Raw genomic sequence first — 46084 nt, forward strand, 5'->3', positions numbered from 1 at the left:
GCACCGTCCTGATTGACCGCCGAACCCCGCACCACCGCCAGCACCTCATGACCCAGACGCCGCGCCTCCGACAACCGCTCCAGAAGCAGAACGCCCGCGCCCTCTCCCCAGCCGGTGCCGTCGGCGGCGTCCGCGAAGGCCTTGCACCGGCCGTCGGGCGCCAGACCCTGCTGCTTGTCGAAGTCGGCGAACGTTCCGGGGGTGGCCATGATGTTGACGCCACCGGCCAGGGCCATCGTGCACTCGCCGTTGCGCAGGGCGTGGGCGGCCAGATGCAGGGCGACCAGCGAGGACGAGCACGCGGTGTCGACGGTGACGGCCGGTCCTTCGAGACCGAACGTGTACGAGATACGGCCGGAGGCGACGCTGCCGGAGGTGCCGCTCGCGACGTAGCCCTCGCCGCCCGCAGGAACCTTGGCCAGCAAGGTGACGTAGTCCTGCGTGTTGACGCCGACGAACACTCCGGCGGGGGTGCCCTTGAGGCTGCGCGGGTTGATGCCCGCGTTCTCGAAGGTCTCCCAGGAGGTCTCCAGCAGGAGCCGCTGCTGCGGGTCCATGGCGATGGCCTCGCGCGGTGAGATCCCGAAGAAGGCCGGATCGAAGTCCCCGGCGTCCTGGACGAATCCGCCCTGGAGGACGGGGGCCGCGGCCCGCTCGTCGTCGGAGACGGGCGGGGCCATCAGGTCCCACTGGCGGTCGAGCGGTACGCCGCCGATGGCGTCGCGGCCCTCGGCGAGGAGCTGCCACAGGTCTTGCGGCGAACGGACCCCGCCCGGGAACCGGCAGCTCATCCCGATGATGGCGATCGGGTCGTCCGCACCGGCGGTCGCGGCGACGGAAGCACCGACCGTGGCCGCACCCGCGTCGAGCCCCAGCAGTTCGGAGCGCAGGTGGTCGACCAGCACCTCGGGTGTCGGGTAGTCGAAGACCAGGGTGGACGGGAGGCGTAGGCCGGTGGCGGTGTTGAGGCGGTTGCGGATTTCTACGGCGGTGAGGGAGTCGAAGCCGAGTTCGCGGAAGGCCTTGTCGGTTTGGATGGTGTCGGCGGAGGCGTGTCCGAGTACGGCGGCGACGTGGGTGCGGACGAGGTCGAGCAGGGTGCGTTCGGCCTGTTCGGCGGGCAGGGCGGCGAGTTGCTGGGCGAACGAGGACGCCTCGACGGCCTTCGCCGCACCCCGGGCCTTCCTGGCCGGGGCCTTGACCAGGCCCTGCAGCAGCGGAAGCACGCCCGTGCCCTCGGTATCCGCCTGCTTGCGGATGGCGGCCAGGTCCAGACGGGTACCGACCAGCAGGGCGTTTCCGGTGGCGGTGGCCGCGTCCAGCAGGGCGAGGCCGAGAGCGCTCGGCAGCGGCTGCATGCCGGCTCGGGTCATGCGGGCGATCTCGGCGTCGCCGAGGTGCGCCGTCATGCCGCTGCGCTCCTCCCACATGCCCCAGGCCACGGCGGTGGCGGGCAGGCCCTGGGCCTGCCGGTGCTGGGCCAGCACATCGAGGAACACGTTCGCCGCCGCGTAGTTGCCCTGCCCCGGACCACCGAAGATGCCTGCGGTGGACGAGAACATGACGAACTCGGCGAGTTCGTGGTGGTGGCGGGTGAGCTCGTGGAGGTTCCACGCGGCGTCGGCCTTGGGACGCAGGACCGTGTCGATGCGGTCGGCGTCCAGTTCCGGGATCACCCCGTCGTCCACGACTCCGGCGGTGTGGACGATGCCGGTGAGGGGGTGCTCGGCGGGGACGGTGGTCAGGGCGGCGGCCAGTGCGTCGCGGTCGGCGGCGTCGCAGGCCACCAGGGAGACCCGGGCCCCGGCCCCTTCCAGCTCCGCGACCAGCTCGGCCGCGCCCGGGGCGTCGGCGCCCCGGCGGCTGAGGAGCAGCAGGCTGCGTACGCCGCGTGCGGTGACCAGGTGCCGGGCGACCAGGCCGCCCAACGTGCCCGTGGCTCCCGTGACCAGGTAGGTGCCCTGGGGATCGGGGATGCGGGGCATCGTCACGACGACCTTGCCCACGTGCCGGGCCTGGCTCATGAACCGCAGCGCCTCGGGCGCCTGCCTGATGTCCCATGCCCGTACCGGCGGCAGGCTCAGCACACCCTCCCGGAACAGCTCCAGCAGCTCCAGCAGCATCTTCTGAAGCCGGTCCAGACCCGCATCCAGCAACTCGAAGGACCGGTAGTCGACCCCGGGATGCGTCTCGGCGACCTGCTCGGGGTGGCGTACGTCGGTCTTGCCCATCTCCAGGAACCGGCCGCCGCGCGGCAGCAGACCGAGCGAGGCGTCGATGAACTCCCCGGCCAGGGAGTTCAGCACGACGTCCATGCCCCGCCCGCCCGTCTCCGCGGCAAAGGCTTCGGCGAAGTCGAGGGTCCGGGAGGAAGCGATCCGCTCGGCGGGAATGCCCATCGCGGCCAGGACCGGCCACTTCGCCTCACTCGCCGTGCCGTACACCTCGGCCCCCAGATGCCGGGCCAGCTGCACCGCCGCCGTCCCCACACCCCCGGACGCCGCATGCACCAGCACCGAATCACCCGGACGCACATCGGCCAACTCGACCAGCCCGTAGTAGGCGGTCAGGAACACCGCCGGCACGGCTGCGGCCTGTGCGTAGGGCCAGTCGTCGGGGATCGGGGCGAGCATCCGGCGTTCGGTGACCGCACTCGGGCCGAACGAGCCGGAGAACAGACCCATCACCCGGTCACCCGGACGCAGATCCGTCACCCCCGGACCGACCTCCGCGACCACACCCGCACCCTCGGCACCCATCGGCACCTCAGGACCCGGATACATCCCCAGCGCGTTCAGCACATCACGGAAATTGACCCCCGCCGCCCGCACATCCACCCGCACCTGACCCTCGACCAGCCCCAGCCCCAGCCCCGGCCCCGGCTCCGGCTCCGGCCGCTCCACGGGCAACAGCGCCAGATTCTCCAGCGTGCCCTTGCCCGTGCTCTGCAACGACCACTCCGCCACACCCGACGGAACCACCAACCCACCACCAGCACCACCAGCACCACCAGCCACAGCCCGCACCAACCGAGGCACGAACCACCGACCCTCACGCACCACAACCTGCGGCTCACCCAACCCCGCCGCCACACCAACAACATCGACATCGGCATCGGCATCGACATCCACATCGACGTCCACCAGAACAATCCGACCCGGGTTCTCGGACTGCGCCGACCGGACCAGACCCCACACGGGCCCCCGATCGACGTCACCGTCCGTGGCACCCACGGCCACCGCGCCCCGGGTCACCACGACCAGACGCGCATCCGTGTCACGCTCCGCGGCCAGCCACTCCTGCAGCCGGTTCAGTGCGTGGGTGAGGTGTTCGCGTACGTCCGTGTCCGCGCCGTCCAGGACGAGAACGGCCGGCTCATCAGCGTCGTCCGCCGCCTGGGCCGGAGCGGTCGTCTGGACCCATTCGAGGCGGAAGAGGGAATCGGCGCCCTCCGCGGCCGCGGCACCGTCCAACTGCTGTGCGGACACCGGCCGGAGCACCAGCGAGCCGACCCGGCCCACCGGCGCACCCGTGCCGTCGGCGAGGTCCAGCGAGACCTTGCCGCCGTCGCCCACGGTCATCCGTACGCGCAGGACCGGCGATCCGACGGCGAACAGCTCGACGTCCGTCCAGGCGAACGGCAGCCCCGGTCCCTCCATGCCGGAGAGACCGCCGCTGAGGCCGATCGCGTGCAGGGCGGAATCCAGCAGCGCCGGATGCAGGCCGAACCGGGCCGCCTGCTCCCCCGCCTCTCCCGCCAGCTCGACCTCGGCGAACAGCTCTCCGTCGCGGCGCCACACGGCCCGCAGGCCCTGGAACACCGGGCCATAGCCGTAGCCGAGCTCGCCGAGGAATTCGTACATGCCGTCCACGGAGACGGCCTCCGCGTCGCGCGGCGGCCATTCGACGAGTCCGGCAGCGGACTCCCCGGCCCGCTCGGAGCCTTCGGCGACGACACCGGAGGCGTGCAGGATCCAGTTGTCGTCGCCGTCGGCGGCGGAGCTTGAGTGAACGGTGACCGTGCGGCGACCGTCGGCCTCGGCCGCGCCGACGACGATCTGCAGGATGCGGGCACCGCGCTCGACCAGCACCAACGGGGCCTGGAGGGTCAGTTCCTCCAGCACTCCGCAGCCGACCCGGTCACCCGCGTGCAGCGCGAGTTCGACGAAAGCGGTGCCGGGCAGCAGCACCGAACCCAGGACGGCGTGGTCGGCGAGCCACGGGTGCGAGTCCAGCGACAGCCGGCTGGTGAAGAGGGAGACATCCTCGCCCGCGAGCGCGACCGAACCCACGAGCAGCGGGTGCTCGGACGTGCTCAGACCGACACTGGTGAGGTCACCGGTGCGGTTGAAGTTCTTGGGCCAGTAGTGCTCGTTCTGGAAGGCGTAGGTGGGCAGGTCGACGCGCTGGGCGCCGGTGTGCGCGTAGTACGCGGCCCAGTCGACGGAGGCGCCGTGCGCATGCAGCTCCGCCACGGCGGTGGTGAGCGCCTCGGTCTCGGTACGGTCCTTACGCAGGGTGGGAAGGAAGGAGGCATCTGCGGTGACGCAGTCCTGACCCATGGCGGAGAGGACGCCGCCGGGGCCGAGTTCCAGGTACGTGGTGACGCCCTGGGTTTCGAGGTGGCGGATGCCGTCGAGGAAGCGGACGGCCTGGCGGACATGGTCCACCCAGTAGCCGGCGCTCAGCAGTTCCTCACCGGCGAGTTCGCCGGTCAGGTTGGAGACGATGGGGAGCTTCGGGGCGTGGAAGGTCAGGTTCTCCGCGATGGTCCTGAACTCGGCGAGCATGGGTTCCATGCGCGGCGAGTGGAACGCGTGACTGACCCGGAGCCGCTTCGTCTTCCCGAAACCGGACGCGATCGCCAGCACCGCGTCCTCGCCGCCGGAGATGACGACGGAGTCCGGGCCGTTCAACGCGGCGATCGACACACCATCGGTGAGGAGCGGCAGGACTTCCGCCTCCGTTGCCTGGACGGCGACCATGGCTCCACCGGCCGGGAGTGCCTGCATGAGGCGGCCCCGGGCGGCGACGAGGGCGGCCGCGTCCTCCAGGGACCAGACACCGGCCACATGCGCGGCGGCCAGCTCACCGATCGAGTGCCCGAGCAGGTAGTCCGGGGTCACCCCCCAGTGCTCCAGCAGCCGGAAGAGGGAGACCTCAACAGCGAACAGGCCGGCCTGGGTGTACACGGTCTGGTCGATCAGCTCCGAGCCGTCGAAGACGATGTCCTTGACCGGCTCGTCCAAGTGCTTGTCGAGTTCGGCACAGACCGCGTCGAACGCGTCCGCGAACACCGGGTACGCCTCATACAGCTCACGGCCCATCCCGGCCCGCTGCGAACCCTGACCCGAGAACAAGAACGCCGAACGACCGGCGGCGCCCACCACACCCCGCACCGTGCCGTCGGCGATCGCCTCCAGCTGGCTCAGGACGTGCTCGGTGTCGCCGGCCACGATCGCCGCCCGGCGGTCGAAAGCGGTGCGGGTCAGGGCGAGGGAGTAGCCGATGTCGAGCGGCGACAGGGCGGCGTTCTCCCGTACCAGCGCCAGCAGCCGTTCGGCCTGGCCGGCGAGGGAGCTCTCCGACTTGGCCGACAGGATCCAAGGAACTGTCGGCAGAAGGGACTTCGCCGTCTCGACCGGCTCGGGTCCGGACTGCGGCTCCTCCAGGATGACGTGGGTGTTGGTGCCGCTCACACCGAACGACGAGACGGCGGCACGGCGCAGTCGCTCGGCCGAGGCCGGCCAGTCCCGGGCCTCGGTCAGCAGCTCGACCGCGCCCGCCTGCCAGTCCACCTTCGTGGACGGCTGGTCCACGTGGAGGGTCTTCGGGAGCACGCCGTGGCGCATGGCCATGACCATCTTGATGACGCCCGCGACACCCGCCGCGGCCTGCGTGTGGCCGAGGTTCGACTTCACCGAGCCGAGCCACAGCGGCTGGTCCTCGGCGCGCTCCTGGCCGTACGTATTGATCAGTGCCTGGGCCTCGATCGGGTCGCCGAGCCGGGTGCCGGTGCCGTGGGCCTCGACGACGTCGATGTCGGCGGCGTTCAGGCCGGAGCCGGCGAGGGCCTGGCGGATGACGCGCTGCTGGGAGGGGCCGTTGGGGGCGGTCAGGCCGTTGGACGCGCCGTCCTGGTTGATCGCCGAGCCACGGACGATCGCGAGGACTTCGTGGCCGTTGCGGCGGGCGTCCGAGAGCCGCTCGACGAGCAGGACGCCGACGCCCTCGCCCCAGCCGGTGCCGTCGGCAGCGTCCGCGAAGGACTTGCAGCGGCCGTCGGAGGCGAGGCCCTGCTGGCGGCTGAACTCGGTGAACGACATCGGCGTCGACATGACGGTCACACCGCCCGCGAGCGCCAGGTCGCATTCGCCCTTGCGCAGCGCCTGGGCCGCCAGGTGCAGGGCCACCAGTGAGGAGGAGCAGCCGGTGTCGATGGTCGCCGCCGGGCCCTCCAGGCCCAGGGTGTAGGAGATGCGGCCGGACAGCACACTGGCCGCGTTGCTGGTGAGGGTGGTGTCGGCGGCCTCGGCGGAGGCCATCAGGAGCGGTGCGTAGTCCTGGCCGTTGGTGCCGGCGTAGACACCGGTCAGGCTGCCGCGCAGCGTTTCGGGGTCGATGCCGGCCCGCTCGAATGCCTCCCAGGAGGCTTCGAGGAGCAGCCGCTGCTGCGGGTCCATCGCGAGGGCCTCGCGCGGCGAGATCCCGAAGAAGCCCGGGTCGAAGTGGCCCGCGTCGACGACGAAGCCGCCCTCGTTGATGTACGAGGTGCCGGGGCGGCCGTCGGGGTCGTACACGACGTCCATGTCCCAACCACGGTTCGCGGGGAAGGGGCTCATGGTGTCGGTGCCGGAGGCCACGATCCGCCACAGGTCCTCGGGGGAGCCGACACCGCCGGGGAACCGGCAGCTCATGCCGACGATGGCGATCTGCTCGTCGTCCTCGGACCAGGCCGCGCGCACCACGGTCGGGGCGGTGCTGTCGATGCCGAGGAGCTTGGTGCGCAGCAGCTCGGCGACCCGGGTGGCGTTCGGGTGGTCGAAGACAAGGGTGGTGGGCAGCTTGAGACCGGTGGCCTCGGTGAGCCGGTTGCGCAGTTCGACGGCGGTCAGCGAGTCGAAGCCGAGCTCCTTGAAGGCCCGGCCGGGCTGGACCGCGTCCGTGCTCCGGTGGCCGAGTACGGACGCGGCCTCGCCGCGTACGAGGTCGAGGAGCTGCTGCTCCTGTTCGGCGGCGGTGAGTCCACGGAGCCGGGTGCGCAACGCGGAGCCGTCCTGGCCGGTGCCGTCCGCTGCCTCGTCCTTCGCGGCGAGGGCGCGTGCCGCCTCGGGGATGTCGCCGATGAGCGGGCGCGGCCGGGACAGGGCGTAGACGGGAGCGAAGCGCTCCCAGTCCATGTCGGCGATGCTCACGCAGGTTTCGTCGTGCTCGACGGACTGGCGCAGGGCCGCGATGGCAAGCCCGGTGGGCATCGCGGCGAGACCGCGGCGGGCGAGCTGCTCACCGGCGTCGCCGCCGGACATGCCGCCGCCGTCCCAGGCGCCCCAGGCGATGGAGGTGGCGGTCAGGCCGCGGGCGCGGCGGCGGAGGGCGAGGCCGTCGAGGTAGGCGTTGGAGGCGGCGTAGGCGGCGTGGCCGCCGCTGCCCCAGACGCCGGAGTTGGAGGAGAAGAGAACGAAGGCGTCGAGCGATCCGTCGTCGGAGACATCGTCGAAGATTTCGTCGAGGTGGGCGGCGCCGAGGGTCTTGGCGGCCAGGACCTCGTGGAGCTGGGCGGCGTCGAGGGTGAGGAGTTCGCCGGTGCGGTCGACGCCTGCGGCGTGCAGGACGGCGGTGATCGTCTCGCCCGCCGCACGGAGCCCGTCGATCAGGGTCCGCAGGCTGTCGTGGTCGGCGACATCGCAGGCCGCGATGGTGACCCTTATGCCGGTGGCGGTGAGTTCGTCGCGCAGTTCGGTTGCGCCGGGGGCGTCGAGGCCGCGCCGACTGGTCAGTACGAGGTGCTCGGCTCCGGTCTCGGCCAGTTCGCGGGCGACGTGCGAGGCGATGGCGCCGGTGCCGCCCGTGATCAGTACGGTGCCGTGCGGGGTCCAGTCGCGGGTGCCGGGGCGGCTGCCGAGGGGGGCGCGGGTCAGCCGGCAGGCGTGCGCGCCCGAGTCGCGGAGGGCGAGTTGGTCCTCGTCACCGCCCGCGATCAGGGCGGCGAGGCGGGAGGCTCCGCGGTTGTCCAGGTCGGCGGGCAGGTCGACGAGTCCGCCCCAGCCCTCGGGGAGTTCGAGGCCGGCGACCCGGCCCAGGCCCCAGACGGCGCTCTGGGCGGGGTCGACCCCGCGGTCGGAGGCACCGACGGAGACCGCGCCCCGGGTGAGGGTCCACAGCGGTGCGGTCGCCCCGGCGTCGGCCAGGGCGCGGATGAGTGCGACCGTGCCTGCCAGACCGGTGGTCACGCCCGGATGGCCCGGGTGCGGCGCGGTGTCCAGTGCCAGGAGAGAGAGGAAGCCTGCGGCGTCCGAGAGGTCCTCGGTGTCGGCGAGTGCGGCGAGTGCGGCGAGGGTGGTGGGGACGGCCTCGGCGCCGTGCCGGGTCAGGGCGGCGGTGAGGGTCTGGGTCAGGGTGGTCGCGGCGTCGTTCGCGTTGCCCGTCGCGTTCTCCGCGCTCTCCGGTACGACGAGCAGCCAGCGCCCCGACAGGGTGGCGTCGAGAGGTGTGGCGACGGGCTTCCAGGTGACGCGGTAGCGCCACGAGTCGATGGTGGAGCTCTCACGGCGCTGACGGCGCCAGCTGACGAGCGCGGGAAGAGCCGCGCGCAGCGGCTCGGCGTCTGCGGGTTCCAGAGCTCCGACGAGGGCTTCGAGGTTGCCCCGTTCGACGGCCTCCCAGAAGGCGGCGTCGTCCGGGGCAGCCGTCTCGGCGAGCACGACGGCCGGGGACTCGGGCCAGTAGCGGGTGCGCTGGAAGGCGTAGGTGGGGAGGGGGACACGAGTGGCGCCGGTGCCGGCGAAGACGGCCGTCCAGTCGACGATCGTGCCGTGGACGTGGGCCTCGGTGAGCGAGGCCAGGAAGCGGTCGAGCCCGCCCTCGTCACGGCGGAGCGTGCCGAGGGTCACGGCGCCGGCTTCGGCATCCTCGATGGTGCCCTGGAGGCCGAGGGAGAGGACGGGGTGGGGGCTGACCTCGATGAAGACCGTGTGCCCGTCGCCGAGAGCCGTGCGGGTCGCCTGCTCGAACTCGACGGTCTCGCGGAGGTTGTTGTACCAGTACCCAGCACCCATCTCCGTACCGTCGAGCAGCCCGCCCGTGAGGGAGGAGTAGAGGGGCGTGCCGCCGGTCTGCGGGGCGATGCCGGCCAGGAGTCGGGCCAGTTCGGCCTCGATCTCCTCGACGTGGGCGGAGTGGGAGGCGTAGTCCACGTCCACCTTGCGGGCGCGGATCTCGCCCGCCTGGCAGTCGGTGACCAGCTCGTCCAGAGCCTCCGGGTCACCCGAAACCACCACGGACGAAGGCCCGTTGACGGCGGCGATGGAAATCCGCCCGTCCCACGCCGTGATCTTCTCCCGCACCCAGGCAGCGGGCTGGGCCACCGACACCATGCCACCACGGCCCGCGAGCGCGATGATCGCCCGACTGCGCAGCGCCACGACCTTCGCCGCGTCGCTCAGAGTCAGGATTCCGGCGACGGCCGCAGCGGCGATCTCACCCTGGGAGTGGCCGATCACGGCCGCAGGCTCGACACCGTACGAACGCCACACCTCCGCCAGCGACACCATCACGGCCCACAGCACCGGCTGGACCACGTCGACGCGGTCCAAGCCGGGCGCACCGCCGGCACCACGCACGACATCGATCAGCGACCAGTCGACGTGCGGCTCCAGCGCGGCGGCGCACTCCGTCATCCGCGCCGCGAACACCGGCGAGGAGTCGAGAAGCCCCACCGCCATGCCCACCCACTGCGCACCCTGCCCCGGGAACACGAACACCGGACGCACCTCCGCGTCCGCCGCGACCCCCCGCACCACACCAGGAGCCGGACCACCCGCAGCAACCGCCTCCAGCGCGGCAACGAACTCCGCACGCCCACCGGCCACCACACCGGCCCGGCACTCGAAACGAGACCGGGTCAACGCCAACGAATACCCCAGGTCCACCACCGAAAGCCCGGCATCATCACGAACCCGCGCCAGCAGACGCCCCGCCTGATCCGCCAGAGCCTGCCCCGACTTCGCCGACAGCACCCACGGAACCGCCGACAACCCCACCCCCACCGCCACCGAAACCGGCCCCGGACCCGCATCCCCCGAAGCATCCGAAACCTCCGAGGCATCCGAGGTCTCAGGGAAGGGCTCCTGCTCCAGGATCACGTGGGCGTTGGTGCCGCTGATCCCGAAGGAGGAGACACCGGCGATGCGCGGGGCGCCGGTCTCGGGCCACTCCCGGTGCTCGGTGACGAGCTCGACGGCGCCGGCGGTCCAGTCGACGTGCGTGGAAGGCTCGTCTATGTGAAGGCTCTTGGGCAGCACACCATGCCGCATGGCCAGGACCATCTTCATCACGCCCGCGACACCGGCGGCGGCCTGCGTGTGGCCGATGTTCGACTTCACCGAACCGAGCAGCAGCGGCCGCCCGGTCGGCCGGTCCTGGCCGTAGGTGGCCAGCAGGGCCTGGGCCTCGATCGGGTCGCCCAGCGAGGTTCCGGTGCCGTGCGCCTCGACGACGTCGACCTGGTCGGCCGAGATCTTCGCGTTGGCGAGGGCCTGGCGGATGACGCGCTGCTGGGCGGGGCCGTTGGGGGCGGTGAGGCCGTTGGAGGCACCGTCCTGGTTGATGGCGGAGCCACGGATGACGGCGAGAACGTCGTGGCCGTTGCGACGGGCGTCCGAGAGCCGCTCCAGCAGCAGCATGCCGACACCCTCGGCCATGCCCATGCCGTCGGCGGCATCCGCGAACGCCTTGCAGCGGCCGTCGCGCGCGAGGCCCTGCTGCCGGCTGAACTCCATGAGTCCGGCCGGGCTCGGCATGATCGAAGCGCCGCCCGCCAGGGCCATGGCGCACTCGCCGTTGCGCAGCGCCTGGGCGGCCAGGTGCAGGGCGACGAGGGAGGAGGAGCACGCGGTGTCGAGCGTGACGGCCGGGCCTTCGAGGCCGAGGGTGTACGAGATGCGTCCCGACAGCACGGACGTGACGGTGCCGGTGAGGATGTAGCCCTCGGAGCCCGCGGCCCCGCTCAGGTCGCCGCCGTAACCCTGGCCCGCCGCTCCGACGAACACGCCGGTGGCACTGCCGCCGACGGCCGTCGGGTCGATACCGGCCCGCTCCAGCGCCTCCCAGGAGGTCTCCAGCAGCAGCCGCTGCTGCGGGTCCATCGCGAGGGCCTCACGCGGCGAGATGCCGAAGAAGGCCGGATCGAACTCGCCCGCGTCGTGCAGGAAGCCGCCTTCGAGGGCGTAGATCTTGCCCGTGGCGGAGGGGTCGGGGTCGTACAGGTCCTCGATGTTCCAGCCACGATCGGCCGGCAGGCCGGAGATGGCGTCGCCGCCCGAGGACACGAGGTCCCACAGGTCCTCGGGCGTGTCGACGCCCCCCGGGTAGCGGCAGCTCATGGAGACGATCGCGATCGGCTCCGCTTCCTGGGACTCGACGTTGCGCAGGTGCTGGCGGGTCTGCTGCAGCTCCGCAACCACACGGGTCAGGTATTCCCGCAGCTTCTCTTCATCCGCCATCGAAACGTCGCTCCCGTCGGGTTCTAGCTAAAAAATGAGTGCGTGCTGCCGGGGTAGGAGGGTGAGGTCCGGAGCAGTCCGGTGTGTGGTCCGGCGCGGCCCGGTGTGGCCTGGTGTGGCCCGGTGTGGTCAGGAGAGCCCGAGGTCCCTGTCGATCAGATCGAACAGCTCGTCGTTAGTGGCAGATTCGAGTCCCGCCACAGCGCCGTCCCGGTCGGCCGCCGATTCGTCCGTACGCCGGTCCTGGCTGAGCTTCGAGAGCAGGGCTTCGAGCCGCATGACGACCCTGACCCGGCCGATGTCGTCACTGTCGCGGGCGGCGAGTGCCTGCTCCAGACGGTCGAGTTCGTCCACCGCCGGAAGGACCTGTTCTGCGGCGGCCGGCAGGATCTCGGCCTTGAGGAGAGCCGCAAGCGCGACCGGCGTCGGGTGGTCGAAGACCATGGTCGCCGGAAGCTTGAGACCGGTGGCCGCCCCGAGCCGGTTGCGCAGTTCGACAGCGGTCAGCGAGTCGAACCCGAGGTCCTGGAAGGCCCGGCGGGCCTCGATGTCCTGGGCCGATGCATGGCCCAGTACCCCGGCTGTGTGCTCCCGTACCAGGTCCAGAACCAGCTGGTCCTGCTCGGCCTCGGGCAGCTCGGCGAGCTTCGCCCGCAGGGCGGGGACCGAGCCCGATGCCTCGGACGCCACCGCCGCCTGCTGCTCGTTGGCCCTCTTGACCTGCGGGATCTCCCCGATGAGGGGGCGGTCGCCGCTCATCGTGAAGACCGGTGCGAACCGCTCCCAGTCCATGTCCGCGAGGACCACCGCGGCGTCCTCGTGGTCGAGTGCCTCCTGCAGGGCGACCATGGCGAGTTCGGGCCGCAGCGCCAGCACACCATGCCGGGTCAGCGCGCCCTCTCCCTTGTTCTCGTCGGCGCCCGCGGCCATCCCGCCGTCGGCCCAGGGGCCCCAGGCCACGGCCGTGGCGGGTATCCCGCGGGCCCGGCTCTGCTGGGCGAGTGCGTCCAGGTAGGCGTTGGCGGCGGCGTAGACGCCGTGGTCGCCCACGCCCCAGACACCGGCGACCGAGGTGAAGTAGACCACCGCGTCGAGCCCGGCCGGGTCGAGGAGTTCGTCGAAGTGACGGGCTCCGGAGACCTTGCCGTTCGCGACGTAGGCGGCCGCTTCCGGACCGCATTCGGTCAGCGGCGCCAGGAGGCCGACACCGGCGGCGTGCAGGACCGTACGTACGTGGAACCCGTCCGCCGCCAGCCCGTCCAGCAACGCCTTGACGGAATCCCGGTCGGCCACATCGCAGGCCGCGACGGTGACCTTGGCACCGGCGGCCTCCAGCTCCTCCTTCAACTCCCGTGCACCAGTGGCCTGTTCGCCGCTCCGACTGGTCAGGACGATGTGCTCGGCATCGTTCGCCGCGAGCCAGCGGGCGACATGCCCGCCGATGGCTCCGGTGCCGCCGGTGACGATCACGGTGTCGGTGGGGCGCCACTGACGGCGCGCCTTCACGCCCGCGGTGGAGGCGGGGACGAGGCGCCGGGTGAAGACCCCGGAGGCTCGTACGGCCACCTGGTCCTCGACCCCGCCGCGCGGCGGACCGGCGGCGGCCGTACGCTGCGCCAACACGGAAGCCATCCGGTCGAGGGCCCCCGCGTCGGGCGTCTCGGGCAGGTCGACGAGCCCGCCCCAGAACGTGGCGTGTTCGAGGGCCACGACCCGGCCGAGGCCCCACATCTGAGCCTGGACGGGTCGTGCGGGCCCATCGGTCTCACCGACCGCGACGGCGGACCGGGTGACGGACCACAGCGGCGCGACCGACTCCGCCTCGGCCATGGCCCTGACCAGAGCATGGGCCTCCGTGAGACCTGTCGGGAGCACTTCGTACGCACTGTGCGGGCGCTCGTCCATGGCGAGCAGGGACAGCACACCCCCGAGGGCTTGCCCGGCCGCCGCCGCAGTACGAAGACGGGCGGCGAGGTCCGGCTCGTCGGCGGGCCGAAGGAGCTCGACCACCGCTCCGTGATCGGTGAGCGCGTCCGCACACGCCCGCACCAGCTCCTCATCGGCGCCCGCAGCGGGGACGACAAGCAGCCAGGTGCCGGTGAGGGTGGGCACGGTCAGCTCGGTGAGCGGCCGCCACACGATCTTGTAGCGCCAGGAGTCGGCAGCCGAACGCTCACGGCTCTCCTGGTGCCAGGTGGAAAGCAGGGGCAGTACGTCGCCGAGCGCGGAGACCCGCGCGTCGTCGCCGCCGAGGTCGAGCGTCTCGGTGAGCGCTGCCAGGTCCGCCTGGTCGACGGCCTGCCAGAAGGCGGCATCGACGGCACTGGCACCGGCACCGGCACCGGCACCGGCATTGGTGCTGCCGCCGGCGCTCTGCTGGCCTTCCGGGCTACCGAAGGACACCTCGGGCCAGTAGTGCTTGTGCTGGAAGGCGTAGGTGGGCAGGTCGGTGCGCTGGGCGCCGGTGTTGGCGTAGTACGCCGACCAGTCGATGCGGGTGCCTCGGACGTGGAGTTCGGCGAGGGCGGTGGTGAGCGCGTCGGGTTCGGCGCGGTCCTTGCGCAGGGCCGGTACGAAACCTGCCTGATCGTCGGTGACGCAGGACTGGCCCATCGCGGAGAGGACGCCGCCGGGCCCGAGTTCCAGGTACGTGGTGACGCCCTGGGACTCCAACTTCCTTACGCCATCGAGGAAGCGGACCGCCTGGCGGACATGGTCCACCCAGTAATCGGCGCTCAGCAGCTCCTCACCGGCCAGTTCCCCAGTGAGATTGGAGACGATGGGGATCCGCGGTGCGTGGAAGGTCAGGTTCTCCGCGATGGTCCTGAACTCGGCGAGCATGGGTTCCATGCGTGGCGAGTGGAAGGCGTGACTGACGCGGAGGCGCTTCGTCTTCCCGAAGCCGGATGCGATGGCGAGTACGGCGTCCTCGTCACCGGAGATGACGACGGATTCCGGGCCGTTCAACGCGGCGATCGACACACCGTCGACCAGCAGCGGCAGGATCTCTGCCTCGGTGGTCTGGACGGCGACCATGGCCCCGCCTGTGGGCAGTGCCTGCATGAGGCGGCCCCGGGCGGCGACGAGGGCGGCCGCGTCCTCCAGGGACCAGACACCGGCCACATGCGCGGCGGCCAGCTCACCGATCGAGTGCCCGAGCAGGTAGTCCGGGGTGACGCCCCAGTGTTCCAGCAGCCTGAACAGCGCGACCTCAACAGCGAACAGCCCGGCCTGGGTGTACACGGTCTGGTCGATCAGCTCCGAGCCGTCGAAGACGATATCCCTGACCGGCTGGTCGAGATGCCGGTCCAGCTCCGCGCACACCGCGTCGAAGGCATCTGCGAACACCGGGTACGCCTCATACAGCTCACGGCCCATCCCCGACCGCTGCGAACCCTGACCCGAGAACAAGAAGGCGGTCTCGCCACCCAGGGCAGTGCCCTTGACCAGCCCGTTCACCGTGGTTCCGCGGGCAAGGCCGCTCAGGGCGGCGATGAGTGCGGCACGGTCGCGGCCCTGGACGACGGCCCGGTGTGCGAGCGCCGCGCGGGTGGTTGCCAGGGAGTAACCCGTGTCGAGCAGGTCGGGTTCGGTGGCGCCGGCCGCGTAGGCACGCAGTTGCTCGGCCTGGGCGCGCAGCGCTTCCTCCGTCATGCCGGACACGGGCCAGGAAACCAGCGATCCATCGGCCGTGTCTGTGCGGTTGGTTGTCGGGGTGGGGTGGTCGGTCGGTGGTTCTTCGATGATGACGTGGGCGTTGGTGCCGCTGATGCCGAAGGAGGAGATGGCGGCGCGGCGGGGGTGTTGGTGGTGGTTCCAGGTGCGGGGTCGGGTGAGGAGTTCGACGGCTCCGGTGGTCCAGTCGACGTGGGTGGAGGGCTGGTCGATGTGGAGGGTGCGGGGCATGATGCCGTGGCGCATCGACATGATCATCTTGATGATGCCGGCGACTCCGGCGGCGGCCTGGGTGTGGCCGATGTTCGACTTGACGGAGCCGAGCCACAGGGGTTGGTTGTCGGGTCGGTTCTGGCCGTAGGTGGCGAGGAGGGCCTGGGCTTCGATGGGGTCGCCGAGGGTGGTGCCGGTGCCGTGGGCCTCGACGACGTCGACGTCGCTGCCGGTCAGGCCGGCGTTGGTCAGGGCCTGGCGGATGACGCGTTGCTGGGCGGGGCCGTTGGGGGCGGTGAGGCCGTTGGAGGCGCCGTCCTGGTTGATCGCGGAGCCCCGGACGACGGCCAGGACCGGGTGTCCCTTAGCGCGGGCGTCGGAGAGCCGCTCGACGAGGAGCATGCCCACGCCCTCGCCCCAGCCCGTGCCGTCCGCTGCTTCCGCGAACGCCTTGACCCGTCCGTCCGTGGCGAGTCCGCCCTGCCGGGAGAACTCGATGAACGCGCCCGGTGTCGACATGACCGTCACACCGCCCGCGAGCGCCATCTCGCACTCACCCGAGCGCAGCGCCTGCACCGCCAGGTGCAGGGCGACCAGCGAGGCCGAACAGGCCGTGTCCACCGTCACGGCCGGCCCTTCCAGACCGAACGTGTACGAGATACGCCCCGACACCACACTCGCCGCATTGCTGGTCATCGAGAGGCTGTCAGCATCGGTGACACCGAGCAGGAGGGTGGCGTAGTCCTGGCCGTTCGTGCCGGTGAACACACCGGTACGGCTGCCACGAACCGACGCCGGATCGATCCCGGACCGCTCGAACGCCTCCCACGACGTCTCCAGCAGCAACCGCTGCTGCGGGTCCATGCCGAGGGCCTCGCGCGGCGAGATCCCGAAGAGGGCGGGGTCGAAGTAGCCGGCCTCGTAGAGGAATCCGCCCTGGTCCGTGTACGAGGTGTTGGGTGTGCCACGCTCCGGGTCGTAGAGCCGCTCCACGTCCCAGCCCCGGTCGACGGGGAAGCCACCGAGGGCGTCGCGGCCCTCGGCCAGCAGATCCCACAGCTGCTCGGGGCTGTTCACACCGCCGGGGAAGCGGCAGCTCATCCCGACGACGGCGATCAGGTCGTCGTCGGCGGCGGCGTCGGATCCGGCCCCTGCTCCGGCCGTGGCCGAGCCGTTGCGCGCCGTGCCGTTGGCGGCCGTGGCGTCGTCGTCGCCGAGGAGGCTGGTCCGCAGGTGGTGCGCGAGAGCCTCGGGCGACGGGTGGTCGAACGCGAGGGTCGCCGGCAGCGCCAGCCCGGTCACGGCCTTCAGGCGGTTGCGAAGTTCGACCACGGTGAGGGAGTCGAAGCCGAGGTCCTGGAACACCCGGCCCGGCTGCACGGCTTCGGCGGTCGCGTGACCGAGGACGGCGGCGGCCTCGCCGCGTACCAGCTTGAGCAGGGTCTGGTGCTGTTCGGCCGTGGACAGGGCCCGCAGTCGGCCGAGGAACGCGGAGCTGGTCTCGTCCTCGCCGTCCCTGGCCCGCTCGACAGCGGCCAGCAGGCTGCGGACCTCCGGAATCTCGGAGATCAGCGGCTGCGGGCGGGCAGCGGTGAAGCGGGGAGTGAACCGGTCCCAGTCGATGTCGGCCATCGCCACGCAGGGCTCGTCGCCGGCCGCCGCGCGCTGCAGGGCGAGCACGGCCAGGTCCGGGTCCATGAGGGGCAGGCCGCGCTTGCGCATCAGCTCGCCGGCCTCGCCGTCGGCCATGCCGCCACCGCCCCAGGCGCCCCAGGCGATGGAGGTGGCTGCCAGACCGCGCGAGCGGCGCTGCTGGGCGAGCGCGTCGAGGTGGGCGTTGGCGGCGGCGTAGGCGCCCTGGCCCGCGCTGCCCCAGACACCGGCGCTGGAGGAGAAGAGGACGAACGCGTCCAGCGCGGTGTCCTCGGTGAAGTACGCGTCGAGAAGGGTTGCTCCGCCTGTCTTCGCTCCCAGAACGGCATCGATCTCAAGGTCGGTGAGGTCGGTGACGGCGCGGGTGGGGCCGATGCCCGCGGTGTGCAGAACGGCGGTGACCTTGTCGCCCGCCTCGTGCAGCCCGTCGAGAAGCCGGTACAGGGTCGTACGGTCGGCGACGTCGCAGGCCGCGATGGTCACCCGTACGTCCATGGCGGTGAGTTCGTCGCGGAGTTCGGCCGCGCCGGGGGCGTCGGTGCCCCGGCGGCTGGTGAGGACGAGGTGCTCGGCGCCGTTGCCGGCCAGCCAGCGGGCGATCCGTCCGCCGAGAGCCCCGGTGCCGCCGGTGACGAGAACGGTCCCCTGCGGGGTCCAGGCCGGTGCCGGTTCGCGGAACGGTGCCCGCACCAGTCGGCGTACGAAGACCCCGGAGCCGCGGACGGCCAGCTGGTCCTCGTCGCCGGTGGCCGCCAGCACCGCGCAGAGGCGGGCGGCGGCGCGGTCGTCGAGTTCCTCCGGGAGGTCGACGAGACCGCCCCAGCGCTGCGGCAGTTCGAGGCCGACGACCCGTCCGAGGCCCCAGACGGCGGCCTGCTCGGGGCTGGTGATCCGGTCGGCAGCCCCGACGGAGACGGCTCCCCGGGTCAGGCACCACAGCGGCGCCCGCACGTCCGCGTCGTCCAGCGCCTGGACGAGAACGGCCGTACCGTGCAGGCCCACGAGCGAGACCACACCGTCCGCGGGTGCACCGGCGAGGGTCGCGGCGAGCGAGGACCGGTCGGTCAGGACGACACGCGTGACATCGGCACCGTGCGCCACGAGTGCAGCGGCAACGCCTTCCGCGTACGGGGCCTCGGCAGCCTCTTCCGGAACGACCAGGAACCAATGGCCCGACAGTTCGGAGTCGGTGGTCGGGACGGGCTTCCAGGTGATCCTGTACTGCCAGTCGTCCAGCGTGGCGTGGCTGCGCCGCTCGCGCCGCCACTCCGAGAGCAGCGGAAGCACGTTCGCCAGCGAGGCCTGGGTCGTGTCGTCGCCGTCGGCGATGTCGAGGGTGTCGAGCAGGTGAGCAACGTCCGCCCGCTCGACGGCCTCCCAGAAGCTCGCGTCGACCGGGTCGGCGGCAGCCTTGGCCTCGGCCGGGGCGGCAGGCGGCTCGGGCCAGTAGTGCTGGTACTGGAAGGCGTAGGTGGGCAGGTCGGTGCGCCGGGCGCCGGTTTTAGCGTAGTAGGCCGTCCAGTCGACGGCCTTGCCTCGGACGTGGAGTTCGGCCACGGCTGCGACGAGCGCTTCGGTCTCGGCGCGGTTCTTCCGCAGCGCCGGCACGAAACCTGCCTGGTCGTCGGTGACGCAGGACTGGCCCATGGCGGAGAGGACGCCGCCGGGCCCAAGTTCCAGGTACGTGGTGACGCCCTGGGTTTCGAGGTGGCGGATGCCGTCGAGGAAGCGGACGGCCTGGCGGACGTGGTCCACCCAGTAGTCGGCGCTCAGCAGTTCCTCACCGGCGAGTTCGCCGGTGAGGTTGGAGACGATGGGGAGCTTCGGTGCGTGGAAGGTCAGGCTCTCGGCGATGGTCTTGAACTCGGCGAGCATGGGTTCCATGCGCGGCGAGTGGAACGCGTGGCTGACCCGGAGCCGCTTCGTTTTCCCGAAGCCGGATGCGATGGCGAGTACGGCGTCCTCGTCGCCCGAGATGACGACGGAGTCCGGGCCGTTCAACGCGGCGATCGACACACCGTCGACCAGCAGCGGCAGGATCTCTGCCTCGGTCGCCTGGACGGCCACCATCGCCCCGCCGGTCGGGAGCGCCTGCATGAGGCGGCCACGCGCCGCGACCAGCGCCGCCGCGTCCTCCAGCGACCACACACCCGCCACATGCGCGGCGGCCAGCTCACCGATCGAGTGCCCGAGCAGGTAGTCCGGGGTGACCCCCCAGTGCTCCAGCAGCCGGAACAGCGCCACCTCAACAGCAAACAACCCCGCCTGGGTGTACACGGTCTGGTCGATCAGCTCCGAGCCGTCGAAGACAACACCCCTGACCGGCTCGTCCAAGTGCCGGTCCAGCTCCGCGCACACCGCGTCGAACGCGTCCGCGAACACCGGGTACGCCTCATACAGCTCACGGCCCATCCCGGCCCGCTGCGAACCCTGCCCCGAGAACAAGAAGGCGGAACGACCGCCCTGGACCGAGCCGCGGACCACACCCGGCACCGACCGGCCCTCGGCCACCGCCCTCAGCAGCGCCTCACGGTCCTCGCCGACCACCACCGCACGGTGCTCGAACGCCGTACGTGTCACGGCCAGCGAGTAACCCACATCCAGCACCGGAGCAGCGCCGCCCACCAGGCCGAGCAACCGCTCCGCCTGACCCGCCAACGCCTCCTCCGACCTTGCCGACAGCACCCACGGCACCACCGGCAACACAGACTCATCAACCGGCATCTCCACCGATGCCGGCTCTTCCTGCGCCTGCTCCAGAATCACGTGCGCGTTCGTCCCGCTGATCCCGAACGACGACACACCCGCCCGACGCGGACGCTCGCCCACCTCCGGCCACTCCCGCGCCTCCGCCAGCAACTCCACCGCACCCGCCGACCAGTCGACGTGGGTGGACGGCTCGTCCACGTGCAGGGTCTGGGGCATGACGCCGTGGCGCATGGCCATGACCATCTTGATGATGCCGGCGACACCTGCGGCGGCCTGGGTGTGGCCGAGGTTGGACTTGATCGAGCCGAGCCAGAGCGGCCGGTCCTCCGTGCGTTCCTGGCCGTAGGTGGCGATGAGGGCCTGGGCCTCGATCGGGTCGCCCAGGGAGGTGCCGGTGCCGTGGGCCTCGACGATGTCGACCTGGTCGGCCGAGACGCGCGCGTTGGCCAGGGCCTGGCGGATGACGCGCTGCTGCGACGGACCGTTCGGAGCGGTCAGACCGTTCGACGCACCGTCCTGGTTGACGGCGGAACCGGCGACGACCGCGAGCACCTGGTGGCCCTTGCGTCGGGCCTCGGAGAGCCGCTCGACCAGCAGAACCCCGACACCCTCGCCCCAGCCCGTACCGTCCGCATCGTCCGAGAACGACTTGCACCGGCCGTTGAAAGCGAGGCCGCCCTGCCTGCTGAACTCGGCGAACGTCGTCGGCGTCGACATGACCGTCACACCGCCCGCGAGCGCCATCTCGCACTCACCCGAGCGCAGCGCCTGGATCGCCCAGTGCAGCGCGACGAGGGACGACGAACAGGCCGTGTCCACCGTCACCGCCGGGCCCTCCAGGCCCAGCGCGTACGCGACACGCCCCGAGACCACGCTGCCCGCATTGCCGGTGCCGAGGTATCCCTCGGTGTCGTCGGCACCAGACAGACGGGTGACGTAGTCGTGGTACATCAGGCCGGCGAAGACGCCGGTACGGCTGCCGCGTACGGTCGCCGGGTCGATCCCGGCCCGCTCCAGCGCCTCCCAGGAGGCTTCGAGCAGCAGCCGCTGCTGCGGGTCCATCGCGAGGGCCTCGCGCGGGCTGATCCCGAAGAAGTCGGCGTCGAAGCCGGGGGCTCCGTAGAGGAACCCGCCCTCCAGCGTCAGCGACCTGCCGTCCTCGTCGTGCCGGGGGCCATCGCCGTAAAGGCTGTCCAGGTCCCAGCCGCGGTCGGTGGGGAAGGCGGAGATGCCGTCGGTGCCGGTGGCGACGAGGTTCCAGAGGTCTTCGGGGGAGGTGATGTTGCCGGGGTAGCGGCAGGCCATGCCGACGATGGCGATGGGTTCGTCGTCGCCGACGGTGGTCGTGGCGGTGGTGGTCGTGTTCGTGGTGGTGGTTTCGCCGGAGAGTTCGTCGGTGAGGTGGTCGGCGAGTTGTCCGGCGGAGGGGTAGTCGAAGACGAGGGTGGCCGGGAGGCGCAGGCCGGTGGCGGTGTTGAGGCGGTTGCGGAGTTCGACGGCGGTGAGGGAGTCGAAGCCCAGCTCGGTGAAGGGGCGTTCGGCCGGGACCGCGTCGCCGGAGGCGTGGCCGAGGACGGCCGCGACCTCGCCTCGTACGGTGTCCAGGATCAGCTGGGTGCGTTCGTCGGTGCCGAGGGTCAGCAGGCGTTGCACGAGCGCGGAGGACTGAGCGTTCCCGGCCCGCGCCGCACGACGATGCGTCGTACGGATCAGACCACGCAGCAGATGCGGAACGACGGGCGCCTTGCGCAGCACACCGAGGTCCAGCCGCACCGGGGCAAGGACCGCCTCGTCAGCTCCGAGGGCCTGGTCGAAGAGCGCCAGTCCCTCTTCGACCGACAGCGGCGGGATGCCGCCGCGCCGCATGCGCGCGATGTCGGCCGCGTCGAGGCGACCTGCCATACCGCCCTCGGCCCAGGGGCCCCAGGCGAGGGAGGTGGCGGGCAGGCCCTGGGCATGGCGCATGGAGGCGAGGGCGTCGAGGAAGGCGTTCGCGGCGGCGTAGTTGGCCTGACCCGCGGAGCCCAGGACACCGGCGGCCGAGGAGAACAGCACGAAGAACGACAGATCGAGACCGGCCGTGAGCTCATGGAGATACCAGGCCGCATCCGCCTTGGGACGCAAAACACCGGTGACCCGCTCCGGGGTCAACGACTCCAGCACACCGTCGTCCACGACACCCGCGGCATGCACCACACCCGCCAGACCGCCCTCCCGGACGACGCCGGAAACCACACCCTCCAACGCATCCCGGTCCGTGACATCACACACCACCCACCGGACCGAAGCCCCCAGCCCCTCCAACTCCTCAACCAGCCCGGTCCCCGCACGCCGCGACACCAGCACCAGATCCCGCACACCCCGCACCGCCACCAGATGACGCGCCACCAACCCACCCAGCGCACCACCCGCACCCGTGACCAGAACCGCACCCCCACCCCCAGAAACCCCCACAACACCAGCAACCCCAGCAGCATCCGGGCCCGCAGCATCCGGGCCCGCAGCATCCGGGCCCGCAGCGTCCGGACCGGCAGCGTCCGGGCCGGCGGCAGGCACCACAACCCGCCCCAACCGGGGCACCAGCACCTCACCCCCACGAACCGCCACCTGCGGCTCACCCAGACCAACCAGACCAGCAACCCCCTCAAACCCCGCGGGATCACCCTCCACATCAACAAGAACAATCCGCTCCGGATGCTCCGACTGCGCCGAACGCACCAACCCCCACACCGCAGCCGCACCAAGATCCGAAACCTCACCCACCGCACCACACGTCACCACCACCAGACGGGCGGACGACTCGTCGGTCAGCCAGCGCTGAAGCCGGGCGAGCACCTCGGCAACACGGCCGTGGACATCCGCAACCACACCGCCATCGCCGTCGCCATCGCCATCGCCGCCGGCAGCAGGGCCAGGAACAGCCAGAACATCGAACTCCCCGACCGGATCGGCGGTCGGGGCTGTCGGAGCCGGCACCCAGTCCAGCCGGAACAGCGAGTCGGAGCCCTCGCGCGGCGAAGCTCCTTCGATCTGTTCGGCCGTCACCGGCCGCAGGACGAGCGCGTCGACGCGCCCGACGGGGGCGCCTGTACCGTCGGCAAGGTCCAGCGCCACCGAACCGCTCCGGCCTTCCGAGATCCGGACGCGCAGTACGGGCGAGCCGATCGCGGACAGGCTCACACCGGTCCAGGCGAACGGCAGCCCCGGGCCCTCAATACCGGCCAGGCCGCCGCTCGCCCCGATGGCGTGGAGGGCGGAGTCGAGCAGCGCCGGATGCAGACCGAACCGGCCCGCCTCGCCCCAGAGGTCCTGGTCGAGTGCGACCTCGGCGAACACCTCGTCCTCGCGCCGCCACACCGCTCGCAGGCCCTGGAAGACAGGCCCGTAGCCGAAGCCCGCACCGGCCATGTCCTCGTACAGTCCGCCGGTCTCGACGACCACCGCATCGCGCGGCGGCCACTCGGCGAGCCTGACCGCGGGGTACGCGACGGCCTCGGCGGCGACGACGCCAGAGGCGTGCAGCGTCCAGGTCTCGTCCTCGACGCTGTCGGCCGGGCTGGAGTGGATGGCGACCGGACGGCGGCCGTCCTCGGCCCCGGCACCCACGACGACCTGGAGGATCACGGCACCGCGCTCGGGCAGAACCAGTGGAGCCTGGATGGTGAGTTCATCGAGCACCGCACAGCCGACGCGCTCACCGGCATGCAACGCAAGCTCGACGAACGCGGTGCCGGGCAGCAGGACGGAGCCGAAGACGGCGTGGTCGGCGAGCCACGGGTGCGAATCCAGCGACAACCGGCTGGTGAAGAGGGAGACGTCCTCGCCCGCGAGCGCGACCGAGCCCACGAGCAGTGGATGCTCGGAAGAGCTCAGTCCGACGCTGGTCAGATCACCGGCCGGGACGGAGTTCTTGGGCCAGTAGTGCTGGTGCTGGAAGGCGTAGGTGGGCAGGTCGACGCACTGGGCGCCGGTGTTCGCGTAGTACGCCGACCAGTCGACAGCGGTGCCGTGCGCATGCAGCTCCGCCACGGCCGTGGTGAGCGCCTCGGTCTCGGTGCGTTTCTTGCGCAGCGCGGGGAGGAAGACTGCGTCGTCGTCGGTGACGCAGGACTGGCCCATCGCGGAGAGGACACCGCCGGGCCCGAGTTCCAGGTACGTGGTGACGCCCTGAGCCTCCAACTGCCGTACACCATCCAGGAATCGGACGGCCTGGCGGACGTGGTCCATCCAGTAATCGGCGCTCAGCAGCTCCTCACCGGCCAGCTCCCCAGTGAGGTTGGAGACGATCGGGAGCTTCGGGGCCTGGAAGGTCAGGCCCTCCGCGACCGCCTTGAACTCGGCGAGCATGGGTTCCATGCGCGGCGAGTGGAAGGCGTGGCTGACGCGGAGCCGCTTCGTCTTCGCGAAGCCGGACGCGATGGCGAGTACGGCGTCCTCGTCGCCGGAGATGACGACGGAGTCCGGGCCGTTGATCGCGGCGATCGAGACACCGTCGGTAAGGAGCGGCAGGATCTCTGCCTCGGTGGCCTGGACGGCGACCATGGCCCCGCCCGTGGGCAGTGCCTGCATGAGGCGGCCACGCGCCGCGACCAGCGCCGCCGCGTCCTCCAACGACCACACACCCGCCACATGCGCGGCGGCCAGCTCACCGATCGAGTGCCCGAGCAGGTAGTCCGGGGTGACGCCCCAGTGCTCCAGCAGCCTGAACAGCGCGACCTCAACAGCGAACAGGCCGGCCTGGGTGTAGACGGTCTGGTCGATCAACTCCGAGCCGTCGAAGACGACACCCCTGACCGGCTCGTCCAAGTGCCGGTCCAGCTCCGCGCACACCGCGTCGAACGCGTCCGCGAACACCGGGTACGCCTCATACAGCTCACGCCCCATCCCCGCCCGCTGCGAACCCTGACCCGAGAACAGGAACGCCGAACGACCGGCGGCCCCCACGACACCCCGCACCGTGCCGTCGGCGATCGCCGCCAGGCCGCGGACGAAGTCCTCGTGCGTGCCGCCGACCACCACCGCGCGGTGCTCGAAGCGTGCCCGTGTCAGGGCGAGGGAGTAGCCGATGTCCAGCGGCGACGCCTGACCCACACGGGCCAGCAGCCGTTCCGCCTGAGCGGCCAGCGCCTCCCCCGACTTGGCCGAAAGCACCCAAGGCACCACCGGCAACACGGACCCGGCAGCCGAAGGCTCGACCGCCGTCTCCTCCTGCGCCTGCTCCAGGATCACATGCGCGTTCGTACCGCTCACGCCGAAGGACGAGACGGCGGCACGGCGCGGCCGCTCCCCCGTCTCGGGCCACTCCCGGGCGTCGGTCAGCAGCTCCACCGCGCCCGCCTCCCAGTCGACCTGGGAGGTCGGCCGGTCGGCGTGGAGGGTTCGAGGCATGACGCCGTGGCGCATGGCCATGACCATCTTGATGATGCCCGCGACACCGGCAGCGGCCTGGGTGTGGCCGATGTTCGACTTCAGGGAGCCCAGCCACAGCGGTCGGCCTTCCGCCCGCTCCTGGCCGTACGTGTTGATCAGCGCCTGGGCCTCGATCGGGTCGCCGAGGGTGGTGCCGGTGCCGTGGGCCTCGACGACGTCGATGTCGGCGGCGGAGACGCGCGCGTTGGCCAGGGCCTGGCGGATGACGCGCTGCTGCGACGGACCGTTCGGGGCGGTCAGGCCGCTGCTGGCGCCGTCCTGGTTGACGGCCGAGCCGCGGATCACCGCAAGGATCCGGTGGCCGTTGCGGCGGGCGTCCGAGAGCTTCTCGACGAGGAGCATGCCGACGCCCTCGGACCAGCCGGTGCCGTCCGCGTCGTCCGAGAAGGACTTGCAGCGGCCGTCGAAGGAGAGGCCGTCCTGACGGCTGAAGTCGACGAAGGTGCCCGGCGTCGACATGACGGTCACACCGCCCGCCAGCGCCATGGAGCACTCGCCCGAGCGCAGCGCCTGGATCGCCATGTGCAGGGCGACCAGCGACGACGAGCAGGCCGTGTCCACCGTCACCGCCGGACCCTCCAGGCCCAGGGTGTAGGCGATGCGGCCGGTTACGACGCTGCCGGAGGTGCCCGTGCCCAGGTAGCCTTCGACGCCCTCGGGGAGGGACTGCATGAGCGTCAGGTAGTCGTGGTACATCAGTCCGGCGAAGACGCCGGTACGGCTGCCCTTGACCGTGGCGGGGTCGATGCCCGCGCGCTCGAACACCTCCCAGGAGGCTTCGAGCAGCAGCCGCTGCTGGGGGTCCATCGCCAGGGCCTCGCGAGGTGAGATCCCGAAGAAGCCGGGGTCGAACTCGGTGGCGCCGTCCAGGAAGCCGCCGGCCCATGCGTTGGACGTGCCCGCCTCGTCGACGCCGAACAGCCGCTCGACGTCCCATTCCCGGTCGGTCGGGAACTCCGAGATGCCGTCGCCGCCGTTCTCGACGAGCCGCCACAGGTCCTCGGGGGAGCCGATGCCTCCCGGGTAGCGGCAGCTCATTCCGACGATGGCGATGGGCTCGCGGTCGCGGTCCTCGAATTCACGCAGTCGGGTACGGGCCTCCCGCAGATCCGCCGTGGCGCGCTTGAGGTACTCGAGGAACTTTTCCTCGTTCGACATGACGTGGCACTCCTTGAGAGCGAGGCGGGGGCGGCGCAGGGGGCGCGGAAGTCCCCGCGCCGGTCGACGCGGGGACGAACACGAGGGGTCAGGACAGTCCCAGCTCGCCGTCGAGAAGGTCGAAGAGCTCGTCCGCGGTAGCGGATTCGAGGTCGGTCGTGTCGTCCTGGCCGTCACCGGCCGTGGGCCGGCTGTCGGTCCAGGCCGAGAGCAGACCGCGCAGGCGTTCCGTGACCTGGGAACGGTCGTCGTCGTCCGCGGGGACGACGGCCAGCGAGGCTTCGATCCGGTCCAGTTCGCTGAGCAGCGCGAGCGCGGACACCTTGGTCTCCGAGGCGAGTTCTTCGGAGAGGTGGCGGGCCAGCGCCTCCGGCGACGGGTGGTCGAAGATCAGGGTGGCCGCCAGTTTGAGGCCGGTGACCTGGTTGATCCGGTTGCGGAGCTCGACGGCCGTGAGGGAGTCGAAGCCGATCTCCAGGAAGCCCCTGCCGACCTCGACCACGGCGGACGAGGAGTGGCCGAGCACGGTGGCGATCGCCTCGCGGACCACGTCGAGCACGGCGCGGTAGCGCTCGTCGTCGGTGTGCCGGGACAACTGCTCCTTGAGGGACGCCGCCGTTTCGGCACCCGGCCGGCCGGCCGCGGCCTGCGGACGGGTGGCCGTACGGAAGTACGGGCGCAGCAGTGGCGGCAGCATGTCGGCGCGTACCTGCGACTCGTTCGGTGTCAGCCGGGTGAGGAGCAGGTGCGGCTCGGTGGCGCGGGCGGCGGCGTCGAAGAGGCCGAGGCCCTGTTCCGCGGAGAGCGGGGCCATGCCCGCCCGGCTCATGCGGGCGATGTCGCCCGCGCCGAGTTCGCCGAGCATGCCGCCCTCGCCCCAGGGGCCCCAGGCGAGCGAGGTGGCGGGCAGGCCCTGGGAGCGGCGTACGGAGGCCAGGGCGTCCAGGAAGGCGTTGGCCGCCGCGTAGTTGGCCTGGCCGGGTCCGCCGAAGGTTCCGGCGGCGGAGGAGTACAGGGCGAAGAAGGACAGGTCGAGGTGGGCGGTGAGTTCGTGCAGGTACCAGCCCGCGTCGGCCTTGGGCCTCAGCACGTCCGTGATCCGTTCGGGGGTGAGGGATTCGAGGACGCCGTCGTCCACGACACCGGCCGCGTGCACGACGCCGGCCAGGCCGCCGTCCTGTGCGGTGATCTCGTCGATGACCGCTGCGAGCGCGGCGCGGTCGCCCGCGTCGCAGGTCACCCAGCGGGCGGTGGCGCCGAGGCTCTCGATTTCCGCGATGAGTCGGGGGCCGTCGGGGCCGCCGCCGGGACGGCGGGCGGCGAGTACGAGGTTCCGTACGCCCCATGTCTCGACGAGGTGGCGGGCCACCAGGCCGCCGAGGCCGCCGCTCGCGCCGGTGACGAGCACCGCGCCGTCAACGGCGGGGAGGGGCTGTACGTCCGGGTCCGGGGCCGTGATCCTCGCCAGGCGCGGTACGTACACCTCGCCGGCGCGGACCGCGGCCTGCTGCTCGCCGGAAGCGGCGAGAGCGGCGAGAGCGGCAAGGTGGTCGTGGCCGTCGGCGGAGTCGTCGATGTCGACCAGGCCGATCCGGTGCGGGTGTTCGGACTGGGCGGAGCGCACCAGGCCCCATACCGCGGCCGCGGCCAGGTCCGAGACCTCCGAGCCGCCTGCGGCCACCGCGCCGCGGGTCACGACGACCAGACGCGCCCGGTCGTCGTGGTCGGCGCCCAGCCAGTCCTGCAGCCGGTTCAGGACGTCGGACACTCGTTCGTGCACACCGGACACCACGTCGGTGCCGGTCATGGAGCCGAGCGCGGGCACTTCGAGGACCGTCACTGTGTCGGAGCCAGCGTCCGCATCGGCATCTGCATCGGCATCGGCAGAGGTAGGGGCGGAGGTAGGGGTGGAGGTGGCGACAGCGGCGGGCGTCCATTCCAGGCGGAACAGTGAGTCGGAGCCGCCCTGGGAAGGTGGCGCCAGCTGTCCGGCACTCAGCGGGCGCATGACGAGGGAGTCGATCCGCGCGACCGGCGAGCCGGCCGCATCGGCCAGATCGAGCGATACGGCTCCGCTGTCGGCGGTGGTGATCCGTACCCGCAGCACCGGCGAGCCGACCGCGTACACGGTCACGCCGGTCCAGGCGAAGGGCAGTTGGCCGCCCTCGGCGAGGGAGCCGCCGCTGACCCCGATGGCGTGCAGGGCGGAGTCGAGCAGCGCCGGGTGCAGACCGAAGCGGCCCGCCTCGTCCCACACGTCCTCGGGCAGTGCCACCTCGGCGAAGACCTCGTCCTTGCCGCGCCACACCGCTCGCAGCCCCTGGAAGACGGGCCCGTATCCGTAGCCGATCCCGTTCATGAAGTCGTACACGCCGTCGACCGGTACCGGCTCCGCGTCCTGCGGCGGCCATGCCGTCAGGGCCAGGCCGGCCTGGCCGGCGGTGTCGGTCACGAGTACGCCGCTCACGTGCCGCGTCCAGCGGGCCGCGGCTTCATGAGCCGGACGGGAGTGGATCTCCAGCGGGCGTCGGCCGTCCTCGGCGGGACCGGCCCACAGCTGGAGGACGACGGCGTCCGCGGTGCCCAGGACGAGCGGGGCGGCAATGGTCAGCTCCTCGACGCGGTCGCAGCCCGCCTCGGCCGCGGCGTGGGCGGCGAGATCGACGAACGCGGCACCGGGCAGCAACACCGTGCCCATGACCGCGTGGTCGGCGAGCCAGGGGTGGGTGTCGAGCCCGATCCGGCCGCTGAGCAGCAGCCCGTCCGATCCGGCGATGCTGACGGAAGCGTCGAGGAAGGGGTGCTCCGTGGTTCCCATGCCCATCTGGCTGAGGTCGCCGAGTGCAGGTCCCGAGGAGCGAAGCCAGTAGTGCTCGTGCTGGAAGGCGTACGTGGGCAGGTCGACGCGCTGGGCGCCGGTGTTCGCGTAGTACGCGGCCCAGTCGACGGAGGAACCGTGCGCATGCAGCTCCGCCACGGCCGTGGTCAGCGCCTCGGTCTCGGTACGGTCCTTGCGCAGGGCCGGTACGAAACCTGCCTGGTCGTCGGTGACGCAGGACTGGCCCATCGCGGAGAGGACGCCGCCGGGCCCGAGCTCCAGGTACGTGGTCACACCCTGAGCCTCCAACTGCCGTACACCATCCAGGAATCGGACGGGATGGCGGACATGGTCCACCCAGTAATCGGCGCTCAGCAGCTCCTCACCGGCCAGCTCCCCAGTGAGGTTGGAGACGATCGGGAGCTTCGGGGCGTGGAAGGTCAGACCCTCCGCGACCGCCCTGAACTCGGCAAGCATGGGCTCCATGCGCGGCGAGTGGAACGCGTGACTGACCCGCAGCCGCTTCGTCTTCGCGAAGCCGGACGCGATCGCGAGTACGGCGTCCTCGTCACCGGAGATGACAACGGAGTCCGGGCCGTTCAACGCGGCGATCGACACACCGTCGACCAGCAACGGCAGGACATCCGCCTCGGTGGCCTGGACGGCGACCATGGCCCCGCCGGTGGGGAGTGCCTGCATGAGGCGGCCCCGCGCCGCGACGAGCGCCGCCGCGTCCTCCAACGACCACACACCCGCCACATGCGCGGCGGCCAGCTCACCGATCGAGTGCCCGAGCAGGTAGTCCGGGGTGACCCCCCAGTGCTCCAGCAGCCTGAACAGCGCCACCTCAACAGCGAACAACCCCGCCTGCGTGTAGACGGTCTGGTCGATCAACTCCGACCCACCGAACACCACATCCCCGACCGGCTCGTCCAAGTGCCGGTCCAGCTCCGCGCACACCGCGTCGAACGCGTCCGCGAACACCGGGTACGCCTCATACAGCTCACGCCCCATCCCCGCCCGCTGCGAACCCTGACCCGAGAACAAGAACGCCGAACGGCCACCGCGCACAGCACCACGCACCACACCCGGGGCAGGTGTGCCTGCGGCGATCGCCTTCAGTCCGGTGAGGAACTCCTCCCGGTCGCCTGCGACGACGACCGCGCGGTGCTCCAGATGTGCGCGGCCCGTGGCCAGCGACCAGGCGGTGTCCAGCGGCGCCGGATCGGCGGACGTCTGCCCGCTCACGTGCTCCGCGAGCAGTTCCGCCTGTGCTCGCAGGGCGTTCTCCCCACGGCCGGACAGGACCCACGGCACGGTGGCCGGCGCCGGTCGGCCGGGGATCGTCCCGCCTGCGGTGTCGCGCGCGACGGCCGGCGGTTCCTCAAGGATGGTGTGGGCGTTGGTGCCGCTGACCCCGAAGGAGGACACTCCCGCGCGGCGCGGCCGCTCCTCGGTGGCCGGCCAGTCGTGGGCCTCGGTGAGCAGTTCCACCGCGCCCGCCGACCAGTCCACCTCGGTGGACGGCGTATCGACGTGGAGGGTCCGGGGCAGCACCCCGTGACGCATCGCCATGACCATCTTGATGATGCTCGCGACACCCGCCGCAGCCTGTGTGTGGCCGATGTTCGACTTCAGGGACCCCAGCCACAGTGGCCGGCCCTCCGCCCGCTCCTGGCCGTAGGTGGCAAGCAGCGCCTGGGCCTCGATCGGGTCGCCCAGGGTCGTGCCGGTGCCGTGTGCCTCGACGACGTCGACGTCGGCGGCGCTCAGGCCGGAGCCGGCGAGGGCCTGGCGGATCACGCGTTGCTGCGCCGGGCCGTTGGGGGCGGTCAGGCCGTTGGACGCACCGTCCTGGTTGATCGCCGAGCCCCGTACGACCGCGAGAACGTCGTGGCCGTTGCGTACGGCGTCCGAGAGCCGCTCGACGAGCAGGACCCCGACACCCTCGCCCCAGCCGGTGCCGTCCGCCGCGTCCGCGAACGCCTTGACGCGGCCGTCTCCGGCGAGCCCGCCCTGTCGGCTGAACTCGGCGAAGACCGTACCGGTCGCCATCACGGCGACACCGCCGACGAGGGCGGCCGAGCATTCACCACTGCGCAGGGCCTGGACGGCCATGTGCAGGGCGACCAGTGAGGACGAGCAGGCCGTGTCGACCGTCACCGCCGGGCCCTCCAGGCCCAGCGTGTAGGAGACCCGGCCGGAGAGCACGGCGGTGGCCGTACCGGTCATGAGGTAGCCCTCGGTGCCCTCGGGGGTACGCGTGACATCGCTGCCATAGCCCTGCGAGGAGGCGCCGATGTACACGCCCGTGCGGGTGCCCCGCATCGACGAGGGGTCGATCCCGGACCGTTCGAGGGCCTCCCAGGAGGCTTCGAGCAGCAGCCGCTGCTGAGGGTCCATCGCCAGGGCCTCGCGCGGGTTGATGCCGAAGAACCCGGCGTCGAAGTCGCCCGCACCGGCAAGCCAGCCGCCCGCGGCCACCGGTCGGTCGGCCGTGTCGCTGCCCGGCCAGCCCCGGTCGGCGGGGATGTCGCCCACGGTGTCGACGCCGTGGGCGACCACGCGCCAGAGGTCCTCCGGGGAGTTCGCGCCGCCCGGGAAGCGGCAGCTCATGCCGACGATGACGACCGGATCCTCGTCCGGTCCTGCCCCGGTCGGGGACAGCGCTGTGGACTGAGCCGCGGCGTGCGCCGTGGACTGATCGGCGGGCAGGTCCCCGGCCGGCTCGTCGAGGACGAGGGTGAGGAGGTGACCGGCGAGCTCCGCGACCGTGGGGTGGTCGAAGACGAGGGTGGCGGGCAGGCGCAGGCCGCTGGCGGTGTTCAGGCGGTTGCGTACGTCCACGGCGGTCAGCGAGTCGAAGCCGAGTTCGCGGAAGGGGCGCGAGGTGTCGAGCGCGCCCGCGTCGGCGTAGCCGAGGACCGCGGCGGCCTCGCCGCGTACCAGTTCCACCATCCGGTTGCGCTGCTCAGCCGGGGTCAGCCCGGCGAGCCGGCGCTGGAGGGCGGAGGTGACGCCCGATTCGGCGCCGCCCGCCTCGGCCTCGGCCGCGTCGAGGATCTCCCGTACCTCGGGGAGGTCTTCGAGGAGCGGGCTGCGGCGCGCCACGGTGAAGGAGGGGACGAAGCGGTCCCAGCGGATGTCGGCGACGGTCAGGGTGGTCTCGCCGTGCTCGACGGCCTGACGCATCGCGTTGATCGTCAGGTCGGGGTCCATGACCGGCAGACCGCGGCGGCTGAGCAGTTGCTCCGCCTCGCCCTTGGCCATGCCGGCGCCGCCCCAGGCGCCCCAGGAGACGGCGGTGGCGGTGCGGCCACGGGCGCGGCGGTCCGCGGCGAAGGCGTCGAGGTAGGTGTTGGCCGCGGCGTAGGCGCCCTGGCCGCCGCTTCCCCAGATGCCGGAGATCGACGAGAAGACGACGAAGGCGTCGAGCGGGTCGTCGCCGAGTGCGTGGTCGAGGTTGCGTGCGCCGGCCGCCTTGGCGGTGATGACATCGGCGAACGTGGGGTGGTCGGTGTCCTCGATGGAGCTGAGCTGGCTCACGCCCGCCGTGTGGATGACCGCGGTGACGGGGTCTCCCTGGCTGCGCAGGCCGGCGACGAGGTTCTCGACGGCGGTGCGGTCGCTCACGTCGCAGGCAGCGATCGTGGCGCGGATGCCCTTGGCGGTGAGTTCGGCTTCCAGCTCGGCGGCGCCGGGTGCGGCGGGGCCCCGCCGGCTGGTCAGGACGAGGTGTTCGGCGCCCTGGTCCGCGAGCCAGCGGGCGATGAACGTGCCGAGGGCTCCCGTGCCGCCGGTGATCAGGACGGTGCCTCGGGGGTTCCAGGGCTGTACGGGCTCGCCGAAGGGGGCGCGGACGAGGCGGCGGGCGAAGACACCGGAGGCGCGTACGGCGACCTGGTCCTCGTCGCCCGTGGTGCCCAGGATTCCGGCGACCCGCGCGAGGGCCCGGTCGTCGAGGACGGCGGGCAGATCGATCTGGCCGCCCCACCAGCCCGGGTGCTCCAGGCCGACCACACGGCCGAAGCCGGTGACGGTCGCCTGCGCCGGGTCGGCCGGCGGGTCCGACCTGCCGACGGACACGGCGCCGCGCGTGACGGTCCACAGCGGAGCCGGACCCGCGGCCTCGATCAGGAACTTGACCAGGTCGACGGTGGCGATGAGGCCGCCCGGCAGGGCCGTGAATTCGGCGTGCGGGGTCTCGTCCAGACCGACGAGCGAGACGATCCCGTCGATGTCCGGCAGACCGGCGTCGGGGAGACCCCGGAGCGTCGTACGAACGATCTCGGCGCCGTGCCGGGCCAGGCCGTCCGCGAGGGTGTCCGCGAGCTCGGCGTCGCCGTCGGCCGGGTTCTCGGGTACGACGAGCAGCCAGCGGCCGGAGAGGGCTGCCTCGGTGGTCGAGGGGACCGGCTTCCAGGTGACGCGGTAGCGCCAGGAGTCGATGGTCGAGCGCTCCTGGCGGCTGCGGCGCCAGGAGGTGAGCGCGGGGAGAGCCGCGCGCAGCGGCTCGGTGTCGGCGCCGTCCAGGGCACCGGCGAGGGCTTCGAGGTTGCCCTGCTCGATGGCCTGCCAGAAGCGGGCCTCGTCCGGGTCGACGGTCTGCGCGGCCGCGACGGTGGCTCCGTACTGGAACTCGGGCCAGTAGCGGGTGCGTTGGAAGGCGTAGGTGGGGAGGGCGACGCGGGTGGCGCCGGTCCCGAAGACGGTCGTCCAGTCGACGTCGACACCGTGGCAGTGCGCCTCGGAGAGCGAGGTCAGCAGCCGCTGCGCCTCGTCCTCGTCCCGGCGCAGCGTGCCGAGAGCGGCCGCGTCACTGCCGTCGTCCTCGATGGTGCCCTGGAGGCCGATCGTGAGGACCGGGTGCGGGCTGACCTCGATGAAGACGGTGTGACCGTCCGCGAGGGCGGTGCGACTGGCCTGTTCGAACTCCACGGTTTCGCGGAGGTTGTTGTACCAGTACCCGGCACCCATCTCCGTACCGTCGAGCAAACCACCCGTGAGCGAGGAGTACAGGGACGTGTCACCGGACTGCGGAGCAATTCCGGCCAGCAGCCGGGCCAACTCGCTCTCGATCTCCTCCACATGCGCGGAGTGCGAGGCGTAGTCCACGTCGATCTTCCGGGCACGGATCTCATTCGCCTGGCAGTCGGTGACCAGCTCGTCCAGAGCCTCGGGGTCGCCGGAAACGACCACGGACGAAGGGCCGTTGACGGCGGCGATGGAGATCCGCCCGTCCCAGACGGTGATCTTCTCCCGCACCCAAGCGGCAGGCTGGGCCACCGACACCATGCCACCACGGCCCGCCAGCGCGATGATCGCCCGGCTGCGCAGCGCGACGACCTTGGCCGCATCGCCCAGCGACAGAATCCCCGCGACGGCGGCCGCCGCGATCTCACCCTGCGAGTGACCGATCACCGCAGCCGGACGGACCCCGAACGACCGCCACACCTCCGCCAGCGACACCATCACGGCCCACAGCACCGGCTGGACCACATCCACCCGATCCAACCCCGGCGCGCCCTCGGCACCACGCACGACATCGATCAGCGACCACTCCACGTACGGCTCCAACGCCGCCGCGCACTCCGCCATCCGCGCCGCGAACACCGGCGAGGAGTCGAGAAGCCCCACCGCCATGCCCACCCACTGCGCACCCTGCCCCGGGAACACGAACACCGGACGGGAACTGCGCCCGGCGGTCCCGCTCACCACGGCGGCGGAGGGTGTGCCCTCTGCGAGGGACTCCAGAGCAGCGAGGAAGTCCGCACGCTCACCGGCCACCACGGCCGCCCGGTGGCTGAACGCCGTCCGGGTCAGGGCGAGGGAGTGGCCGATGTCCGCGAGCGGGATGTCGGAGTGGTCGTCGCGGAGGTGGGCGTGGAGGCGCTCGGCCTGGGCGGCCAGGGCCTGTTCGGTCTTGGCCGACAGCACCCACGGTACGGCGGGGGTGTGCAGGGCCGGGGCCGCGGTTGCTTTGCCCGAGGCTCCGTCAGCAACTCGGTCAGCAACTCGGTCAGCAGCTCCGTCAGTGGCTCCACCATCCGCCGTGCCGTCCGCCGTGCCGCCTGTCGTGCCGTCCGTCGGCTCGGCAGCGGTCTCCGGGGCCTGCTCGATGAGGATGTGTGCGTTGGTGCCGCTCATTCCGAACGAGGACACGCCGGCCCGGCGCGGCGCACCGGTCGCGGGCCAGGTGCGGGCCTCCGTGAGCAGTTCGACGGCACCGGCGGACCAGTCGACGTGCGGCGAGGGCTCGTCGGCGTGGAGGGTCTGCGGCAGGACGCCGTGCCGCATGGCCATCACCATCTTGATGACCCCGCCGACACCGGCGGCGCCCTGGGTGTGGCCGATGTTCGACTTCAGCGAGCCGAGCCACAGCGGGCGGTCCTCGGGCCGGTTCTGGCCGTACGTGGCCAGCAGGGCCTCGGCCTCGATCGGGTCGCCCAGCCTCGTGCCCGTGCCGTGCGCCTCGACGACGTCGACATCGACGGTGGTCAGGCGGGCGTTCGCGAGGGCATCGAGGATGACGCGCTGCTGGGAGGGGCCGTTGGGCGCGGTCAGGCCGTTGGAGGCGCCGTCCTGGTTGACGGCGGAGCCGCGGACGACGGCGAGGACGTCGTGGCCGTTGCGGCGGGCGTCGGAGAGCCGTTCCAGCAGCAGGATTCCGACGCCCTCGCTCCAGCCGGTGCCGTCCGCGGCGGCAGAGAACGCCTTGCAGCGGGCGTCGGCGGCGAGGCCGCCCTGTTCGCTGAAGCCGCCGAAGGCGCTGGGCGTCGACATGATGGTCGCGCCGCCGGCCAGGGCGAGCGTGCATTCGCCGTTGCGCAGGGCCTGGGCGGCGAGGTGGATGTTCACGAGGGAGGTGGAGCAGGCCGTGTCGACGGACACGGCGGGGCCTTCGAGGCCGAGCGTGTAGGCGATGCGGCCGGAGACGACGCTCGCCGCCGTGCCGGTGAGGATGTAGCCCTCGGTGCCCGCGGGGGGCGGGGCCAGCAGATGGGAGTAGTCCTGGCCGGTGGTTCCGGTGAACACGCCGGTGCGGCTGCCCGCGAGGGAGTCGGGGGTGATCCCGGCGGTCTCCAGGGCCTCCCAGGCGCACTCCAGCAGCAGCCGCTGCTGCGGGTCCATGGCGAGGGCCTCGCGCGGCGAGATGCCGAAGAACGCCGGGTCGAAGTCGGTGGCGTCGTAGATGAAGCCGCCTTCCTCGCGGAAGGAAGCGCCCTCCTGGGGCCCGGGGCCGGTGTCACCACGGCTCCATCCCCGGTCCTCGGGGAAGTCCGACACCGCGTCGATGCCGGAGTCGACCAGCTGCCACAGCTGTTCGGGGTTCCGTACACCTCCCGGATACCGGCAGCTCATGGCGACGACGGCAATCGGCTCGCTGTCGCGGGCCTCCACTTCCCGCAGGCGCTGACGTGTCTGGTGCAGGTCCGCCGCAACCAGCTTCAGGTAATCCCGAAGCGTCTCTTCGTTCGCCATTCATCCCCACCCTGGGCAGCAGCCAGCGCATCGCGTCTTTGGGAGCTTTTTTTCTCCGTATCGAGGAAAAACGCGAAGGGATTCAGGACGACATCAGAACCGACCCGACCTGACCCGATCTCAGATCCGCATTATTCTCCTCAATACAGCTCTCGACGCGAAGCTATTCCAGCCGGTGAGTGGCCTTCAACCCCTGAAGAGATCCGAGGCCCCCCTATGAGGGCGATCCGGATCGTTTCCCGAGTTTTTCTCTAGCGGGTTCATGGCCAGGCGTCGGCCGGCGTCCAGGCAGCCGCGGTAACCCGACGCGTGGCCATGATCTCGGCGACCCGCTGGGCCAGTTCCAGGGACTGTTCGCGGTTGAGGCGCGGATCGCAGGCGGATTCGTAACGGGAGGCCAGGTCGTCGTGACCGATTCCGGCGAGGCCGCCGACGCACTCGGTGACGTCCTCTCCGGTCATCTCCAGGTGGATTCCGCCGGGGTGGGTGCCGAGCGCGCGGTGGACGTCGAAGAATCCGGTGATCTCGTCGAGGACGGCGTCGAAGCCGCGGGTCTTGTGGCCGGAGGGCGCGGTGTACGTGTTGCCGTGCATGGGGTCGGTGACCCAGCCCACGCGCGCACCGGAGGCGGCGACCTTCTCCACCAGGAGGGGCAGGTTCTCGCGTACGACGGTGGCCCCCATGCGCACGACGAAGGTGAGCCGGCCCGGCTCCTGGTCGGGGTCGAGCCGCTCGATCAGCGCCAGCAGCTCGTCGGGCTCGGCCGTCGGCCCGATCTTCACCGCCACCGGGTTGCGGATCCCGGCCAGGTAGGCGATGTGGGCGCCATCGGGGTCGCGGGTGCGCTCGCCGGCCCAGAGCAGGTGACCCGATCCGGCGTACGGGCGGCGCGAGTACGGGTCGATGCGGGTCAACGGCATCTCGTAGTCGAGCAGCAGCGCCTCGTGGGAGACGAACAGTTCCTCGGGTACCTGGCCCCGGGTCGTCGTGGGGCTGCCGCCGACCAGGGCGCGGGCGAGGTTCAGGGTCGCCGCGGCGGCCTCGTGGGCGCGCAGCATCCGGTACGGGTCCGGGGTGCGGGCAGCTGCCGTGAACTCCTGTCCGTTGACGGACTCTCCCCGGTACGAGGGGAGGGTGACCCCGTCGTGTACCTCGACGGCGCTGGACCGGGGCTTGGCGTACTGCCCGGCCATCCGGGCGAGCACGACGACGGGCAGGGCGGTGCGGCCGGACAGCGCGGCGGCCATCCGGGAGAGCGTGTCGAGCCGGTTCTCCATGACCGACAGGGAGGTGTCGAGGCTTTCCGCGCAGTCGCCGCCCTGAAGCAGCACGGCCCGGCCCTCGGCCACCGCGGCCAGCCGGTGCTTGAGCAGGTCGCTCTCGCGCGGCATGACGAGCGGGAGGCTCGTGGCCAGGCGCTGCTTGACCGTGCTGAGCACCTCGGCGTCGGGCCAGCCGGGCTGCTGAGCAGCGGGGCGCTGGGCATCGGGCTGCTGAGCAACGGAGCACTGGGCAACGGGTCGCTGGGCAACGGAGTGACGGACTGGGGAGGTTTGCATCAGACGGCCTCGTCATGTCGCAGGGAAGTCGCGTACGCCGGAGGGACCAGCAGGCAAAGTGAGCGTCCTGCCGCGCGGATGAAAATCACCACACATTTGATCCAGGTGCCCTCGAATTCCGGTCGACGATTAATGGAATGGCTGCTCCGGTGCCGCTCAGGCACTGCATCGATGCTGATTAGGGGACTGCCCTGGGCCCGTTGTTAGGGGTTGTCGGCCGCCCGTGCAGCCACATAGCTTCCACCATTGAGGGCGATCATGGGTGCTTTTGATGACGCCGCCTGTCGGCCGCCGTGTCCGTATTCCATCGGCATCGATCCGGACAAAGCGTGATCGCCATGAGCGGACGAAGAGCGACGGTTCCTAAGAGGGCGGGAATTTTCCATGACAAGCGAAGAGAAGCTGCTTGATCACCTGAAGTGGATGACCGCTGAGCTGCGCCAGGCGAAACAACGCCTGCGCGAAGTGGATTCGGGTGAGCAGGAACCGATCGCGATCGTCGGAATGAGCTGTCGCTACCCGGGCGGGGTCGACTCCCCCGAGGACCTGTGGCGGCTGGTGGCCTCGGGCACCGATGCCGTGGCGGCGTTCCCGCAGGACCGTGGCTGGGACCTGGAGGCGCTGACCGCCCCCGACCCGGACAGCCCCGGGTCCTCGATCAGCGACGAGGGCGGCTTCCTTTACGGCGCCACGGAGTTCGACGCCGGCTTCTTCGGCATCTCCCCGCGCGAGGCGCTCACGATGGACCCGCAGCAGCGGTTGATCCTTGAGTCCTCCTGGGAACTCTTCGAGCGGGCCGGAATCGATCCGGAGTCGCTGCGCGGCAGCCGTACCGGCGTGTTCGTCGGCACGAACGGCCAGGACTACCCGACCCTCCTGCCGAACAGCGCCGAGAACGTCGAGGGCTATCTCGTCGTCGGCGGTTCGGCCAGCGTCATCTCCGGGCGCATCTCGTACACCCTCGGTCTCGAAGGACCGGCCGCGACCGTGGACACGGCCTGCTCGTCGTCCCTGGTCGCCCTGCACTGGGCGTGCCAGGCGCTGCGCGAGCAGGAATGCTCGCTGGCTGCCGCGGGCGGTGTGGCGCTGATGTCGACTCCGGGCACCTTCCAGGAGTTCAGCCGCCAGCGTGCGATGGCAGCCGACGGCCGGTGCAAGGCGTTCGCCGACTCCGCGGACGGCACCGGCTGGGGCGAGGGCGTCGGCATGCTGCTGCTGGAGCGGCTCTCGGACGCCCAGCGCAACGGCCACAGGATCCTCGCCGTCGTACGGGGTTCCGCGGTCAACCAGGACGGCGCGAGCAGCGGCCTGACCGTCCCGAACGGCCCCGCTCAGCAGCGCGTGATCCGCCAGGCCCTCGCCAACGCCGGCCTGGGCGCGGGCGATGTGGACGTGGTCGAGGCGCACGGCACGGGTACGACGCTGGGCGACCCGATCGAGGCGCAGGCCCTGCTGGCCACCTATGGCCAGGACCGCCCGGAGGGGCAGCCGTTGTGGCTGGGCTCCCTGAAGTCGAACATCGGTCACACGCAGGCGGCGGCCGGTGTCGGCGGCATCATCAAGATGGTCATGGCGATGCGGCACGGTGTGCTGCCGCGCACCCTGCACGTCGACCGCCCCTCCACGCACGTCGACTGGTCGGCCGGTGCGGTGGAACTGCTCACCGAGGAGCGGACCTGGGACACCCCGGGCCGCCCCCGCCGGGCGGCCGTCTCCTCGTTCGGCATGAGCGGCACCAACGCCCACGCCATCATCGAGGCTCCCCCGGCCGAGACCACCGAGTCCTCCGCCGAGCCCTCCGCCGAACCTTCCGCCAAGCGCGACGACGGCATGGCTTCCGGGCCGGTGCCGTGGCTCGTCTCAGGACGCTCGGCGCAGGCCCTGTCCGCCCAGGCGGACCGGCTGCGTGCGCATGTGCTCGACGCCCCGACTGCGCCCGCCCTCAACGACATCGGCCTCTCGCTCGCCCGGACGCGTACGGCGTTCGACCACCGGGCGGTCGTGATCGCCGCCAGCACGTCGGACATGACGGACCGCCTCCAGGCCCTGGCCGGGGAAGCCCCGGACGGTGGCACCCTGCCCGCCGGCACGGCCCGCGGCACGGTCGGCGGATACGCCAAGCCGGTGTTCGTGTTCCCGGGTCAGGGTGCGCAGTGGGTGGGCATGGCGGTGGGGCTTCTCGACTCCTCGCCGGTGTTCGCGGCGCGGATGGCGGAGTGCGCGGCGGCGTTGGAGCCGTACGTCGAGTGGTCGCTGATCGACGTCGTGCGTGGCGCCGAGGGCGCGCCGGGGCTGGACCGGGTGGATGTGGTCCAGCCGGTGCTGTGGGCCGTGATGGTGTCGCTGGCGGAGGTGTGGCGGTCGTACGGTGTCGAGCCGGCAGCCGTGATCGGTCACTCGCAGGGTGAGATCGCCGCTGCGGCCGTCGCCGGAATCCTGTCGCTGAGCGACGCGGCGAAGGTCGTCGCGCTGCGCAGCCGGGCGATCATCGCGCTCGCGGGCCGTGGCGGCATGGTGTCGGTGGCCCAGCCCGCTGCCTGGGTGCGGGAGAAGATCACCGTCTGGGACGGGCGGATCTCCATCGCCGCCGTCAACGGACCTTCGTCCGTGGTCGTTTCCGGCGACCCCGAGGCTCTGGACGAGCTGGTCACCAACTGCCAGGCCAACGAGATCCGCGCCCGCAAGGTGGACGTCGACTACGCCTCCCACTCCGCCCACGTCGAGGAGATCGAGGCCGAACTGGCCCGACTCCTGGCCGGTGTCACCCCGCAGAGCGGCGGCACGCCCCTCTACTCCTCCCTCACCGGTGGACTCCTCGACGGTACAGAGATGGGCTCGGGCTACTGGTACAACAACCTCCGCGAGACCGTCGAGTTCGAACAGGCCACCCGCGCCGCCCTCGCCAACGGGCACACCGTCTTCATCGAGGTCAGCCCCCACCCCGTCCTCTCCCTCGGCCTCCAGGGCACCATCGACGACGCGGACGCCGAAGCGGCAACGCTCGGCACCCTGCGCCGCGACGAAGGCGGACTCGGCCGGATGCTCCAGTCCGTCGCCGAGCTCTGGGTGCTCGGTGTGGACGTGGACTGGGGTGCTTTCTTCGAGGGCACCGATGCCCGTACCGTCGACCTGCCGACGTACGCCTTCCAGCGCGAGCGGTACTGGCCGCGCGCGGCCGAGTTCACCGGCGATGTCGCCTCGGTGGGCCTGGAGGGCGCGGAGCATCCGCTCCTGGGTGCCGTGCTGGACCTGCCGGGCCCGGGTGGTGTGGTGCTGACCGGCCGGCTGGCGGTCCGTACGCATGGCTGGCTCGCCGATCACGTGGTCGACGGGCGGGTGCTCGTCCCGGGCACGGCTCTTGTCGAGATGGCGGTACGGGCCGGGGACCAGGTCGGCCACGGCACCGTGTCCGAACTCGTCCTGGAATCCCCGCTGGTGCTCCCGGAGAGCGGCGCGGCCGTCGTCCGGGTGGTCGTCGGTGCGGAGGGCGAGGACGGCGCCGGATCCGGCGCACGACCGCTGACGGTGTACGGGCAGACCGAGGGCGCCGATACCTGGACCCGTCACGCGGCCGGCGTGCTGACCGCCGCCACCACCGGCGGCGGCGCGGATCAGCCGTCGGAAGCGTCCTGGGCCGCCGTCTGGCCGCCGCAGGACGCCGACGCGGTTGACGTATCCGACTTCTACGCGGAATTGGCGGCGACGGGCTACGGCTACGGCCCGGCGTTCCAGGGCCTGCGGGCGGTATGGCGGCGGGCGGGCGAGGTGTTCGCGGAGGTCGCTCTCGGCAAGGAGACCGCCGGCCAGGCGGGCCGGTTCGGCCTGCACCCGGCACTGCTCGACTCGGCCTTGCACGCGGTGGGCGCGGGCGGCCTGTTCCCGGGTGAGGCCGGGCTGCAGCTGCCGTTCGCCTGGGAAGGCGTGGAGCTGTACGCGGCGGGCGCCTCGTCGCTGCGGGTGCGGCTGGCGTCGGCGGGCGGCCAGGCCGTCTCGGTCGAGGCCGCCGACGGCGCCGGTGCTCCGGTGGCCGCGGTCCGGTCCCTGGTCTTCCGGCCCGTGAGCGCGGACCAGTTGCGGGAGGCGGAGAACCGGGCGGCGGCCGAGTCGCTGTTCCGCCTGGAGTGGGTCCCGGCCACGGGTGCTCCGGAGGCGGGTACGGCGATGGATCCGGGCGCGGCGGCGGATCCGGGCGCGGCGGCGGTTTCGGGTGCGGCGGCGGTTTCGGGTGCCGATGCCGTCGGGTTCCAGGTCCTGACGGTCCCCGGTGCACGGACCTGTACGGACGTCCTCCCGGGCGTACGTGAACGCGTTGTCCACGTACTGACCCGGTTGCAGGAGTGGCTGGCCGCGGAGAGCGAGACGGATGCGCGTCTGGTTGTGGTGACCCGGGGCGCGGTGGCCGTCGCTGGCGGCGAGATCCAGGACATGGGAGCGGGCTCCGTGTGGGGTCTGGTGCGTTCCGCCCAGACGGAGAACCCGGGTCGGATTGTTCTGGTGGATATCGATGTCGATGTCGATGTGGATGTCGATGTCGATGGTGTCGATGTTGTTGGTGTGGCGGCGGGGTTGGGTGAGCCGCAGGTTGTGGTGCGTGAGGGTAGGTGGTTCGTGCCTCGGTTGGTGCGGGCTGTGGCTGGTGGTGCTGGTGGTGGGTTGGTGGTTCCGTCGGGTGTGGCGGAGTGGTCGTTGCAGAGCACGGGCAAGGGCACGCTGGAGAATCTGGCGCTGTTGCCCGTGGAGCGGCCGGAGCCGGAGCCGGGGCCGGAGCCGGGGCTGGGGCCGGAGCCGGGGCTGGGGCTGGTCGAGGGTCAGGTGCGGGTGGATGTGCGGGCGGCGGGGGTCAATTTCCGTGATGTGCTGAACGCGCTGGGGATGTATCCGGGGCCTGAGGTGCCGATGGGTGCCGAGGGTGCGGGTGTGGTCGCGGAGGTCGGTCCGGGGGTGACGGATCTGCGTCCGGGTGACCGGGTGATGGGTCTGTTCTCCGGCTCGTTCGGCCCGAGTGCGGTCACCGAACGCCGGATGCTCGCCCCGATCCCCGACGACTGGTCCTACGTCCAGGCATCCACGGTCCCCTCCGTCTACCTGACCGCCTACTACGCACTGGTCGACCTCGCGCAGGTGCGTCCGGGTGATTCGGTGCTGGTGCATGCGGCGTCCGGGGGTGTGGGGACGGCGGCGGTGCAGCTGGCCCGGCATCTGGGGGCCGAGGTGTACGGCACGGCGAGTGAGGCGAAGTGGCCGGTCCTGGCCGCGATGGGCATTCCCGCCGAGCGGATCGCTTCCTCCCGGACCCTCGACTTCGCCGAAGCCTTTGCCGCGGAGACGGGCGGGCGGGGCATGGACGTCGTGCTGAACTCCCTGGCCGGGGAGTTCATCGACGCCTCGCTCGGTCTGCTGCCGCGCGGCGGCCGGTTCCTGGAGATGGGCAAAACCGACATCCGGGATGCGGCGGCAGTGGCACAGAGCCACGAAGGCGTTCGGTACCGGTCCTTCGAGTTGCTGGATGCGGGTCTGGACCGGCTTCAGAAGATGCTGCTGGAGCTGCTGGGCTTGTTCCGGGAGGGTGTGCTGAGCCTGCCGCCGGTGCGGGCATGGGACATCAGGCAGGCGCCCGAGGCGCTGCGGTTCATGAGCCAGGCCCGGCACGTGGGCAAGGTCGTCGTGACGATGCCCCGCATCCCCGATCCCCAGGGCACCTACCTGGTCACGGGAGCCACGGGCACGTTGGGCGGCCTGGTCGCCCGGCACCTGGTCACCGCACGCGGCGTACGCAGCCTGCTGCTCCTCAGCCGCCGGGGCGCCGACGCCCCGGGCGCGGCCGAGCTGGTCGCGGAGCTGGAAGCGGCCGGGGCCCGGGTCTCCCTGGTGGCCTGCGACGCCGCCGACCACGACGCACTGGCCGCCGCCCTGACCACCGTCCCCGCCGAGCACCCCCTCACCGGCATCGTCCACACCGCCGGAATCCTGGACGACGGGGTGATCCCGGAACTGGACGCCGACCGCATCGACACGGTCCTGCGTCCCAAGGCCGACGCCGCGTGGAACCTCCACGAGCTCACCCGCCACCACCACGAACTCGCCGAGTTCATCCTCTTCTCCGGTGGAGCCGGCACGTTCGGTGGTCCGGGGCAGGGCAACTACGCGGCGGCGAACGTGTTCCTCGACGTGCTGGCCCAGCACCGGCAGGCCCAGGGCCTGCCCGCCACCGCCGTGGCCTGGGGCATGTGGGAGGAACGCAGCGGCATGACGGCGCACCTCGGCGACGCCGAGATCGCCCGCATGACCCGGACCGGCATGCAGCCGCTGCCCACCGACCACGGCCTCGCCCTGCTGGACGCGGCCACCGCCACCGGGCAGGCGCTGCTCGTCGCCGCACGCCTGGATCTGGCCGCCATGCGCAGGCACGGCGAGACCACAGGTACGGGCGTGCCGCCGCTCTTCCAGGCACTGGTACGGGCTCCCGCGCGCCGCTCCCTCGGCGCGGCGAAGGCCGTCGAGGCGTCCTCGTTCGCCCAGCAACTCGCCGCCCTGCCCGCCGAACAGGCCGAACGCACCCTGCTCGACCTCGTCCGCACCCACGTCGCCGCCGTACTCGGACACGCCTCCGCCGACACCGTCCAAACCGGCAAGGCCTTCCGCGAACTCGGCTTCGACTCCCTCACCGCCGTAGAAATCCGCAACCGCCTCAACACCGCCACCGGCCTACGCCTCCCGACGACCCTGGTCTTCGACTACCCGACACCCGAGGTTCTCGCCGACCACCTGTACTCCGAGCTGGTCGGCTCCCGGCCACACACGGTCGCGGCCGGCGCTGCGGCGGTGCCGGGCACGGGCCCCGCCGATGCGGACGACCCGATCGTCATCATCGGCATGGGCTGCCGGTTCCCGGGCGGGGTCCGTTCGCCGCAGGACCTGTGGCAGCTCCTCGCCGAGGGCCGCGACGCCATCGGCGGCGTACCGCTCGACCGCGAATGGAACCTCGATGTGTTCCGGCACACGGAGGGTGACAGCCAGGGCACCTCGTACGTGGGTGAGGGCGGGTTCCTGCGGGACGCCGGGCAGTTCGATCCGGCCTTCTTCGGGATCTCGCCGCGCGAGGCCCTGGCCATGGACCCGCAGCAGCGGCTCCTGCTGGAGACCTCCTGGGAGGCCTTCGAGAACGCGGGCATCGACCCGGTCGACGTACGCAGAACCCGTACCGGTGTGTACGCGGGCGCGGCGGCCTCCGGGTACGGCGGCACGACCCGGAGCCGGCCGAACGGCTTCGAGGGCCACCTTCTGACGGGCACGGCGGGCAGCGTCGTCTCGGGCCGCATCTCCTACGCCCTGGGGCTGGAAGGCCCCGCGATGACCGTGGACACGGCGTGCTCGTCGTCCCTGGTCGCCTTGCACATGGCGGTCCAGGGGCTGCGCAACGGCGAGTGCACGATGGCCCTGGCCGCCGGAGTGATGGTCATGGGAACACCCACGTCCTTCGTCGAGTTCAGCCGCCAGCAGGCGCTGGCCACGGATGGCCGGTGCAAGGCGTTCGCGGAGGCCGCGGACGGCTTCGGGCTGGCCGAGGGGGTCGGCGTTCTGCTTCTGGAGCGGTTGTCGGAGGCGCGGCGTCTGGGTCATGAGGTGCTGGCGGTGGTGCGGGGTTCGGCGGTCAATCAGGACGGTGC

At 71.6% G+C, this 46084-nt stretch carries 5 protein-coding genes and 1 pseudogene; 2 read left to right on the plus strand and 4 right to left on the minus strand.

Annotated features, from left to right (window positions below; translation table 11 throughout):
• The 4 genes from ACFYY1_RS40210 to ACFYY1_RS40225 form a co-directional block, all read right to left on the minus strand.
• A partial coding sequence (locus ACFYY1_RS40210; protein WP_388594809.1) for a type I polyketide synthase occupies positions 1-11720 on the minus strand: 11720 nt, incomplete at its 3' end.
• A gap of 129 nt (positions 11721-11849) precedes the next feature.
• The gene (locus ACFYY1_RS40215) at positions 11850-26597 is read right to left on the minus strand and encodes a type I polyketide synthase (RefSeq protein WP_388594815.1); all 14748 of its coding nucleotides are present in this window, start codon (positions 26595-26597) and stop codon (positions 11850-11852) included.
• A 49-nt stretch (positions 26598-26646) separates the two neighbouring features.
• Positions 26647-36858, minus strand: a complete 10212-nt coding sequence (locus ACFYY1_RS40220) for a type I polyketide synthase (RefSeq protein WP_388594811.1) — start codon at positions 36856-36858, stop codon at positions 26647-26649.
• Between the two features lie 260 nt (positions 36859-37118).
• Positions 37119-38417 carry a 3-deoxy-7-phosphoheptulonate synthase gene (locus ACFYY1_RS40225; RefSeq protein WP_388594813.1) on the minus strand — a complete coding sequence of 433 codons (1299 nt, stop codon included), beginning with the start codon at positions 38415-38417 and terminating at the stop codon, positions 37119-37121.
• A gap of 423 nt (positions 38418-38840) precedes the next feature.
• Here ACFYY1_RS40225 and ACFYY1_RS40230 point away from each other — a divergent pair.
• Positions 38841-42434: pseudogene (locus ACFYY1_RS40230) on the plus strand (type I polyketide synthase); the annotation flags it as partial.
• A 144-nt stretch (positions 42435-42578) separates the two neighbouring features.
• A partial coding sequence (locus tag ACFYY1_RS40235) for an SDR family NAD(P)-dependent oxidoreductase (RefSeq protein ID WP_388594817.1) occupies positions 42579-46084 on the plus strand: 3506 nt, incomplete at its 3' end.

Origin of the sequence: Streptomyces sp. NPDC001890, from assembly GCF_042891445.1 — a bacterium.
GTDB lineage: Bacteria > Actinomycetota > Actinomycetes > Streptomycetales > Streptomycetaceae > Streptomyces.

Bases quoted from the DNA above. Each gene is read 5' to 3' on its own strand.
- ACFYY1_RS40225 (WP_388594813.1), bottom strand. From the start codon at position 38,417: ATGCAAACCTCCCCAGTCCGTCACTCCGTTGCCCAGCGACCCGTTGCC.
- ACFYY1_RS40220 (WP_388594811.1), bottom strand. From the start codon at position 36,858: ATGGCGAACGAAGAGACGCTTCGGGATTACCTGAAGCTGGTTGCGGCG.